The 57,671-nt window shown below is 67.4% G+C and carries 44 protein-coding genes; 22 read left to right on the forward strand and 22 right to left on the reverse strand.

All coding sequences use genetic code 11. The features are described from left to right. Window positions 1-300 precede the first annotated feature (300 nt). The 4 genes from SOM47_RS03805 to fghA all read left to right on the forward strand — a co-directional run bounded on the left by SOM47_RS03805 (window position 301) and on the right by fghA (window position 4,606). Window positions 301-2,202, forward strand: a complete 1,902-nt coding sequence (locus tag SOM47_RS03805) for a pyridoxal phosphate-dependent decarboxylase family protein (protein ID WP_320504808.1) — start codon at window positions 301-303, stop codon at window positions 2,200-2,202. Window positions 2,203-2,281: 79 nt separating this feature from the next. Further along, entirely contained in the window at window positions 2,282-2,557 is a 276-nt protein-coding gene (locus tag SOM47_RS03810; protein WP_320504809.1) for a metal/formaldehyde-sensitive transcriptional repressor, read from the forward strand. Window positions 2,558-2,648: 91 nt separating this feature from the next. Beyond that, window positions 2,649-3,758 carry an S-(hydroxymethyl)glutathione dehydrogenase/class III alcohol dehydrogenase gene (locus tag SOM47_RS03815; RefSeq protein WP_042613676.1) on the forward strand — a complete coding sequence of 370 codons (1,110 nt, stop codon included), beginning with the start codon at window positions 2,649-2,651 and terminating at the stop codon, window positions 3,756-3,758. 14 nt (window positions 3,759-3,772) lie between these two features. After that, window positions 3,773-4,606 carry an S-formylglutathione hydrolase gene (fghA, locus tag SOM47_RS03820; protein ID WP_320504810.1) on the forward strand — a complete coding sequence of 278 codons (834 nt, stop codon included), beginning with the start codon at window positions 3,773-3,775 and terminating at the stop codon, window positions 4,604-4,606. 52 nt (window positions 4,607-4,658) lie between these two features. Here fghA and SOM47_RS03825 read toward each other — a convergent pair whose 3' ends face one another. The 5 genes from SOM47_RS03825 to SOM47_RS03845 form a co-directional block, all read right to left on the reverse strand. Further along, window positions 4,659-5,519 (reverse strand): PA4780 family RIO1-like protein kinase, encoded by an 861-nt coding sequence (locus SOM47_RS03825; RefSeq protein WP_042613677.1) that lies wholly within the window; start codon window positions 5,517-5,519, stop codon window positions 4,659-4,661. 119 nt (window positions 5,520-5,638) lie between these two features. Continuing rightward, window positions 5,639-5,983, reverse strand: coding sequence for a hypothetical protein (locus tag SOM47_RS03830; protein ID WP_182657706.1), 345 nt, complete (start codon window positions 5,981-5,983; stop codon window positions 5,639-5,641). A 67-nt stretch (window positions 5,984-6,050) separates the two neighbouring features. After that, window positions 6,051-6,992, reverse strand: coding sequence for a DegV family protein (locus tag SOM47_RS03835; protein WP_320504811.1), 942 nt, complete (start codon window positions 6,990-6,992; stop codon window positions 6,051-6,053). Window positions 6,993-7,160: 168 nt separating this feature from the next. Then, window positions 7,161-8,399 carry an amidohydrolase family protein gene (locus SOM47_RS03840; protein WP_320505057.1) on the reverse strand — a complete coding sequence of 413 codons (1,239 nt, stop codon included), beginning with the start codon at window positions 8,397-8,399 and terminating at the stop codon, window positions 7,161-7,163. A gap of 14 nt (window positions 8,400-8,413) precedes the next feature. Further along, window positions 8,414-9,817 carry an amidohydrolase gene (locus SOM47_RS03845; RefSeq protein ID WP_320504812.1) on the reverse strand — a complete coding sequence of 468 codons (1,404 nt, stop codon included), beginning with the start codon at window positions 9,815-9,817 and terminating at the stop codon, window positions 8,414-8,416. Window positions 9,818-10,058: 241 nt separating this feature from the next. On the opposite strand from SOM47_RS03845, the gene SOM47_RS03850 reads away from it, so the two are divergent. The 3 genes from SOM47_RS03850 to SOM47_RS03860 all read left to right on the forward strand — a co-directional run bounded on the left by SOM47_RS03850 (window position 10,059) and on the right by SOM47_RS03860 (window position 14,937). Beyond that, complete coding sequence (locus tag SOM47_RS03850) at window positions 10,059-13,448, forward strand: autotransporter domain-containing protein (protein WP_320504813.1); 3,390 nt, start codon at window positions 10,059-10,061, stop codon at window positions 13,446-13,448. A gap of 128 nt (window positions 13,449-13,576) precedes the next feature. Next, window positions 13,577-14,353, forward strand: coding sequence for an AMP nucleosidase (locus SOM47_RS03855; RefSeq protein WP_320504814.1), 777 nt, complete (start codon window positions 13,577-13,579; stop codon window positions 14,351-14,353). A gap of 44 nt (window positions 14,354-14,397) precedes the next feature. Next, the gene (locus SOM47_RS03860) at window positions 14,398-14,937 is read left to right on the forward strand and encodes a DUF924 family protein (RefSeq protein ID WP_320504815.1); all 540 of its coding nucleotides are present in this window, start codon (window positions 14,398-14,400) and stop codon (window positions 14,935-14,937) included. A 71-nt stretch (window positions 14,938-15,008) separates the two neighbouring features. Here the strand turns inward: SOM47_RS03860 and grxD are convergent, their stop codons facing one another. Further along, window positions 15,009-15,935, reverse strand: coding sequence for a Grx4 family monothiol glutaredoxin (grxD, locus tag SOM47_RS03865; protein ID WP_320504816.1), 927 nt, complete (start codon window positions 15,933-15,935; stop codon window positions 15,009-15,011). A 59-nt stretch (window positions 15,936-15,994) separates the two neighbouring features. On the opposite strand from grxD, the gene SOM47_RS03870 reads away from it, so the two are divergent. After that, window positions 15,995-16,777, forward strand: a complete 783-nt coding sequence (locus SOM47_RS03870) for a polysaccharide deacetylase family protein (protein ID WP_320504817.1) — start codon at window positions 15,995-15,997, stop codon at window positions 16,775-16,777. 9 nt (window positions 16,778-16,786) lie between these two features. On the opposite strand, the gene SOM47_RS03875 is transcribed toward SOM47_RS03870, so the two are convergent. Genes SOM47_RS03875 through SOM47_RS03885 form a run of 3 tightly spaced genes read right to left on the reverse strand, consistent with a single transcriptional unit; the run spans window position 16,787 to window position 19,414 of the window. Then, window positions 16,787-17,515: a methyltransferase gene (locus SOM47_RS03875; protein ID WP_320504818.1), complete on the reverse strand. Its 729-nt coding sequence runs from the start codon at window positions 17,513-17,515 to the stop codon at window positions 16,787-16,789. A gap of 4 nt (window positions 17,516-17,519) precedes the next feature. Continuing rightward, window positions 17,520-18,131, reverse strand: coding sequence for an SGNH/GDSL hydrolase family protein (locus SOM47_RS03880; protein ID WP_320504819.1), 612 nt, complete (start codon window positions 18,129-18,131; stop codon window positions 17,520-17,522). Between the two features lie 5 nt (window positions 18,132-18,136). After that, the gene (locus SOM47_RS03885) at window positions 18,137-19,414 is read right to left on the reverse strand and encodes a pyridoxal phosphate-dependent aminotransferase (protein WP_320504820.1); all 1,278 of its coding nucleotides are present in this window, start codon (window positions 19,412-19,414) and stop codon (window positions 18,137-18,139) included. A 121-nt stretch (window positions 19,415-19,535) separates the two neighbouring features. On the opposite strand from SOM47_RS03885, the gene rsgA reads away from it, so the two are divergent. Continuing rightward, a complete protein-coding gene (gene rsgA / locus SOM47_RS03890) occupies window positions 19,536-20,633 on the forward strand; it encodes a ribosome small subunit-dependent GTPase A (protein WP_320504821.1) in 1,098 nt (365 codons plus the stop codon). A gap of 69 nt (window positions 20,634-20,702) precedes the next feature. Then, window positions 20,703-21,956, forward strand: coding sequence for a flavohemoglobin expression-modulating QEGLA motif protein (locus tag SOM47_RS03895; protein ID WP_192082925.1), 1,254 nt, complete (start codon window positions 20,703-20,705; stop codon window positions 21,954-21,956). Window positions 21,957-22,484: 528 nt separating this feature from the next. On the opposite strand, the gene SOM47_RS03900 is transcribed toward SOM47_RS03895, so the two are convergent. The 4 genes from SOM47_RS03900 to SOM47_RS03915 all read right to left on the reverse strand — a co-directional run bounded on the left by SOM47_RS03900 (window position 22,485) and on the right by SOM47_RS03915 (window position 28,332). Then, a complete protein-coding gene (locus tag SOM47_RS03900) occupies window positions 22,485-24,770 on the reverse strand; it encodes a TonB-dependent receptor (RefSeq protein WP_320504822.1) in 2,286 nt (761 codons plus the stop codon). 266 nt (window positions 24,771-25,036) lie between these two features. Next, a complete protein-coding gene (gene phbB, locus SOM47_RS03905; protein WP_320504823.1) occupies window positions 25,037-25,777 on the reverse strand; it encodes an acetoacetyl-CoA reductase in 741 nt (246 codons plus the stop codon). Between the two features lie 31 nt (window positions 25,778-25,808). Further along, entirely contained in the window at window positions 25,809-27,137 is a 1,329-nt protein-coding gene (locus SOM47_RS03910) for a CitMHS family transporter (RefSeq protein ID WP_042615178.1), read from the reverse strand. A gap of 52 nt (window positions 27,138-27,189) precedes the next feature. Next, window positions 27,190-28,332, reverse strand: a complete 1,143-nt coding sequence (locus tag SOM47_RS03915) for an OprO/OprP family phosphate-selective porin (protein WP_320504824.1) — start codon at window positions 28,330-28,332, stop codon at window positions 27,190-27,192. A 519-nt stretch (window positions 28,333-28,851) separates the two neighbouring features. Here SOM47_RS03915 and SOM47_RS03920 point away from each other — a divergent pair. Genes SOM47_RS03920 through SOM47_RS03935 form a run of 4 tightly spaced genes read left to right on the forward strand, consistent with a single transcriptional unit; the run spans window position 28,852 to window position 32,697 of the window. Then, window positions 28,852-29,550: a response regulator gene (locus tag SOM47_RS03920; protein ID WP_320504825.1), complete on the forward strand. Its 699-nt coding sequence runs from the start codon at window positions 28,852-28,854 to the stop codon at window positions 29,548-29,550. Beyond that, a complete protein-coding gene (locus tag SOM47_RS03925; protein WP_320504826.1) occupies window positions 29,537-30,931 on the forward strand; it encodes a sensor histidine kinase N-terminal domain-containing protein in 1,395 nt (464 codons plus the stop codon). Before SOM47_RS03920 ends, SOM47_RS03925 begins: the two co-directional genes overlap by 14 nt. After that, window positions 30,928-32,028, forward strand: a complete 1,101-nt coding sequence (locus SOM47_RS03930; protein WP_320504827.1) for an ABC transporter substrate-binding protein — start codon at window positions 30,928-30,930, stop codon at window positions 32,026-32,028. The genes SOM47_RS03925 and SOM47_RS03930 overlap by 4 nt, the downstream gene beginning before the upstream one ends. A gap of 21 nt (window positions 32,029-32,049) precedes the next feature. Continuing rightward, a complete protein-coding gene (locus SOM47_RS03935) occupies window positions 32,050-32,697 on the forward strand; it encodes a response regulator (RefSeq protein ID WP_042614680.1) in 648 nt (215 codons plus the stop codon). 415 nt (window positions 32,698-33,112) lie between these two features. Here SOM47_RS03935 and SOM47_RS03940 read toward each other — a convergent pair whose 3' ends face one another. Together SOM47_RS03940 and SOM47_RS03945 are read right to left on the reverse strand one after the other, a co-directional pair. Further along, on the reverse strand, window positions 33,113-35,761 hold the full coding sequence (locus SOM47_RS03940; RefSeq protein ID WP_320504828.1) for a hybrid sensor histidine kinase/response regulator: 2,649 nt from the start codon (window positions 35,759-35,761) through the stop codon (window positions 33,113-33,115). Window positions 35,762-35,816: 55 nt separating this feature from the next. Then, window positions 35,817-36,977, reverse strand: a complete 1,161-nt coding sequence (locus tag SOM47_RS03945) for an OprO/OprP family phosphate-selective porin (protein ID WP_042614682.1) — start codon at window positions 36,975-36,977, stop codon at window positions 35,817-35,819. Window positions 36,978-37,212: 235 nt separating this feature from the next. Here SOM47_RS03945 and SOM47_RS03950 point away from each other — a divergent pair, with 235 nt between their 5' ends. Next, window positions 37,213-38,556: a dicarboxylate/amino acid:cation symporter gene (locus SOM47_RS03950; RefSeq protein ID WP_042614683.1), complete on the forward strand. Its 1,344-nt coding sequence runs from the start codon at window positions 37,213-37,215 to the stop codon at window positions 38,554-38,556. Between the two features lie 238 nt (window positions 38,557-38,794). After that, on the forward strand, window positions 38,795-41,086 hold the full coding sequence (locus tag SOM47_RS03955) for an NADP-dependent malic enzyme (RefSeq protein WP_320504829.1): 2,292 nt from the start codon (window positions 38,795-38,797) through the stop codon (window positions 41,084-41,086). Between the two features lie 201 nt (window positions 41,087-41,287). Here SOM47_RS03955 and SOM47_RS03960 read toward each other — a convergent pair whose 3' ends face one another. Together SOM47_RS03960 and SOM47_RS03965 are read right to left on the reverse strand one after the other, a co-directional pair. Next, complete coding sequence (locus tag SOM47_RS03960) at window positions 41,288-41,992, reverse strand: basic secretory protein-like protein (RefSeq protein ID WP_320504830.1); 705 nt, start codon at window positions 41,990-41,992, stop codon at window positions 41,288-41,290. Then, a complete protein-coding gene (locus tag SOM47_RS03965; protein ID WP_414715750.1) occupies window positions 41,989-45,333 on the reverse strand; it encodes a GH92 family glycosyl hydrolase in 3,345 nt (1,114 codons plus the stop codon). The genes SOM47_RS03960 and SOM47_RS03965 overlap by 4 nt, the downstream gene beginning before the upstream one ends. Before the next feature lie 213 nt (window positions 45,334-45,546). Here SOM47_RS03965 and SOM47_RS03970 point away from each other — a divergent pair, with 213 nt between their 5' ends. The 3 genes from SOM47_RS03970 to SOM47_RS03980 are packed head-to-tail and all read left to right on the forward strand — an operon-like array spanning window position 45,547 to window position 48,185. Further along, the gene (locus SOM47_RS03970; RefSeq protein WP_042614687.1) at window positions 45,547-45,744 is read left to right on the forward strand and encodes a zinc-finger domain-containing protein; all 198 of its coding nucleotides are present in this window, start codon (window positions 45,547-45,549) and stop codon (window positions 45,742-45,744) included. Window positions 45,745-45,760: 16 nt separating this feature from the next. Next, window positions 45,761-46,876, forward strand: a complete 1,116-nt coding sequence (locus SOM47_RS03975) for a glycosyltransferase (RefSeq protein WP_320504831.1) — start codon at window positions 45,761-45,763, stop codon at window positions 46,874-46,876. Beyond that, a complete protein-coding gene (locus SOM47_RS03980) occupies window positions 46,857-48,185 on the forward strand; it encodes an O-antigen ligase family protein (protein WP_042614689.1) in 1,329 nt (442 codons plus the stop codon). The genes SOM47_RS03975 and SOM47_RS03980 overlap by 20 nt, the downstream gene beginning before the upstream one ends. A 134-nt stretch (window positions 48,186-48,319) precedes the next feature. Here the strand turns inward: SOM47_RS03980 and SOM47_RS03985 are convergent, their stop codons facing one another. Beyond that, complete coding sequence (locus SOM47_RS03985; RefSeq protein ID WP_042614690.1) at window positions 48,320-49,237, reverse strand: LpxL/LpxP family Kdo(2)-lipid IV(A) lauroyl/palmitoleoyl acyltransferase; 918 nt, start codon at window positions 49,235-49,237, stop codon at window positions 48,320-48,322. A gap of 70 nt (window positions 49,238-49,307) precedes the next feature. Between SOM47_RS03985 and waaA the strand changes: the two genes are divergently transcribed. Both waaA and SOM47_RS03995 read left to right on the forward strand, forming a co-directional pair. After that, window positions 49,308-50,627 (forward strand): lipid IV(A) 3-deoxy-D-manno-octulosonic acid transferase, encoded by a 1,320-nt coding sequence (waaA, locus tag SOM47_RS03990; RefSeq protein WP_042614691.1) that lies wholly within the window; start codon window positions 49,308-49,310, stop codon window positions 50,625-50,627. Between the two features lie 129 nt (window positions 50,628-50,756). Next, window positions 50,757-51,722, forward strand: a complete 966-nt coding sequence (locus tag SOM47_RS03995) for a hypothetical protein (RefSeq protein WP_320504832.1) — start codon at window positions 50,757-50,759, stop codon at window positions 51,720-51,722. Between the two features lie 63 nt (window positions 51,723-51,785). Here the strand turns inward: SOM47_RS03995 and mgtE are convergent, their stop codons facing one another. Next, window positions 51,786-53,171: a magnesium transporter gene (gene mgtE, locus SOM47_RS04000; RefSeq protein WP_042614693.1), complete on the reverse strand. Its 1,386-nt coding sequence runs from the start codon at window positions 53,169-53,171 to the stop codon at window positions 51,786-51,788. Between the two features lie 64 nt (window positions 53,172-53,235). Continuing rightward, window positions 53,236-53,904: a PA4824 family protein gene (locus SOM47_RS04005; RefSeq protein ID WP_320504833.1), complete on the reverse strand. Its 669-nt coding sequence runs from the start codon at window positions 53,902-53,904 to the stop codon at window positions 53,236-53,238. A gap of 513 nt (window positions 53,905-54,417) precedes the next feature. Here SOM47_RS04005 and SOM47_RS04010 point away from each other — a divergent pair. Then, entirely contained in the window at window positions 54,418-55,380 is a 963-nt protein-coding gene (locus tag SOM47_RS04010; protein ID WP_042614695.1) for a hypothetical protein, read from the forward strand. Between the two features lie 136 nt (window positions 55,381-55,516). On the opposite strand, the gene SOM47_RS04015 is transcribed toward SOM47_RS04010, so the two are convergent. Together SOM47_RS04015 and SOM47_RS04020 are read right to left on the reverse strand one after the other, a co-directional pair. Then, the gene (locus tag SOM47_RS04015) at window positions 55,517-56,875 is read right to left on the reverse strand and encodes a TolC family outer membrane protein (RefSeq protein WP_042614696.1); all 1,359 of its coding nucleotides are present in this window, start codon (window positions 56,873-56,875) and stop codon (window positions 55,517-55,519) included. Between the two features lie 16 nt (window positions 56,876-56,891). Next, the gene (locus tag SOM47_RS04020) at window positions 56,892-57,539 is read right to left on the reverse strand and encodes a protein-L-isoaspartate O-methyltransferase family protein (RefSeq protein WP_042614697.1); all 648 of its coding nucleotides are present in this window, start codon (window positions 57,537-57,539) and stop codon (window positions 56,892-56,894) included. Between the last annotated feature and the right edge of the window lie 132 nt (window positions 57,540-57,671).

A 57,671-nucleotide genomic window follows, 5' to 3' on the forward strand; every position in this document is an offset into this window, starting at 1 on the left:
GCACACCGGATGACGGGTACAACCGCAAGCGGGCCATTGTCGGAAATCCGGATGCCCGACCGGGCAGATTCCTTGCAATCGCCGTGGACCGGGCAACGCAGGATCGGGCTGCTGCACGCGCACCCGCCATGAAGCAGGCGCCAACCGCCGGCGTTGCCGCGGCAGCACTCTTCTGCCATGGCCAAGGTGTATACCCGCATGCAATCACGCGCTTCCAATCCCGCCGTACTAACCCGGGCGTGGCCCACTCCCACCCCTGATCTTCCCGCCTGCTCGGCGCTGCAGTCGTTGCAGGATCCCATGGCTGCCTGCTTTCTCGGGCCCTTCGCCGACGACGACGGGTTCATCCAGCAGCTGCTCCACGACTTCTTCGGCGATCATGTCCAGTGGCGTCGAAGCCTGCACCCGCAGGGCGACGGGCCCGTGCCGCCCACGCGCGCGGCGTCGCCGAAATACCGTCAACTGCAGAAGCGCATGTTCGAAGAACTCAGTGCACTGTCCGAGGCACTGAAAGATTCGGTGCCCTTCCACAGTCCGCGCTACATCGGCCACATGTCATCGGACCTGCTGCTGCCCGGCCTGTTGGCGCAGATGCTGACGCTGCCTTACGACCCCAACAACATCAACACGGACTCCGGCGCGGTCACCATGCGCATGGAAATGGAGGTTGGCCTGCAATTGGCCCGCATGCTCGGCTGGCCCCACGATGTCAGGCAGCCGAACTGTGCCTTCGGCCACCTGACCTCCGGCGGCACCACCGCCAACTACCAGGCGCTGCGCCTGGCCATGTCACTGAAGGCCTGGCCGGTGGCGCTGCGGGCTGCCAAGGTGCCGGACATCCCCCTGCCGGTGGACGACGACACGGCGTTCAACTGCGGTCCCGCCGCCGGCATCGCGCTGTTCCAGCAGTGGCAGGCGTGGATCGCCGCGCTGCCACCTGCTGATCGCCCGCGGTGGCGTGCACGGGTCGCTCAGCAGCAGGTCGAAACACTGGGTCTGAACGAATTCTTCGCCCGCCATCCCACGCTTCGCGTTCCGCAGGTACTGGCATCGTCGACCGTGCATTATTCCTGGAACAAGGGCATGAAGCTGGTCGGCCTGGGGAAGGCGCAACTGCGGCTGCTGCGCACCCAAGGCATGCGACTGGACATCGAGGCCCTGGACGAAGCCTTGCGTGACTGCGCGCGCACGCGGCAGCCGGTGCTGATGGTCGTGGCCGTGCTGGGCAGCACCGAGTACGGCAGCATCGACCCGGTCGAGGCGATATGCGATGCCCGTGATCGCTCGAGCCGCGCAGGGCTGGGCTTCGGCGTGCACGTGGATGCGGCATGGGGCGGCTACCTTGCCAGCGTGTTCCGCCATGAAAGCGGGACGTTGCGGTCGCTGCAGGACATGCGCGCAGAGTATCGCGACTTCCCGCAACCCTATGTCTACCGGGCGTTCGAGGGCCTGGCCCGGGCAGATTCGGCCACCGTGGATCCGCACAAACTGGGCTACCTGGCATGCGGCGCAGGCGCCTTCGTCTGCCGTGACAACCGCGCGATGCCCTTGCTGGCCGAACAGGCCGACTACGTGTTCGCCGGCAATCCCGCGGCCGGTTACATCGGTCAGTATGCGCGCGTGGGGCAGTTCACTCCGGAGGGCTCGCGGCCGGGGGCGATGGCCGCGGCGGCCTATGTCAGCCAGCGCGTGCTGCCGCTGGACCATGCCCATTTCGGCGTGCTGGCACGTCGCACCCTGCTGGCCGCCGAGTTCTTCACGGGCCAGGCGAGGGGCTTCGCCGAACGTGTTCGCGACGTAGCCGAAGTGCTGGTGCCCTGTGAGCCGGACAGCAACCTGGTTTGCCTTGCCTTGAACCCGCAGGGCAACGTCTGCATCGAAACGGCAAGCCGGTTCGTGCAGCAGCTCCACGATCGGCTCAGGCCTGATCCGGCGGGAAATGGTTGCCCGGCCTTCCTCGCTTCCAGTACCGCCCTGCGGGAGCAGGCGGTGGGCAGGCGGGACATGCAGCGCATCCTGCGCCAGCTCGGCCTGGACGGTGGCGAGGCCGGCAGCGTGGGCAGCCTGTCCATCCTGCGCCACTCGCTGATGAATCCCTTCCTGCTGCATGCCGAGGCTGCAGGGGAAGCGAACGACCCCATCACGCAGTATTTCGTGCACCTGGAAGGGCTGGTGCGGGAACTGGCGGCGGGCTTGCGGTGATCCTTCCATGACGTGGGCTGGACCGCCACCGCGGACACTAATATACTGTCCCCCAGTATAGTTCCATGGCTACTGCCCGATGCCGCATTCCGCTGAAGAAAAGAAGAAGGTCCTGGCCCGCGTGCGGCGCATCCGTGGCCAATGCGATGCACTGGACCGTGCGCTGGAATCCGGCGCGGACTGCGGCCCGGTGCTGCAGCAGATCGCGGCCATCCGCGGTGCGGTGAACGGGCTGATGTCCGAAGTCATGGAAGCGCACCTGCGCGAGGAATTCGGCCAGCCCGCAGCGTCCGAAGCCCAGCGTGCCGAGCGCGTGCGCGACATGGGCGCGCTGATCCGCTCCTACCTGAAATGAACCGTGCCCGCCGCGTGCGGGCGCTCGTCAACACGCGCGCAACACGCGCCTGCCTACCCTTGTCCTTGCCCGTCCCCTGGAGAATCCCATCATGAAGTCCCGCGCCGCCGTAGCCTTTGGTCCTGGCCAGCCGCTGAAGATCGTCGAGATCGACGTCGCCCCGCCGAAGAAGGGCGAGGTGCTGGTCAAGATCACCCACACCGGCGTCTGCCACACCGATGCGTTCACGCTGTCCGGTGATGACCCGGAAGGCCTGTTCCCGGCCGTGCTGGGCCATGAAGGCGCCGGCATCGTGGTGGAAGTGGGCGAGGGCGTGACCAGCGTGCAGCCGGGCGACCACGTCATCCCGCTGTACACCGCCGAGTGCGGTGAATGCCTGTTCTGCAAGAGCGGCAAGACCAACCTGTGCGTGGCGGTGCGTGCCACCCAGGGCAAGGGCGTGATGCCAGATGGCACCACCCGCTTCAGCTACAACGGCGAGCCGATCTACCACTACATGGGCTGCTCCACCTTCAGCGAGTACACGGTGGTGGCCGAAGTGTCGCTGGCGAAGATCAACCCCGAAGCCAATCCGGAACACGTCTGCCTGCTTGGCTGCGGCGTCACCACCGGCATCGGCGCGGTGCACAACACCGCCAAGGTGCAGGAAGGCGACAGCGTGGCGGTGTTCGGGCTGGGCGGCATCGGCCTGGCGGTGATCCAGGGCGCGCGGCAGGCCAAGGCCGGGCGCATCATCGCCATCGACACCAATCCCGCCAAGTTCGAGCTGGCGCGTGAGTTCGGTGCCACCGACTGCGTCAACCCGAGCGAGCATGAAGCGCCGATCCAGCAGGTGGTCGTGGAAATGACCGGCTGGGGCGTGGACCACAGCTTCGAGTGCATCGGCAACGTCAACGTGATGCGCGCTGCACTGGAATGCGCGCACCGTGGCTGGGGCCAGTCGGTGGTGATCGGCGTGGCCGGCGCCGGCAAGGAGATCTCCACCCGTCCGTTCCAGCTGGTGACCGGCCGTACCTGGAAGGGCAGCGCGTTCGGCGGGGTGAAGGGACGCAGCCAGCTGCCGGGCATGGTCGAAGATGCGATGAAGGGCGATATCGAACTGGCGCCGTTCGTCACCCACACCATGGAACTGGAAAAGATCAACGAAGCCTTCGACCTGATGCATGAAGGCAAGTCGATCCGTTCGGTCGTGCATTTCTGATGGGGGAACACAGCATGCAACGCATTGAACACCGCGCCTGTTCCGGCGGCTGGCAGGACGTCTACCAGCACCGTTCGCAGGTGCTGGACTGCGAGATGAAATTCGCGGTCTACCTGCCACCGCAGGCCGCCACCCAGAACACGCAGAAGCTGCCGGTGCTGTACTGGCTGAGTGGGCTGACCTGCAACGAGCAGAACTTCATCACCAAGGCCGGCGCCCAGCGCTACGCCGCCGAGCACGGCATCATCCTGGTGGCGCCGGATACCAGTCCGCGCGGCGATGAGGTGGCCGATGCGGAAGGCTACGACCTGGGCAAGGGCGCGGGGTTCTACCTCAACGCCACGCAGGAACCGTGGGCGCGCCACTACCGCATGCACGACTACATCGTGGACGAGCTGCCGGCGTTGATCCAAGCGCATTTCCCGGCAAGCGATGCGCGCGGCATCAGCGGTCATTCGATGGGCGGTCACGGCGCGCTGGTGCTGGCCCTGCGCAATCCCGGCCGCTACCGCAGCGTATCGGCGTTCTCACCGATCGTGGCGCCCAGCCAGGTGCCGTGGGGCGAGAAGGCGTTCACTGCCTACCTGGGCACCGATCGCAGCGCGTGGGCGGCGTGGGACGCCACCGAATTGGTGGCCACGGCAGCCGAGCGGCTGCCGCTGCTGGTCGACCAGGGCGACGCCGATGAGTTCCTCGGGGCGCAGCTGCAGCCGCAGCGCCTGCAAGCGGCCTGCGAAGCGGCCGGCCATCCGCTGCAGCTGCGCCTGCAACCCGGTTACGACCACAGTTATTACTTCATCGCCAGCTTCATCGGCGATCACATCGCCCACCACGCCAAGGCGCTGTGACCGGGTAGCGCCGGGCATGGCTCGGCGCTACGGGACAGCGCGACCTTCCTGGTCAGTCGTCGTTTTCTTCGGCGGCTTCGCGACCCTGTTGGCGAATCAGCGCTTCCTCACGTGCATCGTTGATGGCGTGGCGGACACTGTCCAGGTCGATGGTGGTTTCATCATGGACGAAGGTGCCGGTCAGCGGCGAGTCGGGCAGCAGGTCACCGGCTTCAAACAGCGCCCACATCTCTTCGCCGTACCAGGTGTCCAGCAGCTCCGGGGCAAAGCGCCCCAGGTAGGCGGTGAGATTGTTGACGTCGCGCAGCAGCATGCTGCGCGCGGCATTGTTGCCCGCGGCACTGACCACCTGCGGGAAATCGATCACTACCGGGCCCTCCGGGTCCACCAGCACGTTGTACGGTGACAGATCGCCGTGGATCAGGCCGCAGCACAGCATGCGCACCACCTGGCGCACCAGCACCTGATGGTAATCGCGCGCCTGGTCCGGCTCCAGCTCCACTTCGCCCAACCGCGGGGCGGAGAAGCCCTCGGCATCGGTGACCAGTTCCATCACCAGCACGCCGTGGTAGTAGCCATGCGGCTCGGGGACGCGGACACCGGCGTCGCGCAGCTGGTACAGCGCGTCCACTTCGGTGTTTTTCCAGGCGGTTTCCTGCTGCTTGCGGCCGTACTTGCTGGCCTTGCCCACGGCACGGGCTTCGCGGCTGCCACGGACCTTGCGACCTTCCTGGTACTGCACGCGCTGCTGGAAGCTGCGCTGTGCCATGTCCTTGTAAACCTTCGCGCAACGCACATCGTCACCGCTGCGTACCACGTACACAGCCGCTTCCTTGCCACTCTTGAGTGGGCGCAGCACTTCATCGATCACGCCGTCGTCGATCAGCGCCTGCAGGCCTTGGGGGGTCTTCACATAACCTCGGTGGGACGGCCGGCGCCAACGGCGGGCCTGAAAGGGGGGTGATTTTCGCACCTTCCTGACCCGGCGGCCACCTGCCCCTTCCTGCGGAAGCCGCCGGGCATGGCGCGGCGTTACGAGCGGACGTCGTGCAGGGTCCAGTGCGGGCCGGCGAGCAGGCGCAGGCGTTCCTTCAGGATCTCGCCCTTGATCGTGGTGCGCGCTTCAAGCTTGATCTGCAGGTCGTCCTGGCTGCCGGTCACGCTGGCGGCAGGGTCGGTGACGCCCCACTGTTCGGGCACCGCGTCCGGATCGGACTGCTTGGCCTTCCACTTCTCGAACAGCGTCGGGTTGGCCAGGGCAGCCTGCAGTTGCTCGGCGAAGCCCTCGGCACCATGGGCGGTGAAAGCAAGTTCGGCATCGCTGCCGCGGGCCTTGGCCGGGTCCGGCAGGCTGATGTAGTACGTGGTCATTGGCATCTCCGTTCAAGGGTGCAAGCGTTGCAGGCGGCCGGTGCACGGTGCGTGCAGGACCGCCGCAGGCTACTCATTCGAAGCGGTGCGGTCCATCGGCGAAACCGACCGTCAATGCCCCCTTGCCCACGTTGACCATGCCGGTCAGGCTCATCACCGTTTCCAGCACCGCCACGCCGTGGTCGCTGCAGACCTGGCGCAGCGCATCGTAGCCGGGCAGGGCGCGCAGTTCGTCCAGTTCGCCGCCGTAGCTCAGGCATACCGCCGGGGTCATCAACCCGGCGCGTACGCGCTGGCCGACCACCTCGAACAGCTTGGTCACCGCGTTGTCGAAGCCCTTGATCTTGGCCACCGGGCCGGTCTCGCCGCGGTAGCCGTGCAGCACCGGCTTGATGTCCAGTGCACTGCCCAGCGCGGCGCTGATCAGGCCGACGCTGCGATCCCCTTTGTGGCGGGCGCGGGCGCGCATGTAATACAGATCGCGGGTGATCATGTAGCCATGCACGTTGCCAGCCAGTTCTTCCAGCCGCTCGCGGATCTGCTGCACGCTGGCGCCGCTGTCGCGCAGCCGCACCGCTTCCACCGCGGTCACGGCCTGGGCGGCGAACAGGTTCTGGGTGTCGATCACCCGCAGCGCGAACGGCGAATTGAAGCCGGCCGCCTGGCGCACCGGTTTGTAGTCGTTGAGGATGGCGAAGCTGGCCTGCAGCGCGTTGTCGTGGATCGGGCTACGGGTCTTGGTGATGGTCAAGCAGAACACGTGGTCGTAGTCGATCACCAGGCGCTGCAGGAACAGGTCGCGGATCTGCTGGACGCTGAAGGGGATGGTCTCCGCCTCCGCGCCGTTCTCGGCCACGTGGGCATGCAGGAAGCTGAGCGTGGCCTGCTCGTCGCGATGGTCGGCGAGGATGGCGTCGCCGATCCGTACCGTGATCGGCAGCAGGACGATGTTGTGCTGGGTGATGAAGTCCTGCGGCAGGTCGCAGGCTGAGTCAACGACGATTCCGATGCGCATTCGCAGGCCCCCTCCAGGCGCGTTTACCGCTTCATAAGCGTGAAACGTATCGCACTTTTGGGAATTCCGCGCGTGCCATCGGCGTCCCGGTGTCCAGCGGCTGCGGTGCACCGCAACCGGCCCGGGCGTGTCCTTGGGGCCCGGATCCGGGCCCTTGGCCGGGCCAGGTCAGGGCTGCGCGGTGCGCGGCAGGTAACGGTCGCGCAGTTCGGTCTGGCGGGAACGCATCGGCATCGCGCGTCCGCCCAGCCACACCTGTTCGGCATAATGCGCCACGTCCAGCGGATCGCCTTCCCACAGCACCAGGTCGGCCAGCTTGCCCGGCTCGATGCTGCCGATGCGGTCGCCCACGCCCAGCGCCTGCGCCGGGACCCGCGTCAGGCCGGCCAGTCCGTCGGCCCACGGCAAGCCATGCGCCACCGCATTGCCCGCCAGCTGGCGCACCTTGCGCGCATTGTGGGAGGCATCGCCGCTCTGGGTGAAGCTGACCTCCACCCCGGCCTTGCGCAGGCGGGCGGCATTTTCCAGGGTCGCGCCGATCTGGTCGAAGGTGGTCGGCAGGTTGCCCAGCGCATCGACGAAGACCGGCACGCGGGCCTGGGCCAGTTCGGGTGCCAGCTGCCAGGCCTCGGCGCCGCCGGCGATGGCGATCTTCACCTTCTCGCGTGCCGACCAGCGCAGCAGCTGGCGGATGTCCGAGGCACGGTCCACCTCGATGATGATGCGTCCCTTGCCGGCCAGGTAATCGGCCAGCGTGCGCCGGCCGGCGGGGGTGAGCAGGGCATGCGGGGAATCAGGGCCGACGCGGCCACGGGCCTCGTCGATGACCTGCTGCAGCAGCATCCACTGGGCAGCGCGTGACTTGCCTGTCAGCTCCGCCGCTGCCGAACCGAGCCGCAGGTACAGCGCGCGCGGACCGATCGGATCGGCACTGCCATCCAGCCGCACCACGCCGCCCTGCCCGGCGATGAAGCCGCCGCCGGTGTGCGCGCCCAGCGCGGTAAAGCCGATGCCTTCCACGCGTGCCACCGGGATCAGGATCGAGGCGGGATTGAAGGCCAGGGTGACATCGAACTCCGGTCGCAACGGCTGCTCGCCGAGGGTCAGCGTGCTGTCCACCGTGCTCTCTTCGCCGGACACTTCCTCGATGCCGATTTCGGTGATGCCACCGAACAGCGCGGGCGTCAGCGGACGGCCCTCGGCCTCCACCACCGCCACGCCGGCCGGTGCGGCAAGGCCGCTGCCGACCGACTGGATGACGCCGCCGCGCACCAGTACATCGGCATGGGACAGGCTGCCGCGGGCGCTGGCGGTATGCACCGTGGCGTTGCGGATCAGCAGGTCCTGCGCGGTGGCGGGCAGGGCGGCCAGGCCCAGCAGCAGGGCGAGGGCGTGCGCGGTCTTCATGGGTGCACGGATCATCAGCGCACCTCCTGGCCGAGTCGGAAATCAGACACGGGCTTGCTGCGCGGATCGGCCCGGTCGAAGTATTGGTGGCCGTCAATGAATACCTGGTCGGCCAGCGCATAGGAGCTGAAAGGATTGCCGTTCCACACCACCACGTCGGCGTTCTTGCCGACTTCCAGCGTGCCGGTCCTGGCTTCGATGCCTAGTGCCTTGGCCGCGTTGGCGGTCATCCAGGTGATGGCGCGTTCCGGCGCGATCGTCGGCATGTTGGCGCGGCGCGCGGCGGCGATCACCTTGGCCGCTTCCTGGTTCAGGCGCTGGATGCCCTCGGGTGAATCCGAATGCACGATGGCGCAGCTGTTGGCGGGCCGATCAACCAGCGCGATGTTCTCCTGGATGCCGTCGAAGGCTTCCATCTTGAAGCCCCACCAGTCAGCCCACAGGGCGCCGCAGACGCCTTCCTGGGCCAGCCGGTCGGCCAGCTTGTAGGCTTCCACGCCGTGGTGGAACGCGGCGATCTTGAACCCGAACTCATCGGCCAGGTCGAGCATGGTGGCCATCTCATCGGCGCGGTAACAGTGGATGTGCACGCGGATGTCGCCCTGGATCGCGCCGGCCAGCGTGTCCAGTTTCAGGTCGCGCTTGCCACCGCTGTCACCGCTGCTGTCTTCCTTGTCGCCGCCGAACCAGCGCTTGCGCTTGGCCGGCTTGGCGGTGTTCTTGGCGATGTATTCGCTGGCATCGATGAAGGCGGCGCGGTAGCCGGCCACGTTGCCCATCCGGGTGCCCGGTGCGGTGCCCTTGCCGCCGTACACGCGCTTGGGATTCTCGCCGCAGGCCATCTTCAGCCCCCACGGCGCACCGGGGAACTTCATCGCCTGGTAGGTAGTGGTGGGCACGTTCTTGAGCACCACGCCGCGGCCGCCGACCAGGTTGGCCGAACCGGGCAGCACCTGCATGCTGGTCACCCCGCCGGCCAGCGCCTCGGCGAAACCGGGATCCTGCGGCCACACCGAATGTTCGGCCCAGACATTGGCGGTGACCGGGGCGGTCATCTCGTTGCCATCGCTGTGCGCGCTGACGCCAGGGCTGGGGTACACACCGAGATGCGAGTGCACGTCGATCAGGCCGGGTGTCACCCAGCGCCCGTGCGCGTCGATGCGGCGCACGTCGCTGCCTGCCTGCAGGGCGCGGCCAACCTCTACCACTTTTCCGTCACGCAGCAGTACGTCCGCATCGTCCAGGCGCTGCCCGGTGCCGGTCAGCACGGTGGCGTTGTGGATCAGCACGGCCTCGCTGCTGCGCGGCTGGTAGGTGCTGGGATACGGATCCTGGATGAAACGCGAAGCGCCGGTGGCCGGCGCAGCGGCCAGCGACAGCAGCGCCAGGCCGATGCCGGCGCGCAGCAGGTTGTGCATGGAGTCCCCGAGAGCATGGTGGTGCAGGTCGATGACGCTAGCGGACTATCGCCCTGCTTGCCAAGTGACCTTCGGCCTGGCGTTGCCACCTTGCGCGGCGGGACGGTGGAAGCGCGCCTGCGCATTTGCGGTAATCTCGGGGGGCGATGACGCCACGCGCTGTCCGCCGTGTGGGTCGCCGCGAGCTGCAATGGCCGCGCGCACCCAGGATGAACCACGTAATCAAGGAATAGATCCAACCATGACCCGTACCACGTTGTTCCGTACTTCTTCTTCGTCGCGCCGTCCCCTCCCTTCGCTGCTCGCTTCGGCCATCGCCGGTTCGTTGCTTGTGGCCGCCGCGATGCCGGCCCTTGCGCAGTCGCCCGATGCGCTGCTTGGCCAGTATCAGCAGCTGCGCAGCGTGCAGGCAGCTGCCGCATCGGTGCCGCAGGGCGCCGTCGCGCCTTCGACCGCAACCACGCTGGCAGCTGCTGCAGAAACCGGCCCGGTGATGGGCACCGCCGGCAACCGCGAAAGCTGGCAGACCGATGAGTTCCAGGTGGATTGGGGCCTGGGCGCGATGAACGCCGATGCCGCCTATGCGCGTGGGCTGACCGGCCAGGGGATCCGCCTGGGGGTGTTCGACAGTGGCACCGGCCTGGCGCACGATGAGTTCGCCGGCAAGAACCACAGCAGCATCCGCATCGCCGACCTGCTGCCTGACGGCACCTCCTGCACCAACGTCAACGCGCTGTGGGGTCCGGATGCCTGCTTCGCCAGCGACGGTGATGTGGTGGCGCTGGAGGCCATCGGCTTCGATTACGGCCTGACCGAGGAAGACATCGCCTTCCTGATCGGTGCCGGTGCGCCGTACGGCCTGACCTTCAACACCCACGGCACGCACGTGTCGGGCACCATCGCCGCCAACCGCGATGGCAGCGGCATGCATGGCGTGGCCTTCGGTGCGGACCTGGCCGCGGCCAAGCTGTTCTTCGACAGCTACGTCGAGTGGTACCTGGGATCGGACAATTATTACCGCCAGGGCTCGGTGTTCCCGCAGGTCGGTCCGAGCGAAGATGCCTTTGCCAGCATGTATTCGCAGATGAACGCCCAGGGCGTGCGCGCGATCAACCACAGCTGGGGCCTGGGCAGCGAGCCGGAGACCGTCGAAGCGTTCGATGAGATCTACAACCACGAAGGCGACCGCGCCTACCTGGATATCTTTGCCGAAGGCTCGCGCCAGGCCGGCATGATCCAGGTGTGGGCAGCCGGCAACTCCGCCGACTACAACCCCAGCCCGGAGCAGGCTCCGCTGGCCGGCGTGTATGCGACGCTGCCACGTGCCTTCGCGGACATCGAGCCGTACTGGCTGGCCGTGGTCAACCTCGACCAGAACCTGCAGCTGAGCGACCTGTCGCACCGCTGCGGGCTGGCGGCGAACTGGTGCCTGGCCGCGCCGGGCAGCGACATCATCTCCACCTCGTATGGTTCGGAGGGGCTGGAAGGCCAGCTCGCCACCGATGACAACCAGAACGTGCTGCTGGACGTGCTGGAACGCGTGCCCAGCTATACCTACGAACAGATGAGCGGCACCTCGATGGCGGCCCCGCACGTCACCGGCGCGCTGGGCCTGCTGTTCGAACGTTTCCCGTACCTGGACAACGCGCAGGTGCGCGACGTGCTGCTGACCACCGCCACCGACCTCGGCGCCGAAGGCGTGGACGATGTGTACGGCTGGGGCCTGGTGAACCTGGAGAAGGCCATCGAAGGCTATGGCCAGCTGCGGGTGGACACCCACGTGGTGATGAACACCGCGGCCGGCGGCCTGAAGGTATGGGAGGGCGATGCGTGGGATGACTGGACCAACGGCATCGGCGGCCCCGGTGCGCTGACCAAGTCCGGCAGCGGCTGGCTGCGCCTGAGCGGTGACAACAGCTTCCATGGCGCCGTGCTGCGCGAAGGCATCCTGGAACTGGACGGCGTCAACGCGCTGACCGATGCGGTGGTGGTGCAGGGCGGCCACCTGCGCTTGAACGGCAGCCTGGTGGACACCGACCTGGATGTGCGCGGCGGCAGCGGGCTGGTCGCTGCGGGTGCACTGCTGGATGGGTCGTCGCTGTCGATCAACGGCGGCGGGGTGGCCTTCAATGGAACGCAGACCGGTGGCTCGACGTTCGTCGGGGCCAGCGGCCTGCTGCAGGGCACCGGTACGCTGGGCGACACACGGGTGGCCGGCATCATCGCGCCGGGTAACTCGATCGGCACGCTGACCATCAATGGTGACTACGTGCAGACCGCCAGCGGCGTCTACCTGGCCGAGCTGTCGCCGGGCGGCAGCAGCGACCTGCTGCGCGTCAGTGGCAGCGCCACGCTGGATGGCACGCTGAAGGCGCTGCCGGAAGCGGGCATCTACTACCTGGGCGAGCAGTTCAACGTCATCCAGGCCGACGGTGGAGTGCAGGGCCGGTTCGCCACCACCGACTTCAGCGCGTTCTCGCCGTTCCTGCAGTTCGGCGTGGGCTATGGCAGCAATGGCATCAACATCGAGGTCACCCGTGGCCAGCTGCTTGCCAGCGCGGCGAGCACCGCCAACCAGCGCGCAGTGGCCGGTTCGGCCGATGCGCTGGCCGTTGACCAGGGCCTGCCGCAGCCGCTGACCCTGCTGTTCCCGCAGCAGGTCGGTGCGGCGTTGGACGGCCTGAGCGGTGAACTGCATGCCGCCACGCCGCTGGCGCTGGTGGAAAGCAGCCGTTACGTGCGCGATGCGGCGTTGAGCCGTGCGGTAGGCGCGCGTTCGCCGCAGGACGACGACAGCCAGGCCACCGGTGCCTGGGTGCAGGCCATCGGCGGCAGCGGAAAGCTGGATGGCGATGCCAACACGGCACGTACCCAGTCCAACACCAGCGGCCTGCTGGTTGGCATCGATCGTGACATCGGCGGCTGGCAGCTCGGCCTGCTGCTGGGCAACGGCCGCACCGACACGAAGCAGGCGCAGGGGCGTTCGGCGAAGGCGCGTATCGACAACACCCACGTGGGCCTGTACGCCGGCCACAGCTGGGGCGCGTTCGGCCTGCGCGGTGGCCTCGGTTACAGCCGCCACGACATCGACAGCAGCCGCCAGGTGGCCTTCGCCGGTTACAGCGACGGGCTGAATGCCAACTACGACGCGAAGACGAAGCAGGCCTTCATCGAAGCCGGTTACCGCTTCGGTGGCACGCAGGGTGGACTGGCGCCTTACCTGCAGCTCGCCCGTGTCGAAGTGGACGTGGACGATGTGCGCGAGCAGGGCGGTGCCGCCGCGCTGCGTGGCCGGGTGGACGACACCGCGACCACCGTGGCCACCGTCGGCGTGCGTTTCGACAAGGGCCTCAAGGCAGCATTCCAGCAGGATGCATGGCTGCACGTTGTCGGCGGGGTGGGCTATCGCCGCGCCTCCGGTGACCGCGACGGGCTGGCGCAGCTGGCCTTCGATGGCGGCAGCAGCTTTGCCGTCAGCGGCGCGCCGATCGCCGACAGCGCGGTGGTGGCAGAGCTGGGCCTGTCGGCCTGGTTGAGCCCGCGCCAGCAGCTGGAACTGGGCTACAACGGCCAGTTCGGCGATGAAAGCCGCGACCATGGGGTCAACGCACGCTGGTCGCTGCGATTCTGATCGCGGTCTGATCCACGCGTGATCGAGGGCGGCCTGCGGGCCGCCCTTTTTGTTTCCGCACCGGCGATGCTCGACTCTGTGCCGCGCCTCTCGCAGAATCGTGCCCTGACGTTCGCGTAGACCGCCCCATGAAGAGCAAGCAGGACATCGTCGACAACTGGTTGCCGCGCTACACCGGCGTGCCATTGGACCAGTTCGGGCAGCACATCCTGCTGACCAATTTCAGCGGCTACCTGCATGCCTTCGCGCAGCTGACCGGCGCACCGGTGGTGGGCCTTGACCGGCCGATGGCCAGCGTCACCGCCGATGGCATCAGCATGATCAACTTCGGCATGGGCAGCCCGAACGCGGCCATCATCATGGATCTTCTTTCCGCGGTGATGCCCAAGGCGGTATTGTTCCTGGGCAAGTGCGGTGGGCTCAAGCGCAAGAACCAGCTGGGCGACCTGGTGCTGCCGATCGCGGCGATCCGCGGTGAAGGCACCTCCAGCGATTACCTGCCGCCGGAAGTGCCGGCATTGCCGGCGTTCGCGCTGCAGCGGGCGGTCAGCACGATGATCCGCGACCTCGGCCACGACTACTGGACCGGCACCGTGTTCACCACCAACCGGCGGGTATGGGAGCACGACGAAGCCTTCAAGGAACGGCTGCGCAGCATGCGCTGCATGGCCATCGACATGGAGACCGCCACGGTGTTCGCGGCGGGCTTCGCCAACCACATCCCGACGGGGGCCTTGCTGCTGGTCTCCGACCAGCCGATGATCCCGGATGGGGTGAAGACCGAAGCGTCCGATGCCAAGGTGAGTTCGCAGTTCGTGGACAACCATATCCAGATCGGCATCGAGGCCTTGAGGCTGATCCGGCGCAACGGCAAATCGGTCCGCCACCTGCGGTTCGACGAATGACTGGCAGTGGGCAGGGCGCCCCGATGCAGCCCGTGGAGCAGGATATGCAGACCGCAGCGCAGGTAGTGGCGTTCTGGACCGAAGCAGGGCCAGCGAAATGGTTCGCGCGAGACGAGGCGTTCGACGCGTGCTTCCGTGCGCTGTTCCTGGAGGAACACCATGCGGCGGCCTCGCGGGCCCGCGAGCACTGGCTGTCCAGCGCCGAAGGGGCACTGGCGCTGATGCTGCTGCTGGACCAGTTCCCACGCAACTGCTTCCGCGGCACCGCCCATTCGTATGCCACCGACGGGCTGGCCCGGCATTACGCGATGCGCGCAGTGGAAGAGGGCCTGGACCTGGAGCTGCTGCCCAAGCTGCGTGCGTTCATCTACCTGCCGTTCGAACACTCTGAAGATCCACAGGACCAGGATCGCTCGGTGGCGATGTTCGACGTGCTGGGCGACAAGCAATACCTGCAGTTCGCCGAGCTGCACCGGGACATCATCCGCCGCTTCGGGCGCTTCCCGCACCGCAATGCGGTGCTGGGGCGGATGACCACGATGGAAGAAATGGATTTCCTCGCAGAGGGCGGCTTCTCGGGCTGATCGCTGGAACGGAAAACGCCGGCATGGGCCGGCGTTTTCCAGATCGTTACTGCACTGCGTGAAATCCGGAATCAGTACTTCGGCACGCCGTTGTCGACCTCGTCGGACCAGGCATCGATGCCGCCGGTCACGTTGTGCACCTTGGTGAAGCCCAGCGCACGGAACTGTTCGGCAGCCTGCGCGCTGCGGCCACCGTGGTGGCACAGGAAAGCCAGCGCGGTGTCCTTCGGCAGGGCTTCCAGCTCGGCACGGCCGTTGCCATCGAAGACCTTGAACGGCACGCCGACGGCGGCGATCGAACGCTCTTCGGACGGACGCACGTCGACCAGCAGCACCGTACCGGCACGCACCAGGTCATCGGCATCGCGCACCGACAGTTCGGTGATGGCCTTGGGTGCGTTCGGGTTGTCGATGGCCAGGCCCTTGCCGCGGATGTCGTCCACCCAGTCGATGGTGATGCCATCGGCGCGACGCGCACTGGCCAGGTCGAACTGCACGCGCAGGCCGTTGGATTCGGCCGCGATCGCGCCGTCATCGAACGGGGCCAGCTGGAAGTTCGGCTGGAAGCGGGCATCGATGCCCAGCTGAAGTGCGGCACCGGGCGAGTCGGCCAGCGCGCCCTTGAGCATTTCCACCGCAGCCGGGGTCACGGTGATGGACGGCGGGTTGCGGTCCGGGGCGGCCAGGCCGAGCACGCTGCTCAGCTCTCCGCTGGAGGCCATCTGCAGGATGATGTCGCTGCCACCGACCAGCTCGCCGTCGATGTACAGCTGCGGGATGGTCGGCCAGTCGCCGTACTGCTTGATGCCTTCGCGGATCTCCTGGTCGGCCAGCACGTTGACGTGGCCGAACTCCACGCCCAGGTCCTGCAGTGCGCCGACGGCCTTGGCCGAGAACCCACACTGCGGCATGGATGGCTGGCCCTTCATGAACAGCACGACGCGGTCGTTGGCGAGGAGGGTTTCGATGCGCGAACGCAGGGCGGGATCGAGGGACATGGCGGTGGAAATCCGGTGATATCGAACCGCTGATTCTACCCCTCGTGGCATCATGGGGCATGACCACGGTAGAAACGCTGCATTGCCCCCCGCGCTGGCCTTGGCGCGCGCTGCTGGGCTTCGCGCTGTCCCAGTTGCTTGCCCTGGCGGTGTGGATCCTTTCCGGCTGGGGCTGGGGACTGGCCCTGCTGCTGGCCAGCCATGCGCTGTTCCTGGTGCCGGTGTTCCTGCCCAACAGCCGCTTCTACACCCCCGTGACCCGCCGCCTGGCCGATGCCGGCGATGCGGTCTGGCTGACCATCGACGACGGCCCGGGAAGGGATACGCCCGCCGTGCTGGACCTGCTTGACCGCTACCAGGCCAGGGCGACCTTCTTCCTGGTGGGCGAACGCGCGCTGGCCTATCCGGAGCTGGTGCGCGAGCTGATCCGACGTGGCCATGACGTGGGCAATCACAGCCACAGCCACCCGCAGGCCCGCTTCTGGCGGCTGGGACCGGTGGCCATGGCCCGCGAGATCGGCCACTGCCAGCAGGCGCTGCAGGCGATCACCGGCCGACCCACGCGCTGGTACCGCTCGGTGGTGGGCATGACCAACCCGTTCGTGGGACCGGTGGTGCAACATCTGGGCCTGACCCGGGTCGGCTGGAGCGCGCGCGGTTTCGATGGGGTGGACTGCACACCGGCGCAGGTGCTGGCGCGGCTGCTGCCGGACCTGCAGCCGGGGGCGATCGTGCTGCTGCACGAAGGCAGTGCACACGGCTACAACCTGCAGATCATCGAAGGGGTGCTGCAGGCGCTGTACGAGCGGAAGCTGCAGGCGCGGTTGCCGCCAGGCCGCTGACGCGGCAGGTCAGCGCGCCACGGGTGGGCGCGTGGCCACCAGCAGCCAGCTGTTGAAGGGAGTGCGCCCGTGTAGTGGGCGCGGCGCTTCGGCGAGCAGGCCGGCCTCGCCGAGCAGCTGTTGCAGCGCGCCGGCGGTTGGATAGTGGCGTGGGCGGGTGCGCATCCAGCCGGACAGCCAGCCCAGCCGGTCGGTCAGGCGCGTGGTGCGGTCGCGGCCATCGCCGGTATCCAATGGACTGCGCAGCACCAGCGTCCCACCCGGTGCCACACGCTGTGCAGCCGCGTGCAGCAGCGCGGCCTGCGCCGACGCGTCCAGGTAGTGCAGCACATCCAGCACCGCCACGTGGCCGCTGTGGGGTGGCAGCGGCTGCTGGATGTCCAGGTGGCGCAGGTCCAGTGCGGGAAGTGCCGCGCGGCGGACCGCACGTGCACCGCGATCGATCTTGCCCGCATCCAGGTCCACGCCGAGATAGGGTTGCATCCGGCTGTGCAGCCGCGCGACGTGGCCCAGCAGGCCCAGCCCACAGCCCAGGTCGAGCACGGGCAGGGCGTCATCCGGAAGCGCCTGCAGCACTCCGTTATAGAGCGGATCACTGCCTAACTTCGCGCGCACGTAGTAGTAGGTGCTGCGATTGCCCCAGCTGCGGTCCGGCAGGAAAGCGCGGGCGATGGCCGTTGCCTCGGCGGTGTCCAGCGAAGATGCCGGCGAACGCGCCGTGGGCCGCGCGCCGGTCACCAGTTCAGGCGGCGGACGCGAGCATGCGCTCGGCCAGCGGCAGGGCCCGCTGCGCCCACAGCGCATACATCCGCGCCGAAGGATGCAGGCCGTCGTCTGCGAGCATCGCCGCTTCCGCGCCGTGCTGGCGCGAGAGATCGGTGATGTCCACGTAGGCGATCCCGAGCGCGTTGCAGATCGCCTGCGCGGCGTGGTTGTAGCCATCCAGCGCGCCGGCAATGGCGGCGTGGTCGCGATCGTGTGCGAACGGGGTAACCCCCCAGTCCGGGATGGACAGCACCAGCACCCTTGCCGGCCTGCCGCCGGCAAACGCCAGCGCACGCTGCAGCAGGGCGCTGAACTGCTGCTGGTAATCTTCCAGTGACCGACCGCGGTACTGGTTGTTGACCCCGATCAGCAGGCTGACGAAGTCGAACGGACCGTCCGGTGCAACCGCATCGATGCCGGCATCCAGCTCATCGGTGGTCCAGCCGGTGGTGGCGATGGTCCGTGGCTCCTGCATCGCGATCCCGCGTCCTCGCAGCAACGCCGCCAGTTGATGCGGCCAGCGACCTTCCGCCGCAACGCCTTCGCCAATCGTGTAGGAGTCGCCCAAGGCCAGCCAGGTGCGTGCCATCGGGGTCAGGCGACGGCCGAGCGACGCGGCTTCAGCGGCACGACCTTGCGGTTGGCTTCGGCGCGGCGTGCCAGTGCGCGGTCGATCCGCGAGAACACCTCGCGCATCACCGCCGCCTCGGGCAACAGGGTGACGCGGAAATGATGTCGGTAGGGCACGTTGAAGCTGGAGCCGGGTACCACCAGCACGCCTTCGTCGTTCATCAGTTCCAACGCGAAATCGTGGTCATCCAGGCCCTTGGCGGCATCGCCGACCACGGCCGGGAAGGCGTACAGGGCACCGGCCGGTGCCACCAGCGAGAGGTGCTCGCTGGCCGCGCAGGCGTCGATCACCGCACGGCGGGTTTCGTACAGGCGGCCACCGGGCGTGCACAGCGGGGTGATCGTATCGGGACCGTTCACGGCCGCATCGATGGCGTACTGGCCGGGCACGTTGGCGCACAGGCGCAGCGCGCTGAGCAGGTCCATCGCGGCGCGGAACTCGCCCAGCCGCTCGGCTTCGCCGGACAGCATCGCCCAGCCCACGCGCCAGCCGCAGGCACGGTGCACCTTGCTCAGGCCGCTGAAGGTGATGCAGGGCTGGTCACCCGCCAGCGGTGCCACCGGCTGGAACACGGCGTCGTCGTACAGAATCTGGTCGTAGATTTCATCGACCATCAGCAGCAGGTTGTGCTTGCGCGCGATGGCGACGATGCGTTCGAGCAGTTCGCGCGAGTAACTGGCACCGCTGGGATTGTTCGGGTTGATCAGCACGATGGCGCGGGTACGCGAGGACACCAGTGCTTCGATCTCGCTCGGGTCCGGCTGGAAGCCATTCTCCGGGGCGCAGCGGTAATACACCGGGCGGCCGTCGTTGAGGATGGTCGCGGCCGACCACAGCGGGTAATCGGGCGAGGGCACCAGCACCTCGTCGCCGGGGTTGAGCAGCGCCCGCAGCGACAGGTCGATCAGCTCGCTGACGCCGTTGCCGATGAACACCCGGTCCGGGTGCGCGTCGGGTGCGCCGCGACGGGCGTAAGCGGCCGCGATGGCCTCGCGCGCTTCCGGCAGGCCCTGCTGGTGGGTGTAGGGATCGGTGCGGCCCATGTCATCGGCGATGGCGCGCTGCAGGTGTTCCGGCGCGCGGAAGCCAAAGTTGCCGGGGTTGCCGATGTTCAGCTTGATCAGCGTGCGGCCCTGGGCCTCCAGTTCCCGCGCTCGCCGCGCCAGCTCTCCTCGGATCTCGTAGCGCACTTCGGAAAGGCGCTCACGGATGGCCAGGGGCTTGGACGTGGGGGTGGACATGGCAGACGGGCCGTCGATGGGCATGGAAGGCCATACTAGCTGAATTGCTGCGGTGCATGGCAAGGGGCTCCGTCGGGCAGCGCCCGCGCCCGCAAGGCGCGCTGCCGGTAGAATGCGGACGATGACCGATACCCCTGATTACCCCGCGCTGCAGACCATTGGCTGGCCTTGGCCCGGCCCGCCCGCCAACGCCGACCAGGCGGACTGGCAGGCCGCGATGGCCACCCATCCACAGGCGCGGCCTGCGCGGGTGATCGAGCAGCACCGCACCCATTACGTGGTCGCCGATGGCCCGGACGCGTCGATCAAGGCGGAATCCCTGCCGGAATGGCAGCGTCCGCGGTTTCCCAGCCATGAGCGCCCCGCAGTGGGCGACTGGGTGCTGCTGGAGGGCGTGCGCATCGTCGCGCTGCTGCCGCGGCGCACGGCGATCAAGCGTGGTGCGGCGGGAGAGCATTACCACCAGCAGGTAATCGCGGCCAACGTCGATACGGTGTTCATCGTCTGCGGCCTGGATGCCGATTTCAATCCGCGGCGGATCGAGCGCTACCTGCTGCTGGTGGGCGGCGGCGGCGCCGAGCCGGTGGTGGTGCTGACCAAGGCCGACCAGACCGAATACACCGAAGACGCGCTGGCGGTGCTGGAAGAATTGAAGGCGCAGGGCATCGCGCTGCGGGCCGTCAACGGGCTGGATCCGGCCAGCGTGGCGACCCTGCATCCGTGGCTGGGCGCGGGGCATACGGTGGTGCTGGTGGGCTCTTCGGGCGCGGGCAAGTCGACCCTGACCAACACCCTGCTCGGCGAGCAGCGGATGAAGACCAACACGGTGCGCTCCAACGATTCGCGCGGCCGCCACACCACCACCCACCGCGCGCTGATGCCGTTGCCGATGGGTGCCTGCCTGATCGACACGCCCGGCATGCGCGAACTGAAGCCGACCGGCGAAGAGACGCTGGCCGAAGGTGGTTTTGCCGATATCGAAGCGCTGGCGGCACAGTGCCGGTTCCGCAATTGCCTGCACCAGCAGGAACCGGGTTGCGCGGTGCGTGCGGCGATCGAAGAAGGCGAGATCGAAGAGACCCGCGTGCTGAACTACTTCAAGCTGAAGGAAGAGGTCGCTGCCGCGGCGGCAAAGCTGGCGGTACGCCAGGCCGAGACGGCGCAGGAACGCCGCACCGCGGCCCGCCGTGGCGCAGGCAAGTCGCCGCGCCGCCGGTAGTGACGGCCGCTGGCCGTCCGCTCCGGGACGATTGACGGCCAGCGGCCGTCACTACCGTATAGTCAGCCCATGGATCCAGGCGCGACGCTAGACCATGAAGTGGCCCACCATGCCGCGCTGGATGCGCGGCTGGTCGAAGCCGTCGGCGGCATCCGGCTGCTGGGGCTGACCAGTTGGCCGGCGGCCCTGCAGTCCCCGTTCCTGGCCAGTGTGGCCAGTGGCCAGCCGCGGCTGCCACAGGTGGATTACCCCAAGCTTGATTTCAGCGATGCGCGGCGTGCGCTGGCCGCGGTGACCGCCGAATGCGATGCCGACCATCCGCTGGGGCGTTATGTGCAGCAGTCCGCACAAAGCTGGGATGTGGCCGCGCAGCTGCTGGAAGGGTTGGGCACCGCCGCGGTGGATGCATGTTCGGTGCAGTTGTTCGGTTCGCCCGAGCAGCCGCTGCCCGGCAAGGGGCCCAGCACGCGCGATGCCGCGCGCCATTTCATCCAGATCGCCGCCGAACTGGACCACGAGCTGCTGGCCCCGGAAGAGCAGGTCCCGGTATCGGCTACCGCGCTGCAGCTGCAGCTGCAGAGCGACCTGGACGCGTTCTTCGAATCGCGCATCATCCAAGTGCAGCTGGATCCGGAACTGGTATCGAAAGCGGCCGCCGGGCCGACCCGCATCCGCCTTCGCACCAGCGCCCGCTTCAGTGCGTACGACCGTGCACAGTTGTTCCACCATGAAGCCCTGGTGCACTCGCTGACGGCGTTGAACGGCCGGGGGCAGCATGTCCTGCCGAGCCTGGCATTGTCATCCCCGCGCGTCACCGCCACCCAGGAAGGCTTGGCCACCTTCGCCGAGCAGATCACCGGCAGCATCGACATCGAGCGGCTGAAGCGCATCAGCCTGCGTACCGAAGCCATTGCGATGGCCCGCGAAGGTGCGGATTTCATCGAGGTGTTCCGCTACTTCTGCGATGCGGGGCAGAACCTCGAAGAGAGCTTCGCTTCGGCCCAGCGCGTGTTCCGCGGCGTTCCGCCCAGCGGCGGCATGGCCTTCACCAAGGACACGGTGTACCTGCGCGGACTGGTGTCGGTGCATACGTTCTTCCGCCACATGCTGGCCGAAGATCGCCTGCAGGTATGCCGGTGGTTGTTCGCCGGCAAGATGACGCTGACCGATGCGATCACCTTCGCGCCGTTGTTCGAGGCGGGGATCCTGCAGCCGCCGCGCTGGCTGCCGCACTGGGTGAGCCGGGCCAATGGGCTGGCGGGGATGTTGGCGTTTTCGCTGTTCGCCAATCGGATACGGATGGATCAGCTGTCACCGGAGTGACTTGGTCGAACGGGTGAGACCCCCTCGTGGCGGGTGGCATTTCAAGCGGTTTGCTGGTTTGGCGACGGGTGGGTGGGGTTGGTCGGGGGACGGCAGAAGCCGCATCCTGCGGGCCTCGTTTCGCGCCATCCATGGCGCTCCACGCCCCCGCCCAACCCCACCCACCCGTCGCCCTGACAGATTCCGGTGGCCGCCCGCCACGTAAAAAAAGAAAGAAAAGCGGTAGCGCCGAAGGTAGCGGGAGGAGCCGCTGCCAACGTCGCGTGCGACGGCCCGCAGGGTGCCGGGCAGGATTCCCGGCATAGCCATGGTCGGCGGCTTTTGCTTTTTGGTCTTGCTTTGGCTTTTGCTCTTCTCCCCCCCCAACCCGGCGGGGCGGCCTACTGTCCGGAGGTGGGGCGAGGGAGCCATGCAGGACCCTTGAGCCCCCGGACGGGGCGAATGGAGCCTACACGGACGTACTTGCGGCGTGTCCTGCATGGTTCCCTCGCCCCGCCTCACGCCATGAAACCAAATGCCCGCCGAAGCTTAAAAATCAACACCCACCGTCATGAACACCTGCCGCGGTGCGCTGGCGTGGATCGCATAACGGGTGCCGATCGGATCGGTCGGTGCGAACGAACTCAGCTGCCCCGCGTACCGCTTGTTGGTCAGGTTGGTGGCGTTGAGCGATACCTTGATATCGCGCAGCCCCATGCCCGGGCCGAAGGAATAGCCCAGCCCCGCATCGAAGGTGGTCACGCCCGGCACCGACTGGTCATTGGTATAGGTGTAATAGCGTTTGCCGGTGTACTTGGCGCGCACGCTGGCGAAGAAGCCGTCGCGGTTCCAGCTCAGCTCGCTGGAGGCCATGCGCTGCGGCGTATCGACGGTGATCTTTCCCGCCACCGGTACGACCGCACCGCCGGAGGTGTAGTCGTCCTCGTAGGTGGTCTTGTTCCAGGACAGCGCGTTGTACCACTGCAGGCCGTCGACCGGCTTGAGGATGAAGGTCAGTTCGGCGCCCTGGCTCTTCACCGAGCCGACGTTGATGAAGCGGGTGATGCATTCCGGCCGTGTTCCGACTTCGATGCTGGTGCAGGGGTTGAGTGACAGCAGGCGGTTGTCGAACATCACGTGGTAGGCCGCCAGCGAGGCCTGGTACTTCTCGCCGAAGCGACGGAAACCGGCTTCGAACGTGCGTGATTCTTCCGGCTCAAGGTCATCCACGCTGGCCGCGAAGGACTCCGGCGAAACCTGCAGCGGGCCGCCACTGCCGCCGCCGACGAAGGCGGCGATGTTCTCTGCATACGAGGCAAACACTTCCTGCCGAGGGCTCAGCTTGAAGCTGATCCCGGCCTGCGGCAGCACCGATTCCCTGGCGGTCAAGGTGCCGGAGGCATAGCTCGATTCAGTGCCTGGTTTTGCGCGGGCGGTCATGCGCGTGTTGGGGCTTTTGATGCCCACGTCCACCGTCATCCGATCATCCATGAAGCGCATGCGGTCCTGCACGTAGAACTGCCGTGTGCGGATATCGAAGTCCTGGTCGAACAGGCGACGATCCGGGTGGTTGAGGTAGGTGTCGTCCAGGAACGGGCCGTCGATGTAGTAGAAGTTGCGTTCTACGTTGTGGTCGTTCTTCTCGTACCAGAGCCCGGCCTCCAGTTCGTGGATACCTACGTTCCACGTCAATGCCGCGGTCAGGCCCTGGCGGTTGATGGTGTAGTTGGTGCTGCGGATCGAGATCGGAATTTCGCGATCGGTGCCCGGATGGGAGGGCTGGCCCGGTGCCCACCAGTGGCCTTGCCCGCGGTTGTCGTGGTGGTAGGCCAGCAGTTTCAGGCCTGCGCTGTCGCCGAGCTTCAGGTCGGCATCCAGCGAATACAGGTTGTCGTCGCGCAGTGCGCGGCTCTGGTAGTACGCATCGTCGATGCTGTTGACGCCGCCGCTGAACGCGCAGCGCGCGGGATCACGCGTGGCGGGGGCGCAGTAGGCTGCGGCGACGGCGCGGTCCCAATCCGGTGCGTAGATGTTCCAGTCATAACCCAGGCCGCGGTCCAGCATGCTCTTGGACAGGTAGGCATAGTTGGCCTGGCTGGCGCGCGAGGTCGCGGCGAACGCGCCGAAACGGTTGTCCCCCACCTGCCACACGGCCTTGGCGTTGAACTGGCGCGTGGTCTGGTTCTGGTACGGCGCGGCCCACATGTCCGCGTCCTGGTGCACGCCGGACACATAGGCGGAGAACCCGTTGATGTCGCCGGTATCCACGCGCAGGTAGCCGCGGCGCTGGTTGTCATCGCCTGCGGTAATGCTGGCACGCCCGCCGAATTCAGTGGAAGGGTCCATCGAGAAGTACTGGATAGCACCACCGAGGTTGCTGGTGGACGCCACGCCCAGCGAACCGATGCCCTGCGACAGCTCGGCACCGGCCAGGTTCTCGGCGATCAAGGCGCGCGCGATGCTCAGGCCATTGTAGTTGCCGTAGCTGTTGTCACCCAGCGGGATGCCGTCCAGCGTATAGCCGAGGCGGCTCTTGTCGAAGCCGCGCAGGCTGATGGTCTGCGATTCCTCGTTGGCACCGAAGGCATCGTTGGATTGCACGGAAACGCCGGGCAGGCGATCGAGGATTTTCTGCCCGCTGGTGCCGGGCGGCAGCACCTGCTTGTCCACGGCGGTGATGCGCTGTACCTGGCGGGTTTCACCTTGGCCGATCACCGACACAGCATCCAGCGTCTGCGCGGTGACGGCGGTATCGGCGTTGGATTCGCCAGCGGCGTGGGCGTTGGCGGCGCAAAGCGCGATTGCCACGGCAATCGTCAGGTCTCGGGTCTGCATGTCGTTCCGTTGCATGAGGGGAATGCCCTGCGGGCTGCAGGTCACCAACCACTATGCGAATCCGAAATGACGGGTTCTTGACGGTAAAGCGCAGAATGCGCGCAACTGGGACGGCGTTCGCTTTATGCCGAAGGACCGCGTGCGCCGGCGCCGAAGGTAGCGCCGAGCCATGCTCGGCGAGCGAAGCGGCAGGGGCAAGGGCGTGACGACCAACGGTCGTCACCCACCCGGTCGTCAGCCACCTGGCCGTCACCTACCCGGCTGCATCACCCCATGTACAGACCGCCGTTGACCGCATGGTCCGCGCCGGTCACGTACGCCGCTTCATCCGATGCCAGCCAGCCGCACAGCGCGGCCACTTCCTCCGGCTTGCCGAGACGACGGATCGGCACCGAGGCGGCCAGTCGGTCCAGCACGTCCGGCGGGAAGCTGCTGATCGACTGGCTGGCGATGTAGCCCGGCGAGATGGTGTTGACCGTGACCCCACGGGCGGCGACCTCCGCAGCCAGGGCGCGGCTGAAACCGTGCATCGCCGCTTTCGCCGTGGCGTAGTTCACCTGGCCGATCTGGCCCTTGTGCGCGCTGACCGAACCAATGTTGATGATGCGTCCCCAGCCGCGCGTGGCCATGCCGTCGACCACCTGCTTGGTGATGTTGAACAGCGAGTTGAGGTTGGACGCCATCACCGCATTCCAGTCATCGGCGCTCATCTGGCGGAACAGCACATCGCGGCTGCCGCCGGAATTGTTGACCAGTACATCGACCTCGCCGACTTCGGCGCGCACCTTGGTGAAGGCAGCGGCGGTGGAGCTCCAATCGGTGGCGTTGCCTTCGGAGGCGATGAAGTCAAAGCCGAGGTCACGCTGCTCGCGCAGCCAGCCGGCCTTGCGCGGGGAGTTCGGCGCGCAGCCGGCCACCACCGTGTGGCCCGAGCGCGCCAGGGTCTGGCAGATCGCAGTGCCGACACTGCCCATGCCACTGGTTACGTATGCGATGCGAAGGGTCATTGGGTTCTCCTGGTCCTTTGGCAGGGCCGCATCAGGCGGCCAGCGGGTACAGCGCGAACAGCAGGCTGCCGGCCATCAGCAGCAGGGAGATCATCACCGCCCATTTCAGGGTGAACTTCTGGTGGTCGGCGAACTCCACCTTGGCCAGCCCGACCAGCAGGTAGGTCGAGGGCACCAGCGGGCTGAGCAGATGCACCGGCTGGCCCGCCAGCGAAGCGCGGGCCATTTCCACCGGCGTGATGCCGTAGTTGCCGGCGGCCTCGGACAGGATCGGCAGAACGCCGAAGTAGAAGGCATCGTTGGACATGAAGAAGGTGAACGGCATCGAGGCCAGTGCGGTGATCACCGCCAGGTACGGGCCCCAGCTTTCCGGGATGATCGCCAGGAAGCTGTGCGACATCGCTTCGACCATGCCGGTGTTGTTGAGGATGCCGGTGAAGATGCCAGCGGCGAAGATCAGCGAGACCACCGACAGCACGTTGCCGGCATGGTTGACCACGCGGCGGCGCTGCTCGGCAAGGTTCGGGTAGTTGATCACCAGCGCAATGGCGAAGCCCACCATGAACAGGATCGGCATCGGCAGCAGGCCCATGATCAGCGCGGCCATCAGCGCAGCGGTCAGGCCGAAGTTGACCCACAGCAGCTTGGGACGCTTGATGTCTTCGGCATCTTCGACGGTGGGCAGCGCATCGCCGTCGTCGGACACGCTTGAATCCATCCACGAGCCGCCCTGCGGCAGGGTGACCACGCCAAGGCGACGGCGCTCCTTCATGCCCAGGTACCACGCCAGCACCAGGATGCCGGCGCATGCGATCACCATGGAGGGAATCAGTGGCACGAACACGTCGGCCGGGTCCACGTGCAACGCGGTGGCCGCACGCGCGGTCGGTCCGCCCCACGGGGTGAGGTTCATGACACCGCCCGCCAGGATGGTCACGCAGGTCATGTTCAAGGCATTCATGCCCAGCCGCCGGTAAAGCGGCAGCATCGCCGAGACGGTGATCATGTACGTTGTCGAGCCATCGCCATCCAGCGAGATCAGCATCGCCAGCACGGCGGTGCCCATGACGATCTTCAGCGGATCGCCCTTGACCACGTTGAGGATGATCCGCACCAGCGGATCGAACAGGCCGGCATCGATCATCACCCCGAAGTACAGGATGGCGAACATCAGCATGACGCCGGTGGGCGCGATCTTCTTGATGCCGTCGAGCATCATTTCATCGATGCCGGCGCCGAAGCCGCCCAGCAGCGCGAAGATGATCGGGATGGTGATCAGGGCGACCAGCGGCGACAGTCGCTTGCTCATGATCAAGTACATGAACGTAATGACCATGCCAAAGCCGAGGATGCTGAGCATCATCTGCGGACTCCTTGCGGATTAGTGCGGAAGGGGAGGGGAGAGCGGGGCATCAGAAATCGAACTGGAGGCGGCCGGTGACCGCGCGCGTGCGATCGACGGTGACGTCGGCCAGGCGGTCGCGGTTGCGGCTTTCGATCAGGTTGAGCATGAAGCGCAGGTTGTCGCGCAGGTACCAGTTGCCAGCAAGTGTCCAGGCCTCGGTGCTGCCGTCGCGCAGGTCCGGCAGGCCGACCAGGTGCTGGTCACCGCGCATCTGGTCGTAGCGCAGCGCCAGTTCGAAAGCGCCGGCCTTGTGCCGGATGTCCTTGATGCGGGCGAAGCGCCCGGTTTTGCGATCGTAGCCGCGCGAATCACCGGTCACGAACCAGCTCAGCATGCCGTAGCCGGCCAGTACCTTGCCGCGCTGCAGGCCATCGTCGAACGTGGCGCCGCTGAACTCGCCCTGCCAGGACCACGGCCCACGCACCTGCGCGTACTCCAGCGACCACTTGTCCACGTCGGTATCGCGTCCTGCGGAGAAATCGACCAGGGTCAGGCGGCTCTCATCGGACAGGTGGCCGGCGGGGCGAGGACGAATGCGCAACCCCGGGGCACCGCTGGCGCCGGGGTTGTCATACAGCTCGCGCGCCGCCGAGATGCCAAGGTGCAGCACGTCGCCGGCAGCGGGACTGGGCGCCCACGTGGCACGTCCACCGGCGGCGCGGCCCTTGACCTGCCAGGCGTCGATGCTTTCCAGGCTGTACAGGCTGGCCGCCCAGGTGAAGTCACCCGGATTGGCCTGCCAGGAAGCTCCCAGTCGGTACAGCGGCGCCAGCGAGGTGCCGGCGTTGCCGCGCTCCAGGAAGCTGCCGTAGTTGGAGCCGGTGCGGTCATCGAGTGAGAAGTACTGCTTGAACTGACCCACGGTGAGCCGGCCGGCATCGCCGAAGCTGCGGCTCAGGTACACATCCTTGGCTTCGACGCGGTCACCGGAAAAGTCGGCTTCCATCTTGTAGTCGACCACGAAGAACTTGCCGGATACGTCAAGCCACGCACGCCGCACCTCGGTGTCATCCTTGTTCGGAGTGCCGCGTCCATCGTTGTCGAAGCTGGCGAAATCCAGGTGCAGGCGCCCGCCGATCTCGGCGGTGACCGGCCGGTCATCGTCGGCGGCAAAGACCGGCGCAGCAGCGAACACGGCACAGGCAGCCATCGCACACGTTCCCACGGCCGACCAACGAACAGAAAGAACTTCCACAAACCCTCCCAGGTGCGCGCCCGGCGCGCGGCCAACGTGGGCACCCGGAACGGATGCGAGGCCGCAGTCTCGACCCAGCAAGCTGTCATTCACCTGTCAGCGGTTTGTGCAGCGCAGCGAAATCCCCGTGATCCGGCCACCGAGCATGGCGATGCCGGGCATCCTGCGGGCCGTTGCACGCGACGTTGGCACCGGCTCCTTCGGCTGCCTTTGGCGCCACCGCTCTTCTTTCTTTCAACGCGGCGGCCGGCCACCGGAACCTGTCAGGGCCGGGCGGCGGGGCTGGGCGGGGGCGTTGAGCGCCACGGATGGCGCGAAACGAGGCCCGCAGGAGCGGCTTTTGCCGTCCCCCGCCCAGTCCCGCCGCCCGGCACACCCACGCTTCAGTTCCAAGGCCACGCCGCGAGGGGGTATCACCCGTTCGCCCCACCCCCCGTGCGTTAGCATCTCCACTCCCCCGTACCCGACAACCGCATGCGCCTGCTGCTGGTCGAAGACAACCCGGACCTCGCCGATGCCATCATCCGCCGCATGCGCCGCAACGGCCACGCCGTGGACTGGCAGTCCGATGGGCTGGCCGCCGCCAGCGTCCTGCGCTACCAGCGCTTCGACCTGGTGGTGCTGGACATCGGCCTGCCCAAGCTGGACGGCCTGCGCGTGCTGGCTGGCATGCGCGAGCGCGGTGACAGCACCCCGGTACTGATGCTCACCGCTCGTGACGGCATCGAAGACCGCGTGCAGGCGCTGGACGTGGGCGCCGATGACTATCTGGGCAAGCCATTTGATTTCCGAGAATTCGAAGCACGCTGCCGCGTGCTGCTGCGCCGCGCGCGCGGCCAGGCCAGCGAACTGGTGCAGATCGGTGGGTTCCAGTTCGACAACGCCGCACACCGCGTCAGCCTGGACGGCGAACTGATCGAACTGCCCAACCGCGAATTCCGCCTGCTGGAGATATTGGTCGGCCGGCTGGGACAGGTGGTCGGCAAGGACGAAATCGGCAATGGGCTGTTCGGTTTCGACGACGAAGCCGGGCCGAATGCCATCGAACTGTACGTCGGCCGGTTGCGCCGCAAGCTGGCTGCCGCGCCGCTGCGCATCGTCACCGTGCGCGGCGTGGGCTACATGCTGGAAGCGGTGGACGCGACCGACGGGGGTAGTGATGCGCGGGCATGAGCGGCAGCGGCCGTCATCGCTGCGGCGGACCCTGACCCTGTACCTGGGCGCGCTGCTGGCGGTGTTCGCCGTGGCCTTGTTGTTCGCCGCACGGGATTACGGCCAACGCGCCGCGAACCGTTCCTACGACCACCTTCTGGTGTCCTCGGCGCTGTCCATCGCCGATTCGGTGGCGCTGGTCGACGGGCAGTGGCAGGTGGACCTGCCGTATGCCGCGTTGGACCTGCTGGCGATGGCACCGGAGGACCGCGTGTTCTACCGCGTGGCGGACAGCCGCGGCACGCTGATCACCGGCTATGGGGACCTGCCGTCCGCGCCGCGCAGTGCGAAGCCATCCGGCGACGCCCCGGCTTTGTTCGATGCATCCTACAGCGGGGAAACCGTGCGTTTCGTGGTCGTGGCGCGCAACCTGTCATCGCCCTCGGCGCAGGGCGAGGTACAGGTGCAGGTCGGGCAGACCCGGCGTGCGCGCGAAGCGCTCGCGCAGGAGATGGTGAACCGCGCGCTGCTGGCCATCACCGTGCTGTCTTTGTTGTCGCTGGCGCTGGTCGGTGTCGGCGTACACCGTGCCTTCCGTCCGCTGGTGCGGGTGGAACGCGAGCTGTCGCGGCGAGAACCATCGGACCTGCGTCCGCTGGACGCGCACGTGCCTCGCGAGATGGACCAGATGGTCGCCGCGCTCAACCGCTTCATGGGCCGGCTGTCGACCAGCAACGAAACCCTGCGTTCGTTCATGGCCGAGGCCGCGCACCAGATGCGCACGCCGCTGGCGGCGCTGCGCGCGCAGGCGCAGCTGGCGCTGGATGACGAAGAGCCCGAGGACATGCGGCGCAGCCTGCTGGCGATCGAACGCAACGCCAGCCACATGAGCCGGCTGCTCAACCAGCTGCTCAGCGACGCCAGCGTGATCCATCGCGCCAACCTGCAGCGCTATGCACCGGTCGACCTTGCCGAAGCGGTCCACCAGGCGCTGCACGAGGCCGTGCCGCAGGTCGAGCCGATCCCACGCGTGCACCTTGCAATGAGCACCGGGCCGGTGTGGGTGCAGGGCGACGCGCTGCTGCTGCGCGAAGCGATCAAGAACCTGATCGACAACGCCATCAAGTACAGCGCGGCGGCCCCGTTGCAGGTGGCATTGACCATTGATGGCGACAAGGCCGTGCTGACCGTCGCCGACCACGGTCCGGGCATCGCCCCGGGCGATGCCGAACGGGTCTTCGAGCGCTTCGCGCGTGGCGAAGGTGCCGCTGCCGGCGGGGCCGGGCTGGGGCTTGCCATCGTCAAGCGCGTGGTGGATGCGCACGGCGGGCGGATCGATCTTTCCAACCGTCGCGAAGGGGGCCTGGTGGCCACCATCGTGCTGCCCCGGAGTCTTGCATGATCCGACTGTCTGCCCTTTTCGCCCTGCTGCTGTCCATGCAGGACGCCGCTGCCGCACCCGGCGACGTGCAGCGTTTCGCTGCCACCGGCCCGGCCAACGCGCACCTGCGCATCCATGGCTCGACCGACATCGAAGTATTCGCCGTGGTGATCGCCGACTACCAGCGCCTGCATCCAGGAACGGAAGTGGTGTACGAAGACATCATCACCCAGGACCTGCATGCGCGCTTCCTTCGCCAACGGAAGGCATCCGCCTCGGCCGATCTGCTGATTTCCAGTGGCATGGACCTGCAGGCCAAGCTGGTCAACGACGGGCATGCATTGGCGCACCGCTCGCCACAGACCGAGGCGCTGCCGGCGTGGGCGCAGTGGCGCAGCGAGGCCTTCGGCATCAGCTACGAGCCGGTGGCGATGGTCTACAACACCCGCACGCTGCCTGCCGCGCGCGTGCCGCGGACGCGGCGACAACTGCTGGACCTGTTGCGCGCGCCGGATGCGCCGCTGCGTGGGCGGGTCGGCACCTATGACATCAACCGCAGCAGCGTGGGCTACCTGCTGGCCACGCAGGATGCGCAGCGCGGCAGCATGGCCGGCGCGCTGCTGGGTGCGCTCGGCGACAACCAGGTGCTGCTGGAAGAGCGTACCGGCGTGCTGCTGGACAAGGTCAGCAGCGGCGAGCTGTCGCTGGTCTACAACGTGCTCGGCTCCTACGCGCAGGCGCGCATCGATGACGGCGAGCCGCTGGGCATCGTCGAACCGCAGGATTACACCCTGGTGATGCTGCGTACCGCGCTGATTCCGCGCAACGCGCGCAACAGTGCCGAGGCACGGCGCTTCCTGGACTATCTGCTGTCCCCGCGCGGCCAGCAGGTGCTGTCCCGCGAAGCCCGGCTGATGCCCATCGTGCGGGGGGGCGCGGGCCGCAACGGCAGCCCGGAGCGCAACCTGCGGCCGATCCAGCTCGGGCCTGGATTGCTGGTCTACCTCGATGCATTGAAGCGGCGGCAATTCCTGGACGCATGGAACAGCAGCATGCGTCCGGCGCGCCAGCCGGCATCGATGCAAGGGCAGCGTGGCCCGGCAGCCGCAGCCGACTGAAGTCGGCTCTACAATGCGCGCATGAGCGAACTGAACCTGCTGGTTGCCGACGACCATCCCCTGCTGCGCGCTGCCGTGGTCCATTCGCTGCGACAGGGCCTGCCGCAGGTCAACGTGCGCGAAGTCGCCAGCGCCGAAGCGCTGGAGCAGGCGCTGGACCAGCACCCCGACGTGGACCTGGTGCTCCTGGACCTGACCATGCCCGGCGCGCACGGGTTCTCAGCGCTGCTGCATGTGCGTGGCGCGCATCCGGACATCCCGGTGGTGATCCTTTCTTCCAATGACCACCCGCGCGTCATCCGCCGTGCGCAGCAGTTCGGCGCCGCCGGGTTCATTCCCAAATCGGTGCCGCCGGAGACCATCGGCGAGGCGGTCGCGGCCGTGCTTGATGGGGGGCTGTGGTTCCCTGCGATGGCGGCCGAGCGATCCGACGCCGATGCACTGCTGGCCAGCCGGCTTGCGCAGCTCACGCCGCAGCAGTTCCGGGTGCTGCTGTGCCTGGCCGATGGCCTGTTGAACAAGCAGATCGCCTACACGCTGGGCCTGGCCGAGAACACGGTGAAGGTGCATGTCACCGCCATCCTGAAGAAGCTGGAATGCCACAGCCGCACGCAGGCCGCGGTGCTGGTGAAGGCGCTGGAGCCGGAGGGAGATGCCGGGCTGGTGTAGGGCGGGGTAGCGGCGCGCTGCGCCGCTGCGCTCGCCGACCATGGGTCGGCGCTACCGCTACGGCCGGCGTCACCCGCGGTGGCGCAGCACCCGATGCCTGACGCTCTGGTAGCGCCGAGCCATGCCCGGCGGAAGCGTGGCCGCGCGCTGCGCCGCTGCGCTCGCCGACCATGGGTCGGCGCTACCGCTACGGCCGGCGCTACCCGCGGTGGCGCAGCACCCGGTGCCTGGCGCCCTGGTAGCGCCGAGCCATGCTCGGCGGAAGCGTGGCCGCGCGCTGGGCCGCTGCGCTCGCCGCCCACGGGTCGGCGCTACCGCTACGGCCGGCGTCACCCGCGGTGGCGCAGCACCCGATGCCTGACGCCCTGGTAGCGCCGAGCGATGCTCGGCGGAAGCGTGGCCGCTATGACCGGTGCTACCCGCGGTGGCGCAGCAGCAACTGGGTCATCAGGGCACGCAGCGCGGGCGGACGTACCGGTTTTGCCAGGAAGCCCCAGCCGTTGTCAGCCGCCATCGCCCTTAGCGCGTCATCGCGTTCGGCAGTGACCAGCACCACCGGCGGCCGCGCCTGCCAGCGTTCGCACAGCGCCTCATACAGCGTCGGCCCATGGAAATCGCCCATGCGCACGTCCAGCAGCAACAGCTCCGGTGCCTGCCCGGCGTGGGCAGCATCCAGCGCGGCCTGGGGGCCTTCGGACTGTTCGACATCGCAGCCCCATTTTTCCAGCAGGGCACGCGTGGCGGCGCTGACATGCGCGTCGTCATCGATGGCCCATACCCGGCGTCCACGCAGTGGACTGTCTGCCGTGGTCTCCACCACCACCGGCGCGTGGACTGTCATCGAAGCCAGCACCTCGTCCGCCCGGCCCAGTGGCACGGCCACTTCGAACATCGTGCCGCTGCCCAGCACCGAGCGAAGCCGGATCGGATGCCCCAGCAGGCGCCCGATGCGTTCGACGATCGCCAGGCCCAGTCCGGTGCCGCGTTCCTGGCCATCATGCAGGCGGCGGAATTCTTCGAAGATTTCCTTGTGCAGGCTTTCCGGGATGCCCGGGCCCTGGTCATGGACCTGGATCCACAGGCGGCTGCCTTCGCGGCGGCAGCCCAGCAGCACGCGGCCACGCTGGGTGTAGCGCAGCGCATTGGACAGGAAATTCTGCAGGATGCGCCGCAGCAGGGCCTCGTCGCTGACCACCACCGCGGCGGTAGGCACCCAGCGCAGCTGCAGTCCACGGCCTTCGGCGGCGATGCCGAACTCGCGGGCCAGCGTCTCCAGCAGCGGGTTCAGCGCGAAAGCCCGCACCCGTGTCTGCAGGCTGCCCGATTCCAGCCGGGAAATGTCCAGCAGGCTGACCAGGATCGCATCCTGCGCCGACAACGCCGCTTCGATGTGGTCGGCGGTCTGCTGCTGTTCGCCATCGGCCAGCTTGCCGCGCAATACCGACACGAACATACGCGCGGCATTCAGCGGCTGCAGCAGGTCATGCACGGCCGAGGCGACGAAGCGGGTTTTGTAGCGGTTGGCCTGCTCGGCCTCGCGCCGCGCCTCATCGAGGTCGTGGGTGCGCTCGGCCACGCGGTGTTCCAGCGCGTCGGCCAGCGAGCGAAGCTCGCGCGCGGCGTTCTTGTAGCTGGTGATATCGGCATAGCTGGTGACGAAGCCGCCGTCGGGCAGCGGATTGCCGCGGATTTCCAGCACCGTGCCGTCGTCTTTCTCGCTTTCGCGCATGTGCGGGCGGCCGCTGCGCAGGTGGTTGAGGCGGCGTTCGATGGCTTCGTCGATGGGCCCTGGCCCGAGCAGGCCGCGACGCGCATTGAAGCGGAAAATCTCCTCGATCGGCCGTCCTACCTGCACCAGTCCCGGCGGAAAGCGGAACAGCTCCAGGTAGCGCGAATTCCAGGCGACCAGCTGCTGCTGGCTGTCGATGATCACCACGCCCTGCGGCAGGTGTTCCAGGCTGCGGCTCAGCCCGCGGTCGGCATCCTGGGCGGCCTGCAGCAGGCCATCCTGCGCGCTGCGTAGTTCCTGGGCATGCTGCTTGAGCAGGATTTCCAGTTCGCGCCGGCTGCGCTGGCGATGCGCCGAAAGGCGCCGTCGCTGCTGCACGAACAGCACCAGGAAACCCAGCGCCAACCATGCCGTGCCGCCGCCGATGGCCGCACTGCGCGCCACCGCGCCGGCCGCGCCGGCATCGTGCAGCAGGTGCAGGTGCCAGTTTTCTTCGGGCAGGTCGATGGTCTGCCACAGCAGCGGGCGGGGCATTGCCGGATCGGCCATGCGCACGATCCGGCCACCGTCATCCAGCACCCGCTCGGTGCGCGCGCGCAGCGGCTGCAGCGAGCGGTCTGCATACTGGCGGCTGGCCAGCATCTCGCTGCGCTCTTCCCTGCCCAGTGTCCGCAGCAGGCGGTAACGCCAGGGATCCTGGTTGGACAGGAACACCACGTCGTGGTTGTCGCTGGCCAGCACGATGTCCGGGCTGGCCACCCATTCCTGTTCCAGCGCGGACAGTTCGATCTTGATCACCACCACGCCCAGACGGGTGCCGTCGGCAGCGTCGATGGCGTGGGACAGGAAATAACCGGGCACGCCGGTGGTCATGCCGATGCCGTAGAAACGGCCGTGGCCGGCCGCCATCGCCTGCAGGTAATACGGCCGGTAGCTGTAGTCTTCGCCGACGTTGCTGGAGGGCTGGTCCCAGTTGCTGGCCGCCACCGCCACGCCATCGCGCCCGACCAGGGTCAGGGTGGACGCACGGGTCACCTGGTTGGCTTGGGACAGCTTCAGGTTCAATCGCTGGCGGTCGGCCGGATCGGGCGCGCTGCGCAGCGCGGCAAGCAGGTCCGGATCCAGTGCCATCACCTGCGGCAGGGTGCCGAAACGGTCGATCCGCTGCTGCAGCCCCTGTCCGTAGAGCTGCAACTGGCGCCGCACCTGCGCGCTTTCACCGGCCAAGGCGCGCTGGCCGGCGAAATGCCCGGCTGATACCGCGCACAGTGCGGTCCCGCCGATCATCACCAGCAGGGTCATGGCGAGCTTGCGGTAGCGGCCGAGCCGGTACATGCGGAGAGTCTACGGGCAGAGCGGGTCGATGACCCGCTCAGTCACCCGGCCCGGCTCAGAAATGCATCTGGGCGCGGACTTCGAAGATTTCCGGCTTGGTATGCACGCCGCGACGGCTGGCATCGGCCTTGATGTAGTTGGCCTGGAACTTGAAGTGGCTGGTCAGGTACCAGTTGGCACCCAGGGTCCAGTTGTGTTCACGGCCACCGAGCACGTCGGCGTCGTCCAGGTCCAGGCGGCTGTAGCGCGCCAGCACTTCCACCGCGCCGTAGTCACGCGCCGGCTTGACGTTGGACACGCTGCCGCTGCTGTAGCCGCGCGATTCGCCGGTCAGCACCCAGCTGCCCATCACGTACTGGCCGTTGCCGGTGTAATCCGGTTTGCCTTCGCGGGTGATGGTGGCCTGCAACGCTTCGGCCTGGACCGAGAACGGACCACGGATGAAGATGCCTTCCAGGCCGGCGCGGTTGACCTTGTCGGCGGTGACCAGCGCACCGGAATCGACCAGGCGAAGGTCGGTCAGGCCGGCCTCCGGACGCGCGCGGAAACGGGCGGTCGCTTCGTGGTGCACGTCGCGGCCATCACGCCAGCCACGCGGGTTTTCCTGCGACAGCGCCAGGCCCAGGTGCAGCACGTTGGCTTCAGCCTTGACCGGGGTCCACACCGCACGCACCGCCTGCATGGTGCCGGGGTTGTCTCCCTGCAGGTCCTTGCCACCGTACAGACCGGCCTGCAGCAGGTAGGCCGGGCGCTCCAGCATCCAGTCCACGCCGGTACGACGACCGGCATAGAACGCCTGCACCGGCATCGCGAATTCCATGAAGCTGCCGGCGCGCGAGCTGGTCACCGCATCCAGGCCGACCGGGGTCTTCATGTAGCCGAAGCGGAACTTGCCGATGTCCTGCCCGACGAACGCCTTGCTTTCCAGGCGCAGGTACACGTCCAGCCAGGTATCGGACTGGAAGTCGTAGTACACCATGGCGTCATACACGCCCTTCTTCTTCAGCGTGGCGCCGAATTCCTTGCGGCGCACGGCATCGGCGTTCTCGATGTCGCCGGAGAAGTTGTTCCAGTCGTAGGCGATGTTGCCGGTGGCGGCAAGCTCGGTGCCATCAGCGAACGACACCTTGGTCGGCCAGTTGTCAAAACCAGCCGCATTGGCCAGCAGCGGGCTGGCGGCCAGGGACAGGGCAAGCAGGGTCGGGGTCATTCGCATGGGACGGCGGATCTCTATTCGGGAAAGGTGGAACTACACGATCACCCGACGGTGCGGGGTCGTTGCGACCGGCGCAGTGTAGGCGCAGAAACGGGCCGTATGCAGCCTGAACCGGGGGGGTAGTACCAATAGGTTATCTGCTGATGCGTCCGCGCGGCGTACAAAGGGCGCCATCCGATGCCGCACCGCGTGTCCTTCGTGGCGTTGGCGTCATCAGTCCCTTCCGGAGCCCGCCATGCACGTTCCCGCCGCTTCCCCGGTGCCGACCAAGCCGCTGCCGTTCTATCGCCAGCTGTATTTCCAGGTGGTGGTCGCCATCATCCTCGGTGCCGTCCTGGGCCATTACGAGCCGCTGGTCGGCGAAAAGATGAAGCCGCTGGGTGATGCGTTCATCAACCTGGTGAAGATGATCATCGCCCCGGTCATCTTCCTGACCATCGTCACCGGCATCGCCGGCATGACCCACCTGCGCACCGTGGGCCGGGTCTTCGCCAAGGCGATGGCGTACTTCATGTTCTTCTCCACGCTGGCACTGGTCGTGGGCATGATCGTGGCGCACGTGGTGCAGCCGGGCGCGGGCATGAACATCAACCCGGCCGACCTGGACCAGACCGCGGTCAACAGCTACGTGCAGAAGTCGCACGAGCTCACCCTCGTCGGCTTCGCGATGGACATCATCCCCAAGACGCTGGTCAGCGCGTTCGTGGACGGCAACATCCTGCAGGTGCTGTTCGTGGCGGTGCTGTTCGGCATCGCGCTGGCACTGGTGGGCGAGAAGGGCAAGCCGGTGCTGAACTTCCTGGAGGCGCTGGTCGCCCCGGTGTTCAAGCTGGTGCACATCCTGATGCGCGCCGCCCCGATCGGTGCGTTCGGTGCCATCGCCTTCACCATCGGCAAGTATGGCGTCGGCTCGCTGATCAACCTGGCCTGGCTGGTCGGCTCGTTCTACCTGACTGCCTTCCTGTTCGTGGTGGTGATCCTGGGCGCGGTGGCCCGCCTGTGCGGCTTCTCGGTGTTCAAGCTGGCCCGCTACCTGAAGGCCGAACTGCTGCTGGTGCTGGGCACGTCCTCTTCGGAGTCCGCGCTGCCCTCGCTGATGGAAAAGATGGAACGCGCCGGCTGCAGCAAGTCGGTGGTCGGCCTGGTTGTTCCCACCGGCTATTCGTTCAACCTGGACGGCACCAACATCTACATGACCCTGGCGGCGCTGTTCATCGCCCAGGCCACCAATACCGAGCTGAGCCTGGGGCACCAGATCGCCCTGCTGCTGGTGGCGATGCTGAGCTCCAAGGGCGCCGCCGGCGTCACCGGTGCCGGCTTCATCACCCTGGCCGCGACCCTGGCGGTGGTGCCGGAAGTACCGGTGGCCGGCATGGCGCTGATCCTCGGCGTGGACCGCTTCATGAGCGAGTGCCGCTCGCTGACCAACTTCATCGGCAACGCGGTGGCCACCGTGGTGGTTTCGCGCTGGGAAGGCGCACTGGACCGCGACCGCCTGAAGCTGGCGCTGGATGGCCGCGAAAGCGAGCTGCCGCCGCCGGTCGACGCGGCCCTGCCGCTCGCCTCTGCCAAGATCTGACCCTTCCACGTCAGGATGCGGGGCCCGTCAGCAATGACGTGGCCCCGTAGCTTTTTCCGCGCTGCCAGGCATTCGTTGTCACACCCGCGTAGGGGGCGCAGCGCGATGCTTGGCAACACGCTGGAACCGGCAGGGTTGGTGCGCTGCAGCACTCGCGCGACAGCCCCGCGACAGGTCCAGCTCGTACAACGGGGGTATGATCCCCTGTCCCCCTTGCCCATTCATGTGCCCAACGTCGATGTCCAAAGAAGATTTCAAACAGGCCGCCCTCGATTACCACCGCATGTCGCCGCCGGGCAAGATCAAGGTCACGGCGACCAAGCCGATGCTGACCCAGCGTGATCTGTCGTTGGCCTATTCGCCCGGCGTTGCCTACGCCTGTGAGGCGATCATGGCCGACCCGCAGCAGGCCAGCGAGCTCACCGCTCGCGGCAACCTGGTGGCGGTGATTTCCAATGGCACCGCCGTGCTGGGCCTGGGCAACATCGGTCCGCTGGCCGGCAAGCCGGTGATGGAAGGCAAGGGCGTGCTGTTCCAGAAGTTCGCCGGCATCGATGTGTTCGACATCGAAATCGACGAGCTGGACCCGGACAAGCTGGTCGACATCATCGCCTCGCTGGAGCCGACCTTCGGCGGCATCAACCTGGAAGACATCAAGGCGCCGGAGTGCTTCATCGTCGAGCGCAAGCTGCGCGAGCGGATGAAGATTCCGGTGTTCCATGACGACCAGCACGGCACGGCGATCATCGTCGGTGCGGCGGTGCTGAACGCCATGGCGATCACCGGCAAGAAGATCGAAGAAGTGAAGCTGGCGACCACGGGCATGGGCGCGGCCGGCATCTCCTGCGTCAACATGCTGGTACAGCTGGGCCTGAAGCCGGAAAACATCCTGGCCTTCGACCGCGACGGCGTGATCCACACCGGCCGCACCGACCTGGATCCGGAAAAGGCGCGCTATGCGCGTGACACCGACAAGCGCACCCTGGCCGAGATCGTCGACGGGGCGGACATCTTCCTGGGCCTGTCGGCACCGGGCATCCTGACTGCCGACATGGTCAAGACCATGGCGCCGGATCCGGTGATCTTCGCGCTGGCCAACCCGACCCCGGAAATCATGCCCGAAGACGTGCGCGCGGTGCGTACCGACGCGATCATCGGCACCGGTCGTTCGGACTACCCGAACCAGGTCAACAACGTCCTGTGCTTCCCTTACCTGTTCCGCGGCGCGCTGGACGTGGGCGCCACCGCGATCAACGAAGACATGAAGATCGCCTGCGTGCGCGCCATCGCCGCGCTGGCGCGTCGTGCGGCCACCGACATGGGCTCGGCCTACGGCGGTGACACCCCGAGCTTCGGCCGCGAATACCTGATTCCGCGCCCCTTCGACCGCCGCCTGCTGGTCGAGTTGTCCGCTGCCGTGGCCCAGGCCGCGATGGATTCCGGCGTGGCCACACGGCCGATCGCCGACATGGCCGCCTACCGCCAGAAACTGTCCGAGTTCGTCTACCGCACCAGCCTGATGATGAAGCCGGTGTATGACCGCGCGCGCACCGACAAGCAGCGCGTGGTGTACGCCGAAGGCGAGGAAGAAGTGGTGCTGCAGGCGGTGCAGAACGTGGTCGACGAGGACCTGGCGCACCCGATCCTGATCGGCCGCCCGGACGTCATCGAGGCGCGCATCGAACGACTGGGCCTGCGCCTGAAGATCGGCGAGAACATCCAGGTCACCAACATCAACGATGACCCGCGCTTCAACGAATACTGGCAGTACTACCACGCGCTGACCGGCCGTCGTGGCGTCACCGTGGCCGCAGCGAAGAACCTGATGCGTTCGCGCCCGACGCTGATCGCCGCGGTGATGGTGGCGCGTGGTGAAGCCGATGCCCTGCTGACCGGCGTGGTCGGCCGCTTTCACAAGAAGCTCGGTTACGTGCGCAGCGTGCTGCCGCTGGAATCGAAGGTCACCTCGACCTCGGCCATGACCGGTGTGATCAACCAGCAGGGCGTGTTCTTCTTCGTGGACACCCACGTGCAGGAAGATCCCACTGCCGAACAGCTGACCGAAGCCACGCTGCAGGCGGCCTACCGCATGAAGCTGTTCGGCATCGAGCCGAACGTGGCGCTGCTGTCGCACTCCAACTTCGGCAGCCACGATTCGAAGGACGCGCTGAAGATGCGCCAGGTGCGCGAGATGCTGCTCAAGCGTAATCCACGCTTGAACGTGGACGGCGAGATGCAGGGTGACACCGCGTGGGATGAAGCACTGCGGCAGAAGCTGCTGCCGGGCTCGACCCTTAGCGGTCGCGCCAACCTGTTCGTGCTGCCGAACCTGGAAGCGGCCAACATCGCCTACAACCTGGTGCGCGTGTTCACCGACGGCGTGGCGATCGGCCCGATCCTGATGGGCGTGGCCAAGCCGGCGCACATCCTGACCAGCAGCGCGACCTCGCGCCGGATCCTGAACATGACCGCGATCGCTGCGGTGGATGCGCAGATCCGCAAGCAGCTGGAGGCTGAAAAGAAGGCCTGAGGCCTTCTTTTCAACCTCCGCTGCCCACGCATTCCACCTTATCCCCGCGCCGTTGGCGCGCCCCCTTGAGCAAACCGCCAGCGGTTTGCCCACGCATTCCACCTTATCCCCCCGCCGTTGGCGCGCTCCCTTGAACAACAAGGGGGCTCTGCTTCGGATGGGTTACGGGCGCGGTAGTGTCGAGCTTGCTCGACACCGGCTCTACCGATGTGTTTCAGCAGCGTACGCGGCCCACAGGGCAGGCAATGCCTGACCGGTCTGCTCCTTCCACAGTGCCGGTGTATACGCGCCGCTGCGCAGCGCGTCATCGAGGGCCTTCACCAGGCCCGGATGGGCCGCCTCGCTCCACTTCAGGAACGCACCTGTCACCCGATAGCCGGTGTCGAAATTCTGCCCGTCCTTTACCGCGAGCGGCAGCGCCCAGCCGGCGGCGGTGTTGTCCACGCCGTAGCGGTCACGCGCATAGTCGGCGATGCCTTCCACCAGCCAGCCAGGTACCCGTTCGTTGGCGTACTCCGGGTAGCCCTGCACGATGTGCATGGCCTCATGGGTCACCAGGTCGGTATCGCCAGGGTGCTTGGACAGCCACGCCGGATTGATGGTGATCGTCGCCGCCTCGGCCTTCTCCCCGACATAAGCGATGCCGTCGTATGCCGGATCGATCACGATGGCGGCCTGTGTCGGTGCCATCGGATGGAAGTCGGCGCGCTGCGGCAGGTAGGCCTTGAAGAACGTGTCGATGATCCGCTGGCGCATCGCCCCCGGCAGCGCATCGTGAGCGTCCTGGTAGCGCAGGGTCACGCCGCCCCGCTGCTGCGTTGCTTCGCAGGCACACGCGGCAGGGGAGGCGAGCAGGCACAGCGCAGCCAGTGCGCCTGGCAGCAGGCAAAGCGAAGCACGGTTCATGGTGTCGTCCCTGCGGCCAGCAGCTCCACTTCCGCCAGTTGCATCCGCCCGGGCGCACCAATGCGCAGGCGGTATTGCGCATACCGGCCCGGCTTGGCAATGCGGAACGGACGGGTCTGGCGGGCCCAGGCGAAGTCTTCGGCGCTGCGTGTATCCAGCGTGGTCCAGCGACCGCCGGCGGTGCGTGCTTCCAGCGTCCAGGCGCCGCCACGGATGCTGTTCTCGCCACTGGTCAGGGTATACATCGACGGCGCACCGTCGGCGATGCCGCTGAACACCACCGTTGCCTTCGCGCCCAGCGGCGCAGCCGTCGTGGCGTTGTCATCGACCAGCGCGTCCAGTGCGCGACCGTCTTCCAGCCGCGCCTGCGCGCCCTTGGCCAGCAGGTCATGCAGCAGGGCAGGGCGCTCGCCGCGCGCGGTCAGCGACGGCAGCACATCGCCCTCGCCGGTGCCCCAGCGCGACGGCTGCGGACCCATCTGGAAGTCCAGCGTGGCGCCGGCGGCGACGATGTCATGCGGCAGCCAGGTCTTCGTCCATGGCTTGCCGTTGACCTTCAATGACTGCACGTAGACGTTGGCCGGGGAGTTGTCGGCCGCATTGACGGTCAGCACCGCGCCGTCCTGCAGGGTGACCTTGGCGTGCCGGAACAACGGCGAGCCGATCGCGTACTCCGGTGCACCCATCCGTAGTGGATACAGCCCCAGCGAAGCGAAGACATACCAGGCCGACGTCTCGCCGTTGTCCTCGTCACCGGGGTAGCCCTGGCCGATCTCGCTGCCCACGTACAGGCGCGCCAGGATCTCGCGCACATGCTTCTGGGTCTTCCACGGCTGTCCGGTGTACAGGTACATCCAGGGGATGTGGTGCGAAGGCTGGTTGCTGTGCGCGTACATGCCCATGCGCACATCGCGGGCTTCGGTCATTTCATGGATCAGCCCGCCGTAGGAACCGGCAAAGGCGGGATCAGCGGTTTCCGGCGTGGCGAAGAACGTATCCAGCTTGGCGGCCAACGCCTCGCGCCCACCGTACAGCGCCGCCAGCCCCTCGCCATCGTGGGCGGCGGTGAAGGCGAACGTCCAGCCATTGGATTCAGTGTAGTCATGGCCCCAGACGCGTGCGTCGTAGTCCTTGGCAGCCACGCGCCAGCTACCATCTTCGCGGCGACCCTGGAAGAAACCGGCGGCCGGATCGAACATGGTGGAGTAGGCCGCTGCGCGGTGGCCGAAGTAGTCCGCTTCGGTGGCATAACGTTCGCGCTCGGCGCTCGAGCGGGCGTGGCCGGCCAGCCGGGTCGCCATGTTGGCGATGCCGAAATCGTTGAGCGCGCCTTCCATCGTCCACGACATGCCTTCGTGCACGTCGGCGCTGGCAAAGCCGGTGAAGGGGGAACGGTCCATGCCCTTGCGGCCGACATGCCGATCCGGCGGCACCACGGTGGCATTGCGCAGTGCGGCGGCATACGCGGTATCGACCTCGAAGCCGCGCACGCCCTTCAGCCAGGCATCGGCGAAGGCAACGTCCGAACTGGTACCGACCATCAGGTCGGCGTAGCCCGGCGATGACCAGCGCGCGACCCAGCCGCCGGCCTTGTACTGTTCCAGGAAGCCCTGCACCAGCGTGCCGGCATCCTCGGCGCGGAACAGTGCGTAGGCGGGCCAGGTGGTGCGGAAGGTGTCCCAGAAGCCGTTGTTGACGTAGACCTTGCCATCGCGGATGGGTGCGAAACTGCGCACCGCACTGCCATCGGAGTCCTCCGCTGCGCTGGCCTGGCTGGCGTAGCGCCACTCCGGCGCCTGTGCGGTGCCGACGTTCTCGTGGCCGGAATTGGGGAACAGGTAGAGCCGGTAGAGATTGGAGTACAGCGTGGTCTTCTGGTCGTCGCTGGCATCGCCGATGTCGAAGGCACCCAGTCGCGCATCCCACGCATCCTGCGCGCGGGCGGCGACGCGTTCCAGGTCATCGTCGGCGCTCAGTTCCAGGGCCAGGTTGTGGCGCGCCTGCTCCACCGAAATCAGCGAGGTGGCGATGCGCATGTTGACCTGGCGATCGCTGCCCGCGTCGAACTTGATGTAGCCGGTCGGGCGCCCGGTCTGCAGCGTGCCACTACTGCGCCAGGGACGGTCGAAACTCGCCACCACATACATGCGCGTGGCACCGTTGGACAGACCGCTGCGGGTATCGGTGTAGCCGGACAGGGTCTGGCTGGCAGCGTCCAGGGTCAGCCCGCCGCGCGCATCGACGTTGTCGAACAGCAGGTTGGCATCGCCCGTGGCCGGGAATTCAAAACGGAACAGCGCGGCGTGGTCGGTCGGTGCGATCGAGGCGGCGATGCCGTTGTCGAAGCGCACGTCGTAGCGATGCGGACGCGCGTTTTCCTGGTCATGCGAGAACGCAAGCGCGCGCTTGGCGCGGTCCGCTTCGGGCACGCCCCGGCTGGACGATGGCATCACCTGGAAGGTCTGCCGGTCGCCCATCCACGGGCTGGGCTGGTGGCTGAGCGACAGCGCCTGCAGGCGCGGGCGGTTGTCCGCGTCGTTGTGCTCGTTCCAGCGGTACAGCCAGTTCAGCACGCCGGCGTCGGTCACCGGTGTCCAGAAATTGAAACCATGCGGCATCGCCGTGGCGGGGTAGTTGTTGCCACGCGAGAAGCGCCCGTTGGACTGCGTGCCACGCGTGGTGAGCACCCGGTCGGACGGCCGCAGCGGGGCCGCCGAAGGCGCTGCATCCAGCTGCACATCGTCGATCCAGCCCGACACCGGCTTGCCCGCTGCGCTGGCCACTTCCAGCTCCACCGCTACCACGCGGCGGCCGCGCAACGCGGGCACATCGCCCAGACGCACGGACTTGCGCGCCCACTGCTGCGGATACAACGTCTTCGAATCGCCTTGGGCGGTGGCGCCCAGCGCGAACCCGTGCTGGTCACGCACGGCGCTGGCCGACACCCGCTGGCCGTCGTCAAGCAGCAGGTCCAGCGAGACATACGTGGAAGCGACGGTATCGCCGTCCACGATTTCGGGCAGCACCATCCAGCTCAGGGTGGTGTCGGCGTCGATCTGCTGGTCGGTCGCCAGCAGCACCCGGCGGGCGGTGCCACCGGTGCTGCGGTACTGCACGGCGCGCTGGCCGCTGTAACCCACGCCGGCCTTGGCCGCGTAGGGGTCTGCCGGGCCGGCGCCGACGCGCAGGCTCAGCGCCCCGCTGGCCGCCGCCGCAGGCATCGCTTGACCGGCCTCGAACGAGGTGGAAAGCGCGGCCGCATGGGCGGCGGGAAGCATGGCCAAGGCCAGCGCGAGGCACAGCGGCGCGCGGCGCGCACGGTCAGACGCATTACGGGGCATTGCGGTCTCCTCCCAGAGCAACGCGGACCATCCTGCAACACGCATGTTGGCGCTGACAAGTGCATTTGGTTCGATCCAAATTGGTGCATCGCGCCATATGGAACGATCCAAATCTTCGCATCCGGCCACAGCCATGGCCGCCGCCGTCGCCGACCCTGCGCCGCGGCGGGTGCTAGAATCGCAGGCCTCGCAATCCCCTTCACGATGCCCGCCATGAGCCATACCGCCACCGCTCCCGCCAACGCTGAAAAGCGTTACACCGTGCACCGCGGCGACCTGCCGCTGAGCTGCCCGACGCCGGAGATGGCGCTGTGGAACTCGCATCCGCGCGTGTACCTGCCGATCGAAGACGAACCCAACGGCGAAGCCAAGTGCGCCTATTGCGGCGCCGTCTTCGTGCTGGCCGACTGATCGGGCGCCTGACCTGATGCGCCGATTGACCGTGGTGCAGTTGCTGCCGGCGCTGCACTCCGGTGGTGTCGAGCGCTCTACGCTGGAAATTGCCGCCGCGCTGGTCCAGGCCGGCCACCGTGCGCTGGTGGTGTCTGCCGGTGGGCGGCTGGTCGAGCCGTTGTTGGCCAGCGGCGCCGAGCACCTCACGCTGGATATCGGACGCAAGTCGCTGCTGACCCTGCGCCACATGCCGACGTTGCGGCGCCTGTTTGCCGAGGTCGGCGCGGATATCGTGCACGCTCGCTCGCGGCTGCCGGCCTGGCTGGGCCTGCATGCCGTGCGCGCGCTACCTGCCGCGCAGCGCCCGCACTGGGTGACCACCGTGCACGGACTGAACTCACCGGGACGCTACAGCGCGGTCATGACCACCGGGGAGCGGGTGATCTGCGTGTCCGAAACCGTGCGCGGCTTCGTCCAGCTGCACTACCCCGCGGTGCCAGCGCAGCGCCTGCAGGTGATTCCGCGCGGCGTGGATACGGCACAGTTCCCCCGTGTCGGCAGCCACGACAAACGCCCCAGGCTGGCGCTGGCAAAGGACCACCCCTGGCTGACGGAAGTAGCGGCCCCGTTGCTGCTGCTGCCCGGCCGCGGTACCCGGTTGAAGGGGCACGTCCACGCCCTGCAGCTGCTGGCACGCCTGCATGCGGCCGGGGTGATGGCGCAGCTGTGGATGCTGGGCACGGACGAACCCGGGCGCGAAGCCTACGTACAGGAACTGCGCCGGCAGGCGCAGGCACTCGGGGTCGGCGATGCCGTGCACATCAGCGCTCCGACCTCGCAGATCGCCCAGGCCTACGCCGCCAGTGACCTGGTCCTGCAGCTGTCCGACAAGCCCGAAGCCTTTGGTCGAACCGTGGTCGAGGCCCTTTCCGTAGGTCGACCGGTGCTGGGCTGGGACCACGGCGGCGTGGGCGAACTGCTCCGGCAGCTGCAGCCTGGCGGCGCGGTCGCTCTGGGCGACATGGACGCGCTGGGTGAACGCGCGCTGGCCTTGCTGGCCGGTTCCCCGTCGCTGCCGGCGCGTATCCCGTTTACCCTGCAGGCCATGCAACGCGACACCCTCCGCCTGTATGCCGACCTTGCCAGCTGACCCGCTACCCGCCGTGATCGATGATCGCGCCGGTCGCTGGGCGCCCTGGGTCGTGCTGGCGTTCGTGGCGCTGTGGCCGTTGCCCGGCATCGCCGAAGGGGTGCTGGCGCTGGGTGCGATCTACGCTGCCGTGCGCATGGTCACCCGCCGCCTGCAGGGCCAGCCGCGCCTGCTGAGTCCACCGGCCTGGGCGCTGACCAGCATCCTGTTCCTCGGCTACTGGCTGCCGCAGGCATTTTCCGCGCTGGATGCAGTGGATCCTTCAGCGGCCTGGACCAAGACCGCAGCCGGTCTGCGCTACCTGCCTTTCATGTGGCTGGTCGCCATTGCGGTGGCCACGCCGGCCCGGCGCGCGTTGACCCTGGGCGGGCTGGCGGTGATCACCGCAGCGTGGACGCTGGATGCCCTGGTGCAGGCGGCCGCCGGCACGAGTCCGTGGTTCTGGTCGCTGGACCAGCTCAAGCAGCTGGTCAGCCAGCGTCCGCTGTGCAGCCCGGAAGAGGCCGCCCTTGCCGACCGCCTGAGCGGTGCACTGGGACCGTGCACCCTCAAATTCGGCCAAGTGCTGGCCAGCCTGTCGGCCTTCCTGCTGCTGCCCGTAGCCGCCCGTTTCGGCCGTGTCGGCTGGCTGCTGGCCACCCTTGCCGTGGGCGTGGTGCTGCTGTTGGCCGGCTCGCGTGCGTCCTGGGTGACGTTCGCGCTGGTGGCGGCGTACAGCGGCTGGCGCGTGATGGGCGGACGCCGGCTGCTCTTGCTGGCTGCGTTCGCGGTGATGGTGGCAGCGGGGCTGGCCTACAGCGTTCCGCAGCTGCGTGAGCGCGTGGACCGCACCGCGCAGGCCTGGGAAGGCGATGACGATGGTTTGGAGCAGGCGCTGTCCGGCCGTGGCCGGATCTGGTCCGCGGCGGGCTGCATGATCCAGGCGCATCCGATCAACGGCGTGGGCGCGCGCGGCTTCCGCGATGCCTATCCAGGCTGTGACCCGGCCGCCGGAAGCACCGGTGTCTGGGGCGCGGGACCGGCGCTGCACGCGCATCAGATCGTGCTGGAAATCCTGGCCGAAACCGGGGTGATCGGCCTGCTGTTGTGGCTGGCGGCGGCCGCGCAGGCGTGGCGGGCATGGCGGTTTGCGCCGCCGTCGGCACGTGAGCGGGCGCGGCCGGCGATGCTGGCGCTGGCGGTCACGGTGTTCCCGTTGAATACCCACCTGGCGTTCCATTCCACGTTCTGGGGTGGGGTAACGGTACTGCTGGCGGCGTTGTTCGCGGGCAGCCTGCTGGCGCGGGACGAGCCGGGTTCCAGCGGCTAGACCCGCTCCACATGCTCAGCGCATGTCGGCTGTCGGTAACGCCGACCCATGGTCGGCGGAAAGCCTCGGGCCGCGTTTTTGCGCCATCCGCCGACCATGGGTCGGCGCTACCCGAAGCAGGACGCGGATTGTTTCTACTTGTAATAGGAACTGCGCCCGCCGGGTTGGCGCTTGAAGCGGCGGTGGATCCAGAGGTACTGGTCCGGGGCCTCGCGCACCATCTGTTCGATGGCCTGGTTGACCCGCGCGGTATCGGCTTCCACGTCCTGGGTCGGGAAGTTGTCCAGCGGTGCGCCCACCTTCAGATAGTAGTCGCCGCCTTCGCGGCGATGGAAGTACGGCACGACCGCGCAGCCGGTCATCCGGGCCAGCTGGTGGGTGGCGGTGATGGTGGCGGCGGTGTGCCCGAAGAAGGGCACGAACACGGTGTCCTTGCCGCGCATGTCCTGGTCCGGCGCGTACCAAAGGAACCCGCCTTTCTTCAGGTGCCGCACGCTGGCGCGGATGTCTTCGTTGGCGAACATCGCCGTGGCGTAGCGCAGCCGGCCGAACTTCACCGCCCATTCGTAGACCGGGTTGCGGTGCTTGCGGTACATGCCGGCCAGCTCGACGTGGTCGCACAGCAGGCGCCCGCACATCTCCAGGGTCATGAAATGGCCTGAAACCAGCAGCACGCCACGACCTTCGGCCTTCAGCTTCTGAAGGTGCTCCACGCCTTCCACGTGCACGCGCGGGCGGATGGTGGCGATGCTGCCCCACCAGGCGCGGGCGAACTCGAAAATGCCCACGCCGAGTGCATCGAAGCTGTCGCGCAGCAGGCGCTGGCGCCATGCATCATCCTTCTCCGGGAAGCACAGCTTGAGGTTGACCTCGGCTGCCTTGCGCCGGCTGCCCGCCAGCCGCCAGCTGACCCAGCCGACGCCGCGCCCCAGCGCACGCTGCAGCATCCACGGCAGCCGGGCGATGGCGAAGGCGCCGAGCATCACGGCGAACATGGGCCAGTTGCGCGGATCGCGCAGCGAAGGACGGGGGGCGGTGGTGGCATCGGACATGCCCCCATTCTACCAAGGCGCCATGGGCGGGCCGCGTGTCTTTCACCGGGCCCTACCGTATCCTTCCCGCATGCGCAAAGACCCCGTCGAATGGATCCTGCGCGGCCTGTATTCGGCCGTGCTCTACCTGCTGCTGCCCATCACGGTGTACCACCTGGTCTGGCGCGGCTTCCGGGTGCGGGAGTACTTCCAGCGCTGGGACGAGCGCTACGCTTCCTACCCCGATTCGAGCTGCCAGCCGCGTGTCTGGCTGCATGCGGTATCGGTCGGCGAGGTCAACGCCGCTGCCCCGCTGGTCAATGCATTGCGCGCGCTGCGACCGGACATCCGCTGGGTGGTCACCACCATCACCCCGACCGGCTCGGAGCGCGTGCGCGCGATCTGGGGCGATGCCGTGGACCACGTCTATCTACCGTACGACGTGCCCGGCAGCGTCGGGCGTTTCCTCAACCATTTCCAGCCCAGCCTGGCCTTGATCCTGGAGACCGAGCTGTGGCCGAACATGCTGTTCGGTTGCCGAAGCCGTGCGATCCCGGTGTATATCCTCAATGCCCGGCTGTCGGCGCGCTCGCTGCGCGGCTACCGCTTGCTGGCCGCGCTGATCCGGCGTGCACTGCGCACCGTCACCTGCGTGGCAGCGCAGTCCGATGACGATGCCGCCCGCTTCATCCAGCTGGGTGCGGATCCGGCGCAGGTGCAGGCACTGGGCAACCTGAAGTTCGACATCGCCGCGCCCAACGTGCAGGCCTTCGTCGAGCAGTTCCATCGCAGCGTGCCGGCGAAGCGACCGGTGTGGATCGCCGCCAGCACGCACGAGGGCGAAGAGCAGGCGATCATCGATCTGCACCGGCGCCTGCGCGTGCAGCATCCGCAGCTGTTGCTGCTGTGGGCACCGCGCCATCCGGAACGCTTCGCCCGGGTCGATGCGCTCGCCCGCGAGCAGGGCTGGCAGGTGGCTACGCGTCGTGCGCAGCAATGGCCACAGGCCGACAGCGATGTGTTCGTGATCGATACCCTGGGTGAGCTGATGTCGTTCTACGCGTGTGCCCAGGTTGCCTTCGTGGGGGGCAGCCTGCAGGCCATAGGCGGGCACAACCTGCTGGAACCTGCGGCGATGGGGACCGCGGCCGTCACCGGTCCGCACCTGCATAATTTCGCCGAAATCTCGCGGCGGATGCTCGAGGCCGATGCGCTGCTGATAGGACAGGACGTGCGATCGGTGGGCGAGCACCTGCAGCACCTGCTGTCCGACGCGCAGGCCCGCGAAGACATGGCGCGCGCAGGCTGCGCGCTGGTCAGCAATGGCAGAGGTGCCCTGAAGCGCACGATCGCCCTGGTGGAACCGCAGTTGCCGCCGCCGCTCTCCAGCGCTGCGTCCGCCGGCTGCTGACGCGATACCGGTCGTCGCGGCGACGCATCGGCCGCGCCAGCTTCATTTCAGAATTGCCCGATAGGGCGCCCCGCAGCGGCGTCCTAGCGTCCACGAGCAGGCATCCGCCTGCTTTTCGTGGAGAACGCCATGGTGCTTCGTCTTTGCCTGCCACGCCACCGAAGTGGGGTGCGCCTGGCCATCGCCCTGCTCTGGTCGATGGCTGCCTGCGCGCATGCGGCCGGCGTGCAGGATGCCCCGCATTTCATCGGTCCGCTGGCGACGCCGGCGCCCCCGCTGCCGAAGGGTGCTTTCAACATCGAACCCTACGTCATCTCCAGCCGGTCGGCGGCCCGTTTCGATGGCGAGGGCCATCGCCGGCGCAGCCCGGGGCCGATGCAGTGGAGCACCTCCATCCCGATGCAGTACGGGGCGACAGACCGGCTCAGTGTCGGCGGCACGTTGCGCGGGCAGTACAACAGGCTGGCCGGCGGCAGCCGCGCGCTTGCCACCGGCGATACCACCGTGTCGGCATCGTTCGGGCTGATCGATGCCGGCGGGCCGCACCGGGCGCGCGTAGCACTGACCGCGCGGCAGCGGCTTCCCACCGGCCGCCATGACCGACTGGAACGGCGCGAGGTGCCCGGCAGTGGGACCGGCGCGACCTCCACCACGCTGGTGCTGCATGGCCAGGCCTACCTGCTCGAGGGCCGGCTGCGCGCGCGTGCCAGCGTCGACTGGACCCTGCCGGGGGCACGCGCACGCCTGCACGGGCGCAGCGTGTACGGCACCGACACCGGGTTCAGCGGGCGCATCCGCCTGGGTCACGGATCGGGGGCTACGGCGTCGGCGGAGTACAGCGTGGCCCCACGTTGGACACTGGTGGGCGAGGTGCTTTACGAACAGGACGGCGGCTCGACGCTGCGCGGCGACCAAGGGCAGGGCAGCGCCGGACGCCGCCGACGACCATCGATGTGGCGGCTGTCCGTGCTGCCCGCCGTGCAGTACCACCTCAGTGACCGGGTCGGGTTGATTGGTGGGCTCCAGGTGGGCGTGATGGGGCGCAACGCGACTGCGCTGTTTGCGCCACAGATTGCGATCAACATGGGTTTCTGAAACGTCGGGTGGAGTGCAGCGCATCGTGGAGATGCGCCGCACCCCACCCTCATCGTGCTTGCCTCAGGCGCCCGCGCCGACCAACTGGTCTCCCAGCAGGGTCCAGGCGAAGCCGAAGTAGACGAACACACCGACCAGATCCATCACCGAGGTGATCAGGGGTGATGACAGGGTGGCCGGATCAGTGCCCATGCGACGCGCAAGGAACGGCAGCAGCGCACCGATGACCCCGCCCAGTGCAGTGCACACCAGCATGCTCAGGCCGACCACGAGCAGCACGTCGATTCCCACGCCTTTGCTGAAGTACGCCAGCACCGCTTCCAGCAGCGCGATGGTGATGCCCAGCATCGCCGCCACCGGCAGCTCGCGCTTGATGACGAACAGGACATGCCGCCAGTTGAGTCCCAGTTCGCCCAGCGCCATGCTGCGGATGACCAGCGTGGCCGACTGGCTGCCGGTGTTGCCCCCCATGTCCACGATCGGTGCGATGAACGCGGCCAACACGATCGCCTGGCTGAGCAGCTCTTCCTGCGCGGCGACGAAGGTACTGGTGATGATGCCGAAGAAGGTGAGCACCGCCAGCCAGAACACGCGGACACTGAACATCCGCCGCAACGGACTGGCCATCATGTCCAGGTCCGTGCCGCCGGCCACCGAGGTGCCGCCGAAGCGTGCCAGCTGGTTGGCATCCTGCTGCTTGTCGATGTCCATTGCATCGTCGACAGTGACGATGCCGATCATGGCCTGGTTGGCATCCAGCACCGGCACAGCCAGCAGGTCATACCGGCGGATCAGCTCGGCGGCCTGGACACGCGGCCACGCGGCCTGTACGAAGACCGGGTCCGGCCGCACCAGGCTGGCCACCGTCGTATCGCCCGCGGCCACCACCAGGTCGCGCAACGAGACGGTTCCCTGCAGTCGACGCTGGTCGTCGAGGACGTAAAGGGAGTAGATCGTCTCGCTGCTGGGAGCAAGGGTACGGATATGCGCAAGCGCCTGTGCGACGGTCTGGGCGCTGTTGACTGCGACGAAATCGGAGGTGGTAACCGAGCCGATCGACTGCTCGGGGTAGGCGGAAAGCGTGAGGATGTCTTCGCGTTCCACGCCATCCAGCCCGGCCAGCAGGTCCGGTTGCGACAACGCGTCGAGGCGATTGAACAGATCCGCCCGATCATCGGCAGGCATCCGCTCGACCAGGTCGAAGACGGTCTGCCGGGGCAGCAGTGCGATCAGTTCATCCTGCTGGGAGAAGGCCAGATGGGCGAACAGGTCGGCCCGCTGCTGTGGATCGAGCAGCACCAGCAGCGCTGACAGTGACTGTGCGGAAGTGCACAGCAGGGCTTCGGCGAGGTCGGAGGGATGCGATGCGCGGACCAGCGCCGCGAAGCCTTCGCGGTCGGGTGCATGGGCAAAACGGCGTACGGCGAACATCAGCTCTTCACGGTTCATCGTGATGATTCCTTTTGTCTGGTGGAAGCGTGAATGCGGGGGGCGACGAGCATCGGGGAGACGCTCAGCGCGACAGCGGCAGGTTCAGGCCGACGGTGATCCACGACGTGCCGGTTCGGTCATGCAGGCGGCCGGCGAGCAGATCCAGCGATGCCTCGCCGGGCAGGTGACGGCGGATGCCCAGATGGCTGCTGCGATGTCGGGCTGCGTCGCGCGCCTGTTCGGCCAGCAGCGACCACGTCGGGGCGATCCGGATATCGACCCCGGCACCCAGGGTGATGCCGCGTTCGTGGCGTGACCGGCTCCAGCCGGCGTTAGAGTGCGCGGTGGCCAGGGCCTGTCGGTCCAGTGCAACGCTCAGCGGAAGATTCAGTGACCAGCTGCGTGCGCCGCCCTGCCGGACATCGCCGGCGGTTTCGATGGATGCGGCCAACTGCAGGCGTTCGTCGTGCCAGTGACGTACCGCGCGTTTGGCACCCACTGCCCAGGGCAGGGCCCGTTCGCCACGCAGATGGCTCAGGCCCAGCGACAGTTCGGTGCCGGACAGCGTGCACGCCGGCACGGCGGTCAGTTCCCGATGGCCGGCATGCTGGCGCGTCCAGGTTTCAAGCTGGCACGTCCCTTCCGGCGTGGTGCCGGCATCGTCCACCAGCAGGCTCGCGGCGGCATGCAGCGGGCCGCTGGCAGAGAGGGTCGCCCACAGCGGGGCAAGGCGAAGGAAGGTGAAGCGCATGGTCGTTCTCCGGCAGACGGATACGCCAGCGGCTCCCACTTGGGCCGAAGGTAAACAGTGCGATGTTCGAAGTTCAGTCCGCCCATGGCGGGCGGCACCGGGCCCCGTCCTGGCGGGCGCGACCTGCCTGGCAGTGTCGGGCCCGCTTAGTAAACGCAGGATCTACTGTGACTGTCCAAGCAGGGGGCCCCCGGGGCGATGAAGTGGACGCATGGTGTTGGCCTCCATCTGGTGCGTCAAGCAGGATCGAGGCCATGCGGCTGGTTTCGTGCGCGACAGCACGTTTCAACCGCTTTCAGCGCGTTGTTGTCGCTGCAGAACACGGCGAATGCGACGTTGCTGCCGCATCATCGTGCATGGCGCGCACTGCTTTCGATAGGCCGACTGTTTCTATTGAGGCCATTTGATAGCTTTCAAAATCTCATCTCCTCAACTTCCCGCATGTCCGTGTGGGGAGAGCGGCCATAGCGTTGTCGGGGCAGGCAGACGCCTGTGTCGAGGAGAGAAAACATCATGTCCGATCGCGTCAACCGCCGTTCCGCAGGGACCGTGGTCGTGATGCTGCTGGCATCCACGCTGGCCAGCCACGCCGCCGCCGCGGAGGGGCCGCGCTTTGCCGGCCCGCTGCTCAGCCCCGCACCGCCACTCCCGGTGGGCATGCTCAACATCGAGCCCTACCTGATCAACAGCCAGCTGCGCGGCCTGTATGACGAAAAAGGCAACCGTCGCGATGCCGGTGGACCGGACGGGTGGTACCTGGCCGTGCCTGTCCAGTACGGGTTGCATGAGCGCGTGACCATCGCGGCCAGCTTGAACGCGTCCTACAACCGGGACGACGCCAACCCGCGTGCCTTCGATATCGGCGACACCACACTGTCCGCGCTGTTCGGGCTGTACAAGGGGCAGGGCGTGCATCGGCCGACGCTGACCCTGGCCGTCCGCCAGAGCATCGCCACCGGGCACCACGACCGGCTGGAAGAGCGGCCGATCTCGGTCGCCAGCGGAACCGGCGTCGGCGCCACCAGCCTCGGCCTGCACGGCCAGGCCTACTTCCTTGACGGGCACCTGCGGATGCGCGCCAGTACGTTGTGGCGCACGCCAGGTGCCAACGCTGGCGTGCGCGGGCAAAGCGCGTTCGGCACGCCGGTAGGCTTCGATGGCAGGGTGCGGCTGGGAGCGGCAGTGACCAGCCTGCTGGCGGCCGAGTACAGCCTGTCGCCCACCTGGGTGCTGGCCGGCGAGCTGCTGCATGAGCGCGAAAGCGCCGGCAGCGTGCACGGCAGGGTGGCGAAGGAGACGGGGAGCGAGGATATGTACCGACGCGATCCGGCCAGTTGGCGGTTTTCGATCGTCCCGGCGATCCAGTACCACTGGAACGACCATGTCGCGCTCGTCGCAGGCGCGCAGGTGTCGCTGGCCGGCCGCAACAGCAGCGAGGTGTTCGTGCCGCAGGTGGCGGTGAACATGGCGTGGTGAGCGCGTCGACCGGTTGCCTGTGACGACCAACGGTCGTCACCCACCAGGCGGCCCAACCGATTGACGGCCAGCGGCCGTCACTACTCAAAAAGCCACCCGCATGCGGGTGGCTTTTCATGTTCACAGCGGCTTGGGATCAGTTGTTGACCGTGGTGCTCGGGTTGCCGGCGTCGACGGTCAGCAGGCGGTTGATTTCCTGCAGTTCGGCGATGTCCAGCGCGCCGACGGCCTGGCTCAGCAGCAGGCGGTTCTGCAGGAAGGTGTAACGCGCATTGGCGTAATCCAGCTGTGCCGAGAACAGGATCCGCTGGTTCTGGATCACGTCCAGCACGGTACGGGTACCCACTTCCAGGCCGACCTGCGATGCATCGTAGGCGCTCTGCGCGGAGACCACCGCCAGGCGGCGCGCTTCCACTTCACTGATGCCCGCCACCAGCGTCTGGTAGGCGTTGCGGGTGTTGCGGTCCAGTGCACGCTTCTGCTGCTCGTAGCCGTCCTGCGCGATGTCACGCTGGGCCAGCGCCTGGCGGACCGCGGACTGGGTGGCGCCGCCGGCGAAGATCGGCACGTTCAAGGTCAGGCCGACGCTGTTGGTGCGCGTATCCGGGCTCAGGCCGCCTGCACCGGTGCTGTCACCCCAGGTCGCGCCCTGGCCCACGCTGGCACCCAGGGCAAGCGTGGGCAGGTGGCCGGCACGTGCGGCCTGCACGCTGGCTTCGGAGGCACTGACCTGCAGTTCCTGCGCCTTCAGCGCTGGATTCTGCGAGACCGCACTCTGCACCAGCTGGTCGACGTTGCCGCGGTTGGCCGGCACTTCCGGACGGAAATCTTCCGGCAGGCCGCGCAGGTTGGTCACCGGCTGGCCGGTCAGTTCGGTCAGTGCCTGGTAGGCATCGGCCAACGTGTTCTGCGAGACGATGGTATTGGCACGTGCCTGGTCGTACTGGGCGCGCGCTTCATGCACGTCGGTGATCGGCGCCAGGCCCACTTCCAGTCGCTTGTCGGCGAAGTCGAACTGCTTCTTGGCTGCTTCTTCGTTGGTCTTGGCCGCGTTCAGTGATTCGATCGCCACCAGCACGTTGAAGTAGGCCGCAGAGGTACGCACGATCAGGTCGTCGTTGGCCGAATCGAGGTTGAAATCAGCCGCACGGCTCAGTTCGCGCTGGGCGCGCAGGGTGCTGAACTGGCTCCAGTTGAACAGCGTCTGGCTGCCGTCGATGGTGTAGGTACGGCGGCGACTTTCGAAGGTACCGGTGTTGTTGCCGCGGTCTTCGGTGCGTGAGCGGTTCAACGAGGCGACGCCGTTGATCTGCGGCAGCAGGGCGGCGCGTGCCTGCACGGCGCCTTCCTTGTCGAACAGCCGGGTGGATTCGGCAGCGGACAGCTGCGGGTCGCCATTGCGGGCCATTTCATAGACCTGCAGCAGGTCGGCGGCATGGGCGGACAGCGGCAGCAGGACGGTGGCCAGCGCAATAGCGAGGGTTCGGCGGATCATTGCGGCTTCCTTGGACTCAGAGGTGGAACTGGGGGGCCGGCGCGGCACCGCGCAGGTAATCGATATCGGTTTCGAACAGCGACTCGGTGCTGCCATCGGCCTTGACCAGGATCGCTTCCATCGCCGGCGAACGGCCGTGGATGATGTACAGGCGACCACCCGGACGCAGCCATGAGGCGAACTGTGACGGCACGCGGTCGACGGCGCCAGTGACACAGATCACATCAAAACGGCGGTCAGTCTGCCAGGCCAGGGCATCGGCCACGTCCACGCGCACGTTGGTGCCCAGGCCGGTGCTGTCCAGGCGTGCACGCGCGATGGCGGCCAGCTCCGGATCGATTTCCAGGCTGAGCACTTCGCGCGACAGCGCACCGAGGCAGGCCGACAGGTAACCGCTGCCGGTGCCGATTTCCAGCACTTCGTCGCCCGGTTGCAGATCGAGCGCCTGCAGGGTGCGGCCTTCGACGACCGGCTTCATCATCTTCTGCCCGCCGCCGAGCGGCAGCTCGATATCCGCATAGGCCAGCGCACGATGGCTCTCTGCCACGAAGGCCTCGCGCGGCAGGCGCGCCAGGACGTCGAGCACCTTGATGTCCAGCACGTCCCAGGGACGGATCTGCTGTTCCACCATCAGTTCACGGGCGTGTGCGTAGTCAATCGTCATGAGGTTCCAATCCAGCGCAGTGGGCCGGCCATTTTACCGGTGCCGGAGGCCGTCGGCGCACCCGGAGCATGTATTCAGGGCGGCCGGGGTCGCAGTGCCGGAAGTCATCGCGACCTCCGGCTTGTTCAGGTT

Source organism: Stenotrophomonas sp. CFBP8980, assembly GCF_034046095.1.
GTDB classification, from domain to species: Bacteria; Pseudomonadota; Gammaproteobacteria; order Xanthomonadales; family Xanthomonadaceae; genus Stenotrophomonas; species Stenotrophomonas lacuserhaii.

Bases quoted from the DNA above. Each gene is read 5' to 3' on its own strand.
- SOM47_RS03805 (WP_320504808.1), top strand. From the start codon at position 301: ATGGCTGCCTGCTTTCTCGGGCCCTTCGCCGACGACGACGGGTTCATC.
- SOM47_RS03810 (WP_320504809.1), top strand. From the start codon at position 2,282: ATGCCGCATTCCGCTGAAGAAAAGAAGAAGGTCCTGGCCCGCGTGCGG.
- SOM47_RS03815 (WP_042613676.1), top strand. From the start codon at position 2,649: ATGAAGTCCCGCGCCGCCGTAGCCTTTGGTCCTGGCCAGCCGCTGAAG.
- fghA (WP_320504810.1), top strand. From the start codon at position 3,773: ATGCAACGCATTGAACACCGCGCCTGTTCCGGCGGCTGGCAGGACGTC.
- SOM47_RS03830 (WP_182657706.1), bottom strand. From the start codon at position 5,983: ATGCCAATGACCACGTACTACATCAGCCTGCCGGACCCGGCCAAGGCC.
- SOM47_RS03835 (WP_320504811.1), bottom strand. From the start codon at position 6,992: ATGCGCATCGGAATCGTCGTTGACTCAGCCTGCGACCTGCCGCAGGAC.
- SOM47_RS03840 (WP_320505057.1), bottom strand. From the start codon at position 8,399: ATGAAGACCGCGCACGCCCTCGCCCTGCTGCTGGGCCTGGCCGCCCTG.
- SOM47_RS03845 (WP_320504812.1), bottom strand. From the start codon at position 9,817: ATGCACAACCTGCTGCGCGCCGGCATCGGCCTGGCGCTGCTGTCGCTG.
- SOM47_RS03850 (WP_320504813.1), top strand. From the start codon at position 10,059: ATGACCCGTACCACGTTGTTCCGTACTTCTTCTTCGTCGCGCCGTCCC.
- SOM47_RS03855 (WP_320504814.1), top strand. From the start codon at position 13,577: ATGAAGAGCAAGCAGGACATCGTCGACAACTGGTTGCCGCGCTACACC.
- SOM47_RS03860 (WP_320504815.1), top strand. From the start codon at position 14,398: ATGCAGACCGCAGCGCAGGTAGTGGCGTTCTGGACCGAAGCAGGGCCA.
- grxD (WP_320504816.1), bottom strand. From the start codon at position 15,935: ATGTCCCTCGATCCCGCCCTGCGTTCGCGCATCGAAACCCTCCTCGCC.
- SOM47_RS03870 (WP_320504817.1), top strand. From the start codon at position 15,995: ATGACCACGGTAGAAACGCTGCATTGCCCCCCGCGCTGGCCTTGGCGC.
- SOM47_RS03880 (WP_320504819.1), bottom strand. From the start codon at position 18,131: ATGGCACGCACCTGGCTGGCCTTGGGCGACTCCTACACGATTGGCGAA.
- SOM47_RS03885 (WP_320504820.1), bottom strand. From the start codon at position 19,414: ATGTCCACCCCCACGTCCAAGCCCCTGGCCATCCGTGAGCGCCTTTCC.
- rsgA (WP_320504821.1), top strand. From the start codon at position 19,536: ATGACCGATACCCCTGATTACCCCGCGCTGCAGACCATTGGCTGGCCT.
- SOM47_RS03895 (WP_192082925.1), top strand. From the start codon at position 20,703: ATGGATCCAGGCGCGACGCTAGACCATGAAGTGGCCCACCATGCCGCG.
- SOM47_RS03900 (WP_320504822.1), bottom strand. From the start codon at position 24,770: ATGCAGACCCGAGACCTGACGATTGCCGTGGCAATCGCGCTTTGCGCC.
- phbB (WP_320504823.1), bottom strand. From the start codon at position 25,777: ATGACCCTTCGCATCGCATACGTAACCAGTGGCATGGGCAGTGTCGGC.
- SOM47_RS03910 (WP_042615178.1), bottom strand. From the start codon at position 27,137: ATGCTCAGCATCCTCGGCTTTGGCATGGTCATTACGTTCATGTACTTG.
- SOM47_RS03915 (WP_320504824.1), bottom strand. From the start codon at position 28,332: ATGGCTGCCTGTGCCGTGTTCGCTGCTGCGCCGGTCTTTGCCGCCGAC.
- SOM47_RS03920 (WP_320504825.1), top strand. From the start codon at position 28,852: ATGCGCCTGCTGCTGGTCGAAGACAACCCGGACCTCGCCGATGCCATC.
- SOM47_RS03925 (WP_320504826.1), top strand. From the start codon at position 29,537: ATGCGCGGGCATGAGCGGCAGCGGCCGTCATCGCTGCGGCGGACCCTG.
- SOM47_RS03930 (WP_320504827.1), top strand. From the start codon at position 30,928: ATGATCCGACTGTCTGCCCTTTTCGCCCTGCTGCTGTCCATGCAGGAC.
- SOM47_RS03935 (WP_042614680.1), top strand. From the start codon at position 32,050: ATGAGCGAACTGAACCTGCTGGTTGCCGACGACCATCCCCTGCTGCGC.
- SOM47_RS03940 (WP_320504828.1), bottom strand. From the start codon at position 35,761: ATGTACCGGCTCGGCCGCTACCGCAAGCTCGCCATGACCCTGCTGGTG.
- SOM47_RS03945 (WP_042614682.1), bottom strand. From the start codon at position 36,977: ATGCGAATGACCCCGACCCTGCTTGCCCTGTCCCTGGCCGCCAGCCCG.
- SOM47_RS03950 (WP_042614683.1), top strand. From the start codon at position 37,213: ATGCACGTTCCCGCCGCTTCCCCGGTGCCGACCAAGCCGCTGCCGTTC.
- SOM47_RS03955 (WP_320504829.1), top strand. From the start codon at position 38,795: ATGTCCAAAGAAGATTTCAAACAGGCCGCCCTCGATTACCACCGCATG.
- SOM47_RS03960 (WP_320504830.1), bottom strand. From the start codon at position 41,992: ATGAACCGTGCTTCGCTTTGCCTGCTGCCAGGCGCACTGGCTGCGCTG.
- SOM47_RS03965 (WP_414715750.1), bottom strand. From the start codon at position 45,333: ATGCCCCGTAATGCGTCTGACCGTGCGCGCCGCGCGCCGCTGTGCCTC.
- SOM47_RS03970 (WP_042614687.1), top strand. From the start codon at position 45,547: ATGAGCCATACCGCCACCGCTCCCGCCAACGCTGAAAAGCGTTACACC.
- SOM47_RS03975 (WP_320504831.1), top strand. From the start codon at position 45,761: ATGCGCCGATTGACCGTGGTGCAGTTGCTGCCGGCGCTGCACTCCGGT.
- SOM47_RS03980 (WP_042614689.1), top strand. From the start codon at position 46,857: ATGCCGACCTTGCCAGCTGACCCGCTACCCGCCGTGATCGATGATCGC.
- SOM47_RS03985 (WP_042614690.1), bottom strand. From the start codon at position 49,237: ATGTCCGATGCCACCACCGCCCCCCGTCCTTCGCTGCGCGATCCGCGC.
- waaA (WP_042614691.1), top strand. From the start codon at position 49,308: ATGCGCAAAGACCCCGTCGAATGGATCCTGCGCGGCCTGTATTCGGCC.
- SOM47_RS03995 (WP_320504832.1), top strand. From the start codon at position 50,757: ATGGTGCTTCGTCTTTGCCTGCCACGCCACCGAAGTGGGGTGCGCCTG.
- mgtE (WP_042614693.1), bottom strand. From the start codon at position 53,171: ATGAACCGTGAAGAGCTGATGTTCGCCGTACGCCGTTTTGCCCATGCA.
- SOM47_RS04005 (WP_320504833.1), bottom strand. From the start codon at position 53,904: ATGCGCTTCACCTTCCTTCGCCTTGCCCCGCTGTGGGCGACCCTCTCT.
- SOM47_RS04010 (WP_042614695.1), top strand. From the start codon at position 54,418: ATGTCCGATCGCGTCAACCGCCGTTCCGCAGGGACCGTGGTCGTGATG.
- SOM47_RS04015 (WP_042614696.1), bottom strand. From the start codon at position 56,875: ATGATCCGCCGAACCCTCGCTATTGCGCTGGCCACCGTCCTGCTGCCG.
- SOM47_RS04020 (WP_042614697.1), bottom strand. From the start codon at position 57,539: ATGACGATTGACTACGCACACGCCCGTGAACTGATGGTGGAACAGCAG.